Source organism: Aliishimia ponticola, assembly GCF_004803475.1.
Classification (GTDB): domain Bacteria; phylum Pseudomonadota; class Alphaproteobacteria; order Rhodobacterales; family Rhodobacteraceae; genus Aliishimia; species Aliishimia ponticola.
The window spans coordinates 507,097-564,596 of record NZ_SRKY01000003.1; the positions used below are offsets into that span (position 1 = coordinate 507,097).

Annotated in this window: 51 protein-coding genes and 1 tRNA gene (2 of these 52 only partly in view); 27 read left to right on the plus strand and 25 right to left on the minus strand. The window is 61.9% G+C overall.

Annotated elements, in window-relative coordinates; translation table 11 throughout:
• From E4Z66_RS13625 to E4Z66_RS13645, 5 genes are all read left to right on the plus strand, one after another.
• Positions 1-389, plus strand: the end of a protein-coding gene (locus E4Z66_RS13625; RefSeq protein WP_136463566.1) for a mechanosensitive ion channel family protein. Its footprint begins 952 nt before the window's first position; the window shows 389 of its 1,341 coding nt (coding positions 953-1,341); its start codon lies off the left edge, out of view; it ends in the stop codon at positions 387-389.
• A 72-nt stretch (positions 390-461) separates the two neighbouring features.
• Positions 462-537: transfer RNA gene (locus E4Z66_RS13630), tRNA-Gln, on the plus strand.
• Positions 538-883: 346 nt separating this feature from the next.
• Positions 884-1,351, plus strand: coding sequence for a MarR family winged helix-turn-helix transcriptional regulator (locus tag E4Z66_RS13635; RefSeq protein ID WP_136463567.1), 468 nt, complete (start codon positions 884-886; stop codon positions 1,349-1,351).
• The gene (locus E4Z66_RS13640) at positions 1,342-2,391 is read left to right on the plus strand and encodes an efflux RND transporter periplasmic adaptor subunit (RefSeq protein ID WP_342773451.1); all 1,050 of its coding nucleotides are present in this window, start codon (positions 1,342-1,344) and stop codon (positions 2,389-2,391) included. Before E4Z66_RS13635 ends, E4Z66_RS13640 begins: the two co-directional genes overlap by 10 nt.
• A 10-nt stretch (positions 2,392-2,401) precedes the next feature.
• A complete protein-coding gene (locus E4Z66_RS13645; protein WP_136463568.1) occupies positions 2,402-5,446 on the plus strand; it encodes an efflux RND transporter permease subunit in 3,045 nt (1,014 codons plus the stop codon).
• Between the two features lie 45 nt (positions 5,447-5,491).
• On the opposite strand, the gene E4Z66_RS13650 is transcribed toward E4Z66_RS13645, so the two are convergent.
• Genes E4Z66_RS13650 through E4Z66_RS13660 form a run of 3 tightly spaced genes read right to left on the minus strand, consistent with a single transcriptional unit; the run spans position 5,492 to position 9,618 of the window.
• Entirely contained in the window at positions 5,492-6,409 is a 918-nt protein-coding gene (locus tag E4Z66_RS13650) for a carbohydrate kinase family protein (protein ID WP_136463569.1), read from the minus strand.
• Entirely contained in the window at positions 6,406-7,023 is a 618-nt protein-coding gene (locus E4Z66_RS13655) for a nucleoside/nucleotide kinase family protein (RefSeq protein ID WP_136463570.1), read from the minus strand. The genes E4Z66_RS13650 and E4Z66_RS13655 overlap by 4 nt, the downstream gene beginning before the upstream one ends.
• An 18-nt stretch (positions 7,024-7,041) precedes the next feature.
• Complete coding sequence (locus E4Z66_RS13660) at positions 7,042-9,618, minus strand: ATP-binding protein (RefSeq protein WP_136463571.1); 2,577 nt, start codon at positions 9,616-9,618, stop codon at positions 7,042-7,044.
• A 590-nt stretch (positions 9,619-10,208) separates the two neighbouring features.
• On the opposite strand from E4Z66_RS13660, the gene E4Z66_RS13665 reads away from it, so the two are divergent.
• The 7 genes from E4Z66_RS13665 (at position 10,209) to E4Z66_RS13695 (ending at position 17,902) form a co-directional block, all read left to right on the plus strand.
• On the plus strand, positions 10,209-10,895 hold the full coding sequence (locus tag E4Z66_RS13665; RefSeq protein WP_136463572.1) for an adenylate kinase: 687 nt from the start codon (positions 10,209-10,211) through the stop codon (positions 10,893-10,895).
• 63 nt (positions 10,896-10,958) lie between these two features.
• The gene (locus E4Z66_RS13670; protein ID WP_136463573.1) at positions 10,959-11,216 is read left to right on the plus strand and encodes a DUF4212 domain-containing protein; all 258 of its coding nucleotides are present in this window, start codon (positions 10,959-10,961) and stop codon (positions 11,214-11,216) included.
• A 14-nt stretch (positions 11,217-11,230) separates the two neighbouring features.
• Positions 11,231-13,018, plus strand: coding sequence for a sodium:solute symporter family protein (locus E4Z66_RS13675; protein ID WP_136463574.1), 1,788 nt, complete (start codon positions 11,231-11,233; stop codon positions 13,016-13,018).
• Between the two features lie 135 nt (positions 13,019-13,153).
• Positions 13,154-14,980: a DUF294 nucleotidyltransferase-like domain-containing protein gene (locus tag E4Z66_RS13680; protein ID WP_136463575.1), complete on the plus strand. Its 1,827-nt coding sequence runs from the start codon at positions 13,154-13,156 to the stop codon at positions 14,978-14,980.
• 13 nt (positions 14,981-14,993) lie between these two features.
• Positions 14,994-15,509 (plus strand): hypothetical protein, encoded by a 516-nt coding sequence (locus tag E4Z66_RS13685; protein WP_136463576.1) that lies wholly within the window; start codon positions 14,994-14,996, stop codon positions 15,507-15,509.
• Entirely contained in the window at positions 15,502-15,897 is a 396-nt protein-coding gene (locus E4Z66_RS13690) for a response regulator transcription factor (RefSeq protein ID WP_136463577.1), read from the plus strand. The genes E4Z66_RS13685 and E4Z66_RS13690 overlap by 8 nt, the downstream gene beginning before the upstream one ends.
• A complete protein-coding gene (locus E4Z66_RS13695; protein ID WP_136463578.1) occupies positions 15,890-17,902 on the plus strand; it encodes a 3'-5' exonuclease in 2,013 nt (670 codons plus the stop codon). The genes E4Z66_RS13690 and E4Z66_RS13695 overlap by 8 nt, the downstream gene beginning before the upstream one ends.
• Here the strand turns inward: E4Z66_RS13695 and E4Z66_RS13700 are convergent.
• Genes E4Z66_RS13700 through E4Z66_RS13725 form a run of 6 tightly spaced genes read right to left on the minus strand, consistent with a single transcriptional unit; the run spans position 17,899 to position 25,071 of the window.
• Entirely contained in the window at positions 17,899-19,278 is a 1,380-nt protein-coding gene (locus tag E4Z66_RS13700; protein ID WP_136463579.1) for an FAD-dependent oxidoreductase, read from the minus strand. The two genes, E4Z66_RS13695 and E4Z66_RS13700, sit on opposite strands and share 4 nt — an antisense overlap.
• Entirely contained in the window at positions 19,259-20,125 is an 867-nt protein-coding gene (locus tag E4Z66_RS13705) for an isocitrate lyase/PEP mutase family protein (RefSeq protein ID WP_136463580.1), read from the minus strand. The genes E4Z66_RS13700 and E4Z66_RS13705 overlap by 20 nt, the downstream gene beginning before the upstream one ends.
• On the minus strand, positions 20,122-20,742 hold the full coding sequence (locus E4Z66_RS13710) for a cysteine hydrolase family protein (RefSeq protein ID WP_136463581.1): 621 nt from the start codon (positions 20,740-20,742) through the stop codon (positions 20,122-20,124). The genes E4Z66_RS13705 and E4Z66_RS13710 overlap by 4 nt, the downstream gene beginning before the upstream one ends.
• The gene (locus E4Z66_RS13715; protein ID WP_425456143.1) at positions 20,739-22,790 is read right to left on the minus strand and encodes a hydantoinase/oxoprolinase family protein; all 2,052 of its coding nucleotides are present in this window, start codon (positions 22,788-22,790) and stop codon (positions 20,739-20,741) included. The genes E4Z66_RS13710 and E4Z66_RS13715 overlap by 4 nt, the downstream gene beginning before the upstream one ends.
• Positions 22,791-22,798: 8 nt before the next feature.
• Positions 22,799-24,493, minus strand: a complete 1,695-nt coding sequence (locus tag E4Z66_RS13720) for a hydantoinase B/oxoprolinase family protein (RefSeq protein ID WP_136463583.1) — start codon at positions 24,491-24,493, stop codon at positions 22,799-22,801.
• On the minus strand, positions 24,490-25,071 hold the full coding sequence (locus E4Z66_RS13725; RefSeq protein ID WP_136463584.1) for a nuclear transport factor 2 family protein: 582 nt from the start codon (positions 25,069-25,071) through the stop codon (positions 24,490-24,492). Before E4Z66_RS13725 ends, E4Z66_RS13720 begins: the two co-directional genes overlap by 4 nt.
• 145 nt (positions 25,072-25,216) lie before the next feature.
• On the opposite strand from E4Z66_RS13725, the gene E4Z66_RS13730 reads away from it, so the two are divergent.
• From E4Z66_RS13730 to E4Z66_RS13755, 6 genes are all read left to right on the plus strand, one after another.
• Positions 25,217-26,017 carry a GntR family transcriptional regulator gene (locus tag E4Z66_RS13730; protein ID WP_136463585.1) on the plus strand — a complete coding sequence of 267 codons (801 nt, stop codon included), beginning with the start codon at positions 25,217-25,219 and terminating at the stop codon, positions 26,015-26,017.
• A complete protein-coding gene (leuC, locus tag E4Z66_RS13735; protein WP_136463586.1) occupies positions 26,014-27,423 on the plus strand; it encodes a 3-isopropylmalate dehydratase large subunit in 1,410 nt (469 codons plus the stop codon). Before E4Z66_RS13730 ends, leuC begins: the two co-directional genes overlap by 4 nt.
• Positions 27,423-28,034, plus strand: a complete 612-nt coding sequence (gene leuD, locus E4Z66_RS13740; RefSeq protein ID WP_136463587.1) for a 3-isopropylmalate dehydratase small subunit — start codon at positions 27,423-27,425, stop codon at positions 28,032-28,034. The genes leuC and leuD overlap by 1 nt, the downstream gene beginning before the upstream one ends.
• A gap of 97 nt (positions 28,035-28,131) precedes the next feature.
• Positions 28,132-29,145, plus strand: a complete 1,014-nt coding sequence (gene dctP / locus E4Z66_RS13745) for a TRAP transporter substrate-binding protein DctP (protein WP_136463588.1) — start codon at positions 28,132-28,134, stop codon at positions 29,143-29,145.
• A 69-nt stretch (positions 29,146-29,214) separates the two neighbouring features.
• Positions 29,215-29,715: a TRAP transporter small permease gene (locus tag E4Z66_RS13750; protein ID WP_136463589.1), complete on the plus strand. Its 501-nt coding sequence runs from the start codon at positions 29,215-29,217 to the stop codon at positions 29,713-29,715.
• Positions 29,715-31,022, plus strand: coding sequence for a TRAP transporter large permease (locus E4Z66_RS13755; protein WP_136463590.1), 1,308 nt, complete (start codon positions 29,715-29,717; stop codon positions 31,020-31,022). Before E4Z66_RS13750 ends, E4Z66_RS13755 begins: the two co-directional genes overlap by 1 nt.
• Before the next feature lie 63 nt (positions 31,023-31,085).
• On the opposite strand, the gene E4Z66_RS13760 is transcribed toward E4Z66_RS13755, so the two are convergent.
• The 4 genes from E4Z66_RS13760 to E4Z66_RS13775 form a co-directional block, all read right to left on the minus strand.
• Complete coding sequence (locus E4Z66_RS13760; RefSeq protein WP_136463591.1) at positions 31,086-32,441, minus strand: TRAP transporter large permease; 1,356 nt, start codon at positions 32,439-32,441, stop codon at positions 31,086-31,088.
• 3 nt (positions 32,442-32,444) lie between these two features.
• Positions 32,445-33,758, minus strand: a complete 1,314-nt coding sequence (locus E4Z66_RS13765; protein ID WP_136463592.1) for a TRAP transporter small permease subunit — start codon at positions 33,756-33,758, stop codon at positions 32,445-32,447.
• 89 nt (positions 33,759-33,847) lie between these two features.
• Positions 33,848-34,945 carry a TRAP transporter substrate-binding protein DctP gene (gene dctP / locus E4Z66_RS13770; RefSeq protein ID WP_246036029.1) on the minus strand — a complete coding sequence of 366 codons (1,098 nt, stop codon included), beginning with the start codon at positions 34,943-34,945 and terminating at the stop codon, positions 33,848-33,850.
• 210 nt (positions 34,946-35,155) lie between these two features.
• Positions 35,156-36,037, minus strand: a complete 882-nt coding sequence (locus E4Z66_RS13775; protein WP_136463593.1) for a LysR family transcriptional regulator — start codon at positions 36,035-36,037, stop codon at positions 35,156-35,158.
• A 173-nt stretch (positions 36,038-36,210) separates the two neighbouring features.
• Here E4Z66_RS13775 and E4Z66_RS13780 point away from each other — a divergent pair, with 173 nt between their 5' ends.
• The 3 genes from E4Z66_RS13780 to E4Z66_RS13790 are packed head-to-tail and all read left to right on the plus strand — an operon-like array spanning position 36,211 to position 40,512.
• A complete protein-coding gene (locus E4Z66_RS13780) occupies positions 36,211-37,866 on the plus strand; it encodes a GMC family oxidoreductase (RefSeq protein WP_136463741.1) in 1,656 nt (551 codons plus the stop codon).
• The gene (locus E4Z66_RS13785; RefSeq protein WP_136463594.1) at positions 37,856-39,064 is read left to right on the plus strand and encodes a mandelate racemase/muconate lactonizing enzyme family protein; all 1,209 of its coding nucleotides are present in this window, start codon (positions 37,856-37,858) and stop codon (positions 39,062-39,064) included. The genes E4Z66_RS13780 and E4Z66_RS13785 overlap by 11 nt, the downstream gene beginning before the upstream one ends.
• 17 nt (positions 39,065-39,081) lie before the next feature.
• Positions 39,082-40,512: an aldehyde dehydrogenase family protein gene (locus E4Z66_RS13790; RefSeq protein WP_136463595.1), complete on the plus strand. Its 1,431-nt coding sequence runs from the start codon at positions 39,082-39,084 to the stop codon at positions 40,510-40,512.
• 65 nt (positions 40,513-40,577) lie between these two features.
• On the opposite strand, the gene E4Z66_RS13795 is transcribed toward E4Z66_RS13790, so the two are convergent.
• Positions 40,578-41,465 carry a LysR family transcriptional regulator gene (locus E4Z66_RS13795; protein ID WP_136463742.1) on the minus strand — a complete coding sequence of 296 codons (888 nt, stop codon included), beginning with the start codon at positions 41,463-41,465 and terminating at the stop codon, positions 40,578-40,580.
• A 101-nt stretch (positions 41,466-41,566) separates the two neighbouring features.
• Between E4Z66_RS13795 and E4Z66_RS13800 the strand changes: the two genes are divergently transcribed.
• The 3 genes from E4Z66_RS13800 to E4Z66_RS13810 all read left to right on the plus strand — a co-directional run bounded on the left by E4Z66_RS13800 (position 41,567) and on the right by E4Z66_RS13810 (position 43,967).
• Positions 41,567-42,064, plus strand: a complete 498-nt coding sequence (locus E4Z66_RS13800; protein ID WP_136463596.1) for a lactoylglutathione lyase family protein — start codon at positions 41,567-41,569, stop codon at positions 42,062-42,064.
• Between the two features lie 173 nt (positions 42,065-42,237).
• Entirely contained in the window at positions 42,238-43,407 is a 1,170-nt protein-coding gene (locus E4Z66_RS13805) for a DUF3500 domain-containing protein (RefSeq protein ID WP_246036030.1), read from the plus strand.
• Positions 43,404-43,967, plus strand: a complete 564-nt coding sequence (locus E4Z66_RS13810; RefSeq protein ID WP_136463597.1) for a hypothetical protein — start codon at positions 43,404-43,406, stop codon at positions 43,965-43,967. The genes E4Z66_RS13805 and E4Z66_RS13810 overlap by 4 nt, the downstream gene beginning before the upstream one ends.
• A gap of 25 nt (positions 43,968-43,992) precedes the next feature.
• On the opposite strand, the gene E4Z66_RS13815 is transcribed toward E4Z66_RS13810, so the two are convergent.
• The 9 genes from E4Z66_RS13815 to E4Z66_RS13855 all read right to left on the minus strand — a co-directional run bounded on the left by E4Z66_RS13815 (position 43,993) and on the right by E4Z66_RS13855 (position 50,784).
• Positions 43,993-44,838, minus strand: coding sequence for a HalD/BesD family halogenase (locus tag E4Z66_RS13815; protein WP_136463598.1), 846 nt, complete (start codon positions 44,836-44,838; stop codon positions 43,993-43,995).
• A gap of 62 nt (positions 44,839-44,900) precedes the next feature.
• Positions 44,901-46,046 carry a TauD/TfdA family dioxygenase gene (locus tag E4Z66_RS13820; RefSeq protein ID WP_136463599.1) on the minus strand — a complete coding sequence of 382 codons (1,146 nt, stop codon included), beginning with the start codon at positions 46,044-46,046 and terminating at the stop codon, positions 44,901-44,903.
• A gap of 16 nt (positions 46,047-46,062) precedes the next feature.
• On the minus strand, positions 46,063-46,815 hold the full coding sequence (locus E4Z66_RS13825) for a class II aldolase and adducin N-terminal domain-containing protein (RefSeq protein WP_136463600.1): 753 nt from the start codon (positions 46,813-46,815) through the stop codon (positions 46,063-46,065).
• A 5-nt stretch (positions 46,816-46,820) separates the two neighbouring features.
• On the minus strand, positions 46,821-47,948 hold the full coding sequence (locus tag E4Z66_RS13830; RefSeq protein WP_342773454.1) for an NAD(P)-dependent oxidoreductase: 1,128 nt from the start codon (positions 47,946-47,948) through the stop codon (positions 46,821-46,823).
• Positions 47,949-48,018: 70 nt separating this feature from the next.
• Positions 48,019-48,423 carry an OsmC family protein gene (locus tag E4Z66_RS13835; RefSeq protein ID WP_136463602.1) on the minus strand — a complete coding sequence of 135 codons (405 nt, stop codon included), beginning with the start codon at positions 48,421-48,423 and terminating at the stop codon, positions 48,019-48,021.
• 30 nt (positions 48,424-48,453) lie between these two features.
• Complete coding sequence (locus E4Z66_RS13840) at positions 48,454-48,690, minus strand: thioredoxin family protein (protein WP_136463603.1); 237 nt, start codon at positions 48,688-48,690, stop codon at positions 48,454-48,456.
• 34 nt (positions 48,691-48,724) lie between these two features.
• Complete coding sequence (locus E4Z66_RS13845; protein WP_136463604.1) at positions 48,725-49,783, minus strand: permease; 1,059 nt, start codon at positions 49,781-49,783, stop codon at positions 48,725-48,727.
• Positions 49,780-50,067 carry an ArsR/SmtB family transcription factor gene (locus E4Z66_RS13850; RefSeq protein ID WP_136463605.1) on the minus strand — a complete coding sequence of 96 codons (288 nt, stop codon included), beginning with the start codon at positions 50,065-50,067 and terminating at the stop codon, positions 49,780-49,782. Before E4Z66_RS13850 ends, E4Z66_RS13845 begins: the two co-directional genes overlap by 4 nt.
• Positions 50,068-50,274: 207 nt before the next feature.
• A complete protein-coding gene (locus E4Z66_RS13855) occupies positions 50,275-50,784 on the minus strand; it encodes a MarR family winged helix-turn-helix transcriptional regulator (protein ID WP_136463606.1) in 510 nt (169 codons plus the stop codon).
• A gap of 134 nt (positions 50,785-50,918) precedes the next feature.
• Between E4Z66_RS13855 and E4Z66_RS13860 the strand changes: the two genes are divergently transcribed.
• Both E4Z66_RS13860 and E4Z66_RS13865 read left to right on the plus strand, forming a co-directional pair.
• On the plus strand, positions 50,919-51,974 hold the full coding sequence (locus E4Z66_RS13860; protein ID WP_136463607.1) for a TAXI family TRAP transporter solute-binding subunit: 1,056 nt from the start codon (positions 50,919-50,921) through the stop codon (positions 51,972-51,974).
• A gap of 33 nt (positions 51,975-52,007) precedes the next feature.
• Entirely contained in the window at positions 52,008-54,314 is a 2,307-nt protein-coding gene (locus E4Z66_RS13865) for a TRAP transporter permease (RefSeq protein WP_136463608.1), read from the plus strand.
• An 82-nt stretch (positions 54,315-54,396) separates the two neighbouring features.
• On the opposite strand, the gene E4Z66_RS13870 is transcribed toward E4Z66_RS13865, so the two are convergent.
• Together E4Z66_RS13870 and E4Z66_RS13875 are read right to left on the minus strand one after the other, a co-directional pair.
• Complete coding sequence (locus E4Z66_RS13870; protein ID WP_211097156.1) at positions 54,397-55,692, minus strand: TrkH family potassium uptake protein; 1,296 nt, start codon at positions 55,690-55,692, stop codon at positions 54,397-54,399.
• Between the two features lie 50 nt (positions 55,693-55,742).
• Complete coding sequence (locus tag E4Z66_RS13875; RefSeq protein WP_136463609.1) at positions 55,743-56,408, minus strand: potassium channel family protein; 666 nt, start codon at positions 56,406-56,408, stop codon at positions 55,743-55,745.
• A gap of 826 nt (positions 56,409-57,234) precedes the next feature.
• Here E4Z66_RS13875 and E4Z66_RS13880 point away from each other — a divergent pair.
• Positions 57,235-57,500: the beginning of an OmpA family protein gene (locus tag E4Z66_RS13880; RefSeq protein ID WP_168797804.1), read on the plus strand. 712 nt of this gene lie beyond the right edge of the window; 266 of the gene's 978 nt are visible here — the first part of the coding sequence; its start codon is at positions 57,235-57,237; its stop codon lies off the right edge, out of view.

The following is a 57,500-nucleotide window of genomic DNA, read 5'->3' on the forward strand; positions in this document are numbered from 1 at the left end:
TGAAGGCCCCGGCCCCGTCAGTCTGGATCGAAGCGCTGGGGGACAGCGCGGTGACGCTGCGAGTCGCGGCGTGGATTGCCCAGCGCGAGACGAGCCACCCAGCCGCGCGCGGCGAAGCTTACCGGCTTTGCCTTGCTGCGATGAACGCCGCAGGGATAGAAATGCCCGGCCCGACCTATACCATCATCGGGGCTCCTGCCAGCGCACCGCAACAGGCGGCCAGCCCCGCCCCTGCCCCGCGGCAGCCTGCGAAAGCGCCTCAAAATCAAGACCTTGAGGCGCAGGACGTCGGCGTTCAGGCCGAGGATGAACTGGATGAGATGATCTCGCAGGAGCGTCAGGAACAGGCGGATCACGACCTTCTGAGCAGCGCCGCGCCCGAAGAGTAACCCGCCATAAATGATTTTGTCGCAAATGGGGCTTGCACGTCTTTGCGACGCGGACTAATTAGCGCCGCACGTTGGGAAGTAGCTCAATTGGTAGAGCACCGGTTTTTGGTACCGTAGGTTGCAGGTTCGAGTCCTGCCTTCCCAGCCACATCCTTTACAGAACAGTCTTTCATCTGCGCAGCGCGACCGGACGTTACCGGCATTCTTGCTTTACCGCGGCCTTCGCCTAAGTCGTGAACGTATGTCCGGTGTCATATGGGGGCCGAATCCCATCCGTTTGCGGGCACGGGGGCGCCGCCCCTAGACCATTGCGATGCTTTTTCGGGCAACGCCCCACCCGTCAAAGTTGCATTTACGGATCATGAAGGGCTTTGGCGCTAAAAACCTCTCAAATACGGTCAGAGCGGGGTTGCAAACCTTCGGCACAAATATATTTCGCGAAACGAACCTTTTGACGCCAGGAGTATGTCGTGGATTCGGCAGGAACAGAAAGCATGAGCGGATTTCCGGCCGACCTGCCCCCAGAGCTGAAGGTTCTGATGGGGGTGTACTACCTGTATTGGAAGGTCGATGAGTTGATCGCCGCAAGTGACAAAAAGCACGTCTTGGCGAAGAACGAATTGCAGATGCTGATCTCGCTCGAACAGTCGAAACGCATGGGTGAAATCGCCGAAAACATGCAGGTGTTGCCCTCGACCGTGACCAACATCGCCGACACGCTGGAAAGCCAGGGGTTCATCACGCGCCAGCGCGACCCCGATGACCGCCGTGCATGGCGGCTGAGCCTGACGGATGAGGGCAGGCAATTGCGGGCCGAATACATCGACTACGTGTCTACCCTGTTCCATGACGTGTCTGGGCTGTCCCAGGCAGAAACCAAAACAATCGCGGACCTGATGCTGAAGGTTGCCAGCCACATCAAGGCGGGCGGCCTGCCCGAAGGAGTAATTGAATGTTTATGAAACGTATCTTGGCGCTGTCGCTGCTGACCGCATCCGCGCTGTCGCAGCCTGTTGTGGCGCAGGAGCCTTTGAAGCCGGTCAAGCTTGTCACCGCAGTCGATGGCAGCACCGCCGTCAAACGGCACTTCTTTGGCCATGTGGTCGCGCGGCAGACTGTCGATCTGGCGTTTCAGGTCGATGGGCAACTGGTCGAATTCCCCGTCATCGAAGGCGCGGTCGTGCCCAAGGGCAATCTGATCGCGCAGCTTGATCTGGAACCGTTCGAGTTGTCGCTGGAACAGGCGCGGCTGCAACGCGATCAGGCGCAGCGGACGGCGACCCGGTTGGACCGGCTCTCCAGCAATACCGCAAGCCAAGTGGCGATTGATGACGCGGCGACCGCGCTGGCCCTGGCCGATGTGGCGGTGCGCAACGCGGAATACGCGCTGGATCACGCGACATTGCACGCCCCGTTCGATGCTTTGGTTGCCACGCGCAACGTCGCCAATTTCACGACCATCGGTGCGGGCACGCCCGTTGTCCGGCTGCACGACATGTCCGAGGTTCGGATCGAAGTCGACATTCCCGAAGTCCTGTTCCTGCGCGCCAACAAATCGCCGGATCTGGAAATCGTGGCGCGCTTCCCCGCCTCTGACCGGTTGTTCCCCGCTGTCGTGCGTGAGTTCAACGCAGAAACATCGGAGGTCGCCCAATCCTTCCGCGTCACTCTCGGGATCGTGCCGGAGGAAGGCATGAACGTGCTGCCCGGCGCGTCGGCCACGATCATCGCGTCCATCCCCGGCGAGGCCGATGCCGGGATCGACGTGCCGCATACCGCCGTGTTCGTGGGCGATGATGGCAAGACCTATGTGATGGTCTTCACCCCCAAGGGCGCGCAGGAAGGCCAACTGACGCGCACCGAAGTCGTCGTGGAACCCACGCTGAATGGCGGCCTGCGCATCGTATCCGGGCTGGAACCGGGCGAAGAAGTCGTCGCCGCGGGCGGGTCCGCTCTCAAAGATGGACAAACCGTCCGCCGTTTTGCCGGCTTCGGAAACTGAGGATTAAGTTATGAACATCGCTCGATCCTCGATCGAACGGCCACTTATGACGTGGCTGGTCATCCTTGGCGCCTTGCTTGGCGGTCTTTGGGGCTTTGCTTCGCTTGGCCGTCTCGAAGACCCGGCATTCACCATCAAACAGGTGGTGATTGTCACCGAATATCCCGGCGCCTCCGCAGAACAGGTGGCGACCGAAGTCTCTGAACCGCTGGAATCGGCCATCCAGAAGATGGGCGAAGTGGACGAGATCACCTCGATCAACCAACCGGGGCACTCAATCATCACGGTCGAAGTCTATTCGACTTTCGGCGGCGAGGAACTGCCGCCCATCTGGACCAAGTTGCGCAACCGCGTGTCCGATGCAGCGCGCGCCCTGCCCTCTGGCGTGAGCGAGCCTTACGTGAATGACAGTTTCGGCGATGTGTACGGGATTTATTACGCGGTGACGGCGGATGGGTTCTCGGATGCGGAAAAACACCGCCTCGCAACCTATCTGCGGCGTGAACTTCTGACCGTGGAAGGGGTCGCCGATGTGGAGGTCATGGGCCTTCCCGAAGAGGCGATCTATGTCGAGCCGGACATGGCGCAGGCCGTGAACCAGGGGATGCCGCCCAATGCGATCATCTCGGCGCTGGCGAATGCGACGTCTGTGTCCGATGCCGGGTCGGTCACAAGTGACGATGGCACCCGCACGATCATTCAGGCCCCCGAAGGGTCCGACACCGTCAGCGCGATTGCCTCGCTGACCATCGGGTCGGGCGGTGAAGTCATCAACCTGTTCGACATTGCCGATGTCCACCGGGAGCGGGTCGAAAACCCCGACCTGATGGTGCGGTTCAACGGTGATGATGCGTTCACCCTTGGCATTGCGGGTCTGTCGACGGAAAACATCGTGGAAGTCGGTCGGCGCGCGGATGCCCGTCTGGCCGAGATCGATGGGAACATTCCCTATGGCGTATCGCTGCATCCGATTTACCAGCAACATATCGTGGTCGATGAGGCCTCCAGCGCGTTTCTGGTGAACCTTGCCATGTCCGTTGCGATCGTTGTGGTCGTGCTTGCACTGTTCATGGGCTGGCGCGCCGCGATCGTGGTTGGGGCGACATTGCTGCTGACAGTTGTGGGCACGTTGTTCTTCATGAACCTCTTCTCGATCGAGATGGAGCGTATTTCCCTTGGGGCGCTGATCATCGCGATGGGGATGCTGGTCGACAACGCCATCGTTGTGGCCGAGGGGATGCAGGTGTCCATGGCGCGCGGCAAGGACAGCAGGACCGCCGCCGATGATGCCGCGTCCAAGACGCAAATTCCGCTTTTGGGGGCGACGATCATCGGGATCATGGCCTTTGCCGGGATTGGTTTGTCCAACGATGCGACGGGCGAATTCCTGTTCTCTCTTTTTGCGGTCATCGCGATTTCGCTGCTGCTGTCGTGGATTCTTGCGCTGACGGTAACGCCGCTTTTGGGGCATTACTTCTTCAAGCAGGGCACCGGCGACATGGATGACGCGTATAGCGGTTGGATGTTCCGCAGCTATGCCTGGACGCTGAAAATGGCGCTGCGCCTGCGCTGGCTAGTCGTCATCGCATTGGTGGCGATCACGGTGGCCTGCTTTGCGGGCTTCGGCATGTTGAAACAGTCCTTCTTCCCGGACAGCAACACGCCGATGTTCTTCGTCCACTACAAGCTGCCGCAGGGCACAGATATCAACCGCACGTCCGATGACATGCGGATCATGGAAGCATGGCTGGCCGAACGGGACGAGGTCACATCTGTCGCGACATTCGTCGGTCAGGGCGCGTCGCGCTTCATGCTGACCTATGAGGCGGAGAAGGCCAATCCAAGCTATGGGCACCTGATCATCCAGACCGAAACGCTGGACCAGATTCCGCCGCTTCAGGCCGCGTTGCAGGAAATGGCGCTGGAGACCTTCCCAGACGGCGAATTCCGCACCAAGCGGCTGGTCTTCGGCCCCGGCGGCGGCGCGCCTATTCAGGTGCGACTGTCCGGCCAGGACCCCGATATGCTGCGGGCCTTGTCGGTACAGGTGCGCGAGACATTGGAAGCCAGTTCCGACAATGTGCGGGATGTGCGGACCGATTGGCGCGAGCAGGAATTGGTGCTCAAACCGATCTATGCCACTGAGCGCGCACAGACGAGCGGTATCAGCCGGGACGATGTGGCCGATGTGCTGCTGATGGCGACCGATGGCGTGACCAGCGGTGTCTTCCGCGAAGGGGACCGGCAAATTCCGATCATCACGCGGATGCCGCCCGATAGCGGTGTTGGCCTGAACGATCAGCTTGCGATCTCCAGCTCGACCGGGCAGGCGCTTGCCATCGAACAGTTGATCGAAGGCATGGATCTGGACGCACAGAACACGCTTGTGCATCGTCGCAACCGGGTGCTGACCCTGACTGTCGAAGCAGACATCCCGCCGGGCTTCACGGCGGCACAGGTGCAGGCCGAAGTACAAGAGGCGGTCGATGCTTTGGAGATGCCCGTCGGCTTTACGTTGGAATGGGGCGGCGAGTATGAAAGCTCGCGCGAGGCGCAGGCGGCGCTTGGGGCGGCGATCCCTGTCTCGGTGCTGATCATGGTGCTGATCTCCATCCTGCTCTTCAACGCGCTGCGCCAGCCGTTGATCATCTGGCTTCTGGTGCCGATGTCGGTCAACGGGGTCGTTGTCGGACTGTTGAGCACCGATGTCCCGTTCTCCTTCACCGCCCTTCTGGGCCTGCTGTCCCTGTCCGGGATGCTGATCAAGAACGGTATCGTTCTGGTGGAAGAGATCGATCTTGTGCGGGCCGAAGGCAAGGCGCTGCGCGAGGCGATTATCGAAGCGTCGACCTCGCGTCTGCGGCCCGTCATGCTGGCGGCGATCACCACCATTCTGGGGATGGCACCGCTGTTGTCGGATGCGTTCTTCGTGTCGATGGCGATCACGATTATGGGCGGGCTCGCCTTCGCCTCGGTACTAACGCTGGTGGCCGCGCCGGTCTTTTATGACCTGTTCTTCTCGCGCGAAGAACGGCGCGCGCAAGCCGCCGCGTGATCCAAACGCCTGCGGGTCCGGTTCACACCGGGCCTGCAATCACCATCAAACGGGCAGCTCATGCGTGCGCGGCGGGTTTGCCCCCGCGCGCGAGACGGTGACGGCAGCCGCCCGCGCCCCCAGGTCAATCAGGCTGCGCATCTGTTCCGGCGTCCAGCCATCGATCCCCGACTTGTCCAGAAGATCAAGCTGCGCCGCGCGTGCCAGCACCCCGGCGTTAAAGGTATCGCCCGCACCGACTGTATCGACGACGTCGACCTTTTGGCCAGGGACCCGCGCGGTCGTCCCGTTCACATGAATCGCCCGCGCGCCATCGCCCCCCAAGGTCAGCAAAAGCAGCTTGGGACCGGCGGCCAGCACCTTCGCCACGGCATCCTCCAACGAGACATCCGGGTGCAGCAGACCAAGATCGTCATCCGACATCTTCACGATGTCCGACACCTGCATCATCCGGTGCAGGCGGTCGAAATAGCCCGCCGGATCATTGGCGAAACCGGGCCGCAGGTTCGGGTCCAGAAAGGTCAGGTACGAGGCCGCGTGGCGTGTGGCATATTCCGCAAAGGCATCGGCGACCGGCGGATTGCACAAGGAAATACCGCCGAAGAACAGCGCTTGGGTGCCGGGCGTGGGTGCAGGCAGGTCGGCGAAGGTCAGATCGCGCAACGCCGACCCCTCATCGCGAAATTCGTACCGCGCCTGCCCATCGTTCAGCTCCACAATGGCCAAGGTCGTCGGACGATCCGAGCGGACAGCCTGCGTCGTGGTAACGCCGCTTTCGATCATCGCCTCTTCGATCAGGCGGCCATATTCATCCGACGACAGCCCGGTCAGGAGCGCCACATCCTGGTCCAGCCGGCCCAGCGCCCGCGCCGTATTCAGCACAGCGCCGCCCACATGTGGCTGCGGCGTGCCCTGCCGGTCGGGTATCATGTCGATCAACGCTTCGCCTACACACAGGATCATCGCAATATTTCCGTTTCACATCTCAGCCGTTTGTCCAGAACACGTCTGGCATTGGGCAGATCATTTTCCTCCGCGCGCCGGGTTGCGGTCTGCATCGTCTCCCCCTGCGCGCGCCACCGTTCCAGCAGCCTGTCCCGCAATACATCCATCGCCACATCTAGAAAAGTGCAGCCGTCCCAATTGCACGCAAGTTCCCGCCATCCGGGTTCGTCGAACATCAGATAGTTGCCTTCGATGATCACCGTCCGGGTGGTTACATCGATCTCGCCCGCGCCGGCCTCGGCCAGATCGCGGCGGCGGTCGAATATCGGGTAGTACAGCACAGGTTCACTGCGCAGTGCCCCGATCAAACGGTGCAATCCCGGCAGATCGAAGGTTTCGGGGGCGCCTTTGCGTGCGCGCAGCCCTTTCGCCTCCAACACCGTGTTCGACAGGTGAAACCCATCCATCGGCACCAGCCGGGCGGTTGTCCCAAGTTCTTGCGTCAGCGCCGCTGCAAAGGTGGATTTTCCGCTGGCGGGCGGACCTGCCACGGCAAAGAGCCGCCGCCCGCGATAGCCCAGCGCGTTGATCCGGCGTGCCAGCGTCGCAGGTGTCCATGCCGCATCGGTCATGCCCTGTGTCCCACCATGTCACGGCCCATCGATCCGGGCCGCCTCGCGCTTGGCAATCGCGCCCTGAATGGCCGACAGCAGGGCAGCTTTACGCACTGGCTTCATCAGACGAATGTCGGACGGGTGCAAACCGTTGCCATGCACCGTTGCCTCCGACGCATAACCGCTCATGAATACCACCGGAAGGTCCGGCGCGATATGGCGCAGTTCTTTCGCCAGGTGCGTGCCCTGAAGCGTGCCGGGCATGACGATATCCGTCACTAGAATGTCAAAGCGCTGATCCTGGCGGAAGATCCTGAGCGCCTCATCCCCGCTTTTGGCCGGAACCACGGCGAAACCTGACATTTCCAGCATTTGCACCAGCACCTTGCGCACGGCCATATCGTCTTCGGCCAGCAGGATGCGCGCACCGAAAATACCGTCATCCCCATCCACAGGGACATGGCGCAGATTGACCGGTTCCTCGTCAGAGGATGCCGCAGGGAAATACAGCTTGAAGGTCGTACCAACCCCCGGTTCGGAATAGACAAGGACCGTCCCGCCCGATTGCCGGACAAAGCCCTGCACCATCGACAGGCCCATACCGGAGCCTTCCCCAAGCTCCTTCGTGGAAAAGAACGGTTCGAACACGTGGTCCATCACATCTTCGGTGATGCCACAACCCGTGTCGCTGACCGCCAGCATGGCGTAGCGCCCCGGCGCGATCTCTTCGCCGCGCGTGTCGATATAGGCGCTGTCGAGCCGGATATTCGCGGTCTCGATCGTCAGCTTGCCACGCCCATTCATCGCGTCACGCGCGTTCAGGATCAGGTTCAGCAGCGCACTTTCGAGCGAGGCCGGGTCCGCCTCGATCCGCCATAGCCCCGCCAGCAAAGAGGTCTCCACCTCGATCGTTTCGGGCAAGGCACGGCGCATCCAGTTCTTCGACTGGCGCGCGACCTGATTGAGGTCCAGCACTTCCGGCTCCAGCCGTGCCTTGCGTGCAAAGGCCAGCATCGCGCGGGTCAGATCGGCACCCCGGCCACTGGCATTGATCGCCTCGTCAATCAGCGTTTGCCGGTCCGGGGTGTCGGGGTCTTCGCGCAGCAGTTCGAGATTTCCCAGGATCACCGCAAGCAGGTTATTGAAGTCATGCGCCACGCCGCCGGTAAGCTGGCCGATGCTGTCATTCTTCTGGACCTGAAACGCCACATCACGTTGGCGTTCGACCTCTCTCAACGCCTCAACCTCCTGCGTCACGTCGATGAAGACGGCATAGACCCGCAATTCGCCCGCCACATCTGTCGGTGTCGCTTGCGCGAAAATATCCGCCCAACGCATGGTCCCGTCCAAGTGATGGATCGGCACCCGCGCGCGAACTGGCAGACCGGTCTTGGCCGCGTGCGCGAGCAAGGCAATCGTTTCCTTCACCTTGTCTTTCGGTTGAAGCTCAACCAGCACCTCGGGGCGCGCGTAGAACTCTTCTGGCGTGTACCCCCACAATTCCTTGGACTGGGCGCTGATATTCAAGATCTCCTTCGGGCCATCCTCTGTCGTAATGGCCTGCATCAGAACGCCGGGAACCCGCTCGTCGAAGCGCTTGAAATTCTCAATCGCCTCTTCGCGCTCTTTCACCAAATTGTAGAATTCGGTCAGGTCCGAATGCATCCCGATGATATTGCGCACTGCCCCGGCCCGCGTTCGTTCGATGCTCCAGACGATGCGGATGTTCATGTAATCGCCCCCCACCTTGCGCACGCGCGCTTCAAGTTGGGTGCGTTCCATATTCGCAGACAAAGCGTCCACAATTGCACGACATGCCTTTTCGCGATCATCCGGGTGAACCAAGTCCACCCAGACGTCGATGTCGTGCGGCCCCGGAGCGAAGGGGAAACCGTAAAGGTCGAGAAGGCTTTGATCAAAAACGAACTGCTGTGCAATCGGGTCATAGCTGAACGACCCGTGCTTGCCGTTCGCATAAACCAGTTGGACGGTACTGCTATATATCTTGTTCTGGGTCAAAAGACCTTCCAACTGCGCCGCCCGATTGGCGACGTACCAGATCAGGACGATCACGATCACGCTGGCCCCGAAAGAGATGGCAATCGCGGGCAATGCCGCGCCCACATCCGGTATTTTCCCCATCATCCCCGCCATCAGAAGGCCCGGAGCCTGACAGGCAAGAAAGCCGGGAATCGCCAGCCCAAGAAACGCGCGCGGCGTTTCGGGCCATCTGGGCGCGGGCACGAATTGACGGATGAAGAGCCCCAGCAAGACATATAGCGTTTCGGCGACCACGCCGACTACGGAGAGTTCCCCGCCCAGCAGCATCCGCCCGGCTGCCGCGAACAGCAGTGCCAACAACCCTGCCGAGACGCCGCCGATATAGCTGCCAAGGATCAGCGCGCCCGCGACGGCATAGATGGCGCCACCACTATCGGGCAGCACGAAGCCTCCGACGACAAGGGCCAGCGCGCTTAGCCCAAAGACGGTGCCGATGCTAAGCTCGGTGCGCACCGTCCCGTATTCGAACCCGGGCCGCGTATAGACAACCAGCAGCAACGGCGCGACCAGCAGGACGGCAAGCAGGCTGTACAATACCGATTGAAAAATCATTCAGGGCCGCGCTCAATTGACAACTCAACGTTCACCATAGGCGGATTTGCGGTGGTGTCGCGGAGAACTTCACATCTGCCCGGCAAAAAGGGCTCCGCTTGTGCGCAAGAGCGGGTGCTCGGGAGTGAATATCGGTTTTTTACAGGCTGAACGGTTCCACGGGCGCGATATCCGCGCGATTCGGTGTGCGTGAGCGCATATCTCGCCACCTGCGCACCAGCGCCACGGGTGGTCTAGCGCTAACAACGCGAAGTTGTGGCCCGCCCCCGGAAAGGATCGCACGCCACGTACGGCAGGTGCGGACCGCCCAAATCCCTAAAAATCGGTTAAAATGGCATGACCTGTAAACAAAGTTACACAGCAAACCGGGCAAGTTTTAAGAATATTTACAAAGCCTGAGCAAGTTCCGCAGAAGCTGTCCCGCCGCGCCGCGCCCGCATGTTATGACCTTAAGCGCAACAATTGAGCATCCGCTTAGGGAGCGGGCGCAAGTTGCCGGAGGAAAGCGAAAACGCAACGGGGGTGAAGGTCGCGCACCGGTCCGCATTGGGATCGTGAAGCAGCGGCGCCCCCGCGTCTTGGAGGATGCGATGGACGGTGGAAAAATCTCTCAAATGGGTGTGAGCCTTGTTCTTCTGGGACCGCCGGGCGCGGGCAAGGGAACGCAGGCGCGCAAGCTGGAAACGGCGTTTGGCCTTGTTCAACTGTCGACAGGCGATCTGTTGCGTGCGGCGGTTGCCGCCGGAACCGATGCGGGACGCGCCGCGCAAGAGGTGATGGCGCGCGGTGACCTTGTTTCGGACGACATCGTGATTGCCATATTGCGGGACCGGCTGGCGCAGGACGATTGCGCCAAGGGCGTTATCTTCGACGGCTTTCCGCGCACCCGCGTTCAGGCGGCGGCGCTGGATGAGCTGATGGCAGAGACCGGGAACGAGATCACGGCCGCCATCAATCTTCAGGTCGATGACGCGGCGATGGTTCAGCGGATTTCGGGCCGCTACACCTGCGGCGCGTGCGGCGAAGGTTATCACGACCGCTTCAAGGTGCCCGCCGCCAAGGGCGTTTGCGACAATTGCGGCGGCACCGAATTCAAGCGCCGCGCCGACGACAACGCGGCCACCGTGGCACAGCGCCTGCGCGCCTATCACGCCGATACCGCGCCGCTGATCGAACACTATGGGGCACAATCCGTGCTGCGCAGCGTCGATGCCATGCAATCGATCGACAAGGTCGAAGCGGATCTCAACGCCATCGTCAACGCGGCGCTGGCATGAAACTCCGGCGTTCCGAAAGGAGCGTCGCCCCTTGAAACGCATCTCATAACTGGAGGCAATCAAATGTCGGATGACAACGACAACGCTTATTGGTCCGCAAACCTGCGGATCATCGCCTGGAGCCTGGTGATCTGGGCCTTGGTATCCTTCGGGTTCGGCATCCTGCTGCGCCCGCTTCTGGCGGGAATCCCCGTCGGCGGGACCGATCTGGGCTTCTGGTTCGCCCAGCAAGGGTCGATCCTCGTCTTCCTCGCGCTGATCTTCAACTACGCCTGGCGGATGAACAAGCTCGACCGCGAACACGGCGTCGACGAACAATAAGGGACACAGGAACGATGGATCAGTTTGTAATCAACCTGCTGTTTGTGGGCGCGTCCTTCGCGCTCTATATCGGCATCGCGATTTGGGCCCGTGCCGGGTCCACGTCGGAATTCTACGCCGCCGGACGCGGCGTTCACCCGGTCACCAACGGCATGGCGACAGCGGCGGACTGGATGTCTGCGGCTTCGTTCATTTCGATGGCAGGCCTTATTGCCTTTGTCGGCTATGACAACTCCTCCTTCCTGATGGGTTGGACGGGCGGCTATGTGCTGCTGGCGCTGCTGCTGGCCCCTTACCTGCGCAAGTTCGGCAAGTTCACGGTGTCCGAGTTCATCGGCGACCGCTTCTACAGCCCGACCGCGCGCCTTGTGGCGGTGGTCTGCTTGATCGTAGCCTCGACCACCTATGTGATCGGTCAGATGACCGGCGTGGGCGTGGCTTTTGGCCGCTTCCTGGAAGTGTCCAACACCGCGGGTCTGCTGATCGGTGCCTGTGTCGTCTTCGCCTATGCGGTGTTCGGCGGCATGAAAGGCGTGACCTATACGCAGGTGGCGCAATATGTCGTGCTGATCCTCGCCTATACCATCCCGGCGATCTTCATCTCGTTGCAACTGACCGGCAATCCCATTCCGGGCCTCGGCCTGTTTGGCGATCACGCCGCCTCCGGCGAGCCGCTTCTGGCCAAGCTGGACCAGATCGTGACCGACCTGGGCTTTGCCGAGTACACCGCGCATAACGCCGACACGCTGAACATGGTTCTGTTCACCCTGTCGCTGATGATCGGCACCGCGGGTCTGCCGCACGTGATCATGCGCTTCTTTACGGTGCCCAAAGTGTCTGACGCACGCTGGTCCGCCGGTTGGAGCCTCGTGTTCATCGCGCTGCTTTACCTGACGGCTCCTGCGGTCGGTGCGATGGCGCGCCTCAACATCACCGAAATGTTCTGGCCGAATGGTACGGAACAGGCGGCGGTGTCCGTGGAGACGATCGAAACCGATCCGCAATATGACTGGATGTTGACCTGGCAGAAAACCGGCCTTCTCGATTGGGAAGACAAGAACGGCGACGGCCTGATCCAGTACTATAACGATCAAAGCCCCGCGATGCAGGAAAAGGCTGAAGCCGCTGGTTGGACCGGTAACGAACTGACCAAGTTCAACCGCGACATCCTTGTGCTGGCCAACCCGGAAATCGCAAACCTGCCAAGCTGGGTCATCGGCCTTGTGGCGGCGGGCGGTCTTGCGGCGGCGCTGTCCACGGCGGCGGGTCTGCTGCTGGCGATCTCTTCGGCGGTTAGCCATGACCTGATCAAGGGCCAGCTCAACCCCGGCATTTCCGAAAAGGGAGAGCTTCTCTCCGCACGGATTGCCATGGCTGTGGCCATCGTGGTCGCGACCTATCTGGGTCTGAACCCGCCCGGCTTCGCGGCGCAGACGGTGGCGTTGGCCTTCGGTCTGGCGGCGGCGTCGATCTTCCCGGCACTGATGATGGGCATCTTCTCCAAGAAGGTGAACAACACCGGCGCGGTTGCGGGGATGTTGGCCGGTCTGATCGTGACGCTGCTGTATATCTTCATGCACAAGGGCTGGTTCTTCATCCCGGGCACGAACAGCTTCACTGACGCAGATCCGCTTCTGGGCACGGTCAAGTCGACCTCCTTCGGGGCGATTGGTGCGGCGATCAACTTTGCGGTGGCCTATACGGTCTCCAGCATGACGAAGCCGCTGCCGAAAGAGATCGTGGACCTCGTGGAAAGCGTGCGCATCCCGCGTGGTGCCGGCGCGGCCCAGGACGGCCACTAAACGATCCGGGAGCGCCCCAACGCGCGGGCGCTCCCTCCCCCCTTCCCACGTGTGATGTGCCATACGTGAACGACATGCCCGGTCCGGCATATTCTGTCTGGTAAAAGTGAAACCCTGAACCCAAGGTGTCACGCGATGCCCGAAGACCAGATCACCCCCATCGACCGTTTGGCCCAGCTTGCGCCCTTTGGCCGCCTGCCCGCCGAGGTTCTCAGCTTGCTTTCGGGCGAATTGCTGGAGAAATCCGCCGATGCGGATGAGGTGATCTTTACCGAAGGCGACGATCTTCCCGGCCTTTATGTCATCCTTGCGGGCAATGTCGAAATCCGCTCTGCCGAGGAGGCCGTGGTTTCCCATCGCGGGGCTGGCGATCTGATCGGCGACCGGGGTCTGCTGCGCGAAGGCATTGCGGTACTGACCGTGCGCGCGACCGAGCCGACGACAATGCTGGGCATTACCGCTGCCCGCTTTCACGAATTGATGCAGACGGTGCCGGACTTCGCGCTTTGGTTCGACAAGGCCCGCCCGTCGCAGACAAGCCCCGACAGCGATCCCGGTGGCTCTGGCCTGATGGCGGTGCATGTGGCCGACATGATGTCCCCCGATCCGATAACCTGCGCCCCGGAGACCACCGTTCAAGACGTCGCCCGGATGATGCGCGACCGTTCGATCAGTTCCGTTCTGGTGATGAAGGACGACTCGCTGGCGGGGATCGTCACGGTCCATGATCTGGTGAACAAAGTCCTTGCCGCAGGGCTTTTCGGCGATCTTGAGGTCGCCAGTGTGATGACCGACAGCCCGGTGACGATCCGCCCCGATGCGCTTGGCCTTGATGCGCTGATGATGATGGCGGAGCGTAAGATCAACCACTTGCCCGTTGCTGACCGGCGCGGCGCCCTGGTCGGAATGATCGGGCGTACGGATCTGATGCGACGTCAGGCGACAACGGCCAGCCATATGGCGTCCGAGCTGGTGGCCGCCTCCAGCGCGGCAGAGATGACCGGCGTGATGGCCCGCCTGCCCGATCTGCTGACCCATCTTACAAATGCCGGAACCCGCCCCGGCGCGATCTGCCGCCGGATCACCGATCTGACCGATGCCGCAACGCGCCGTCTTCTGGCCCTGGCAGAGGCGGAAATCGGCGCGCCGCCCGTGCCCTATCTTTGGGCCGCCTGCGGCAGTCAAGGCCGGCGCGAACAAACCGGCGTGTCAGATCAGGACAATTGCCTGATCCTTGACGATGCCGCCACACCCGAACACGACGCCTATTTCGCGCAGCTTGCGCAATTCGTGTCCGATGGTCTGAACGAGATCGGCTTTGTCTATTGCCCCGGCGACATGATGGCGACCAATCCCCGCTGGCGTCAGCCCATGCGCGTCTGGCGCGGCTATTTTGCGAACTGGATCGACCAACCGGACGAGATGGCGCAGATGCTGGCATCGGTGATGTTCGACCTGCGCCCCATTTCCGGCGCGGCGACACTGCTGGATGATTTGCAGCAGGACACGTTGGCGCGGGCGCAACGCAACACAATCTTCGTGCGGCAGATGATCGGCAATTCGCTGAAACACGCACCGCCGCTGGGGCTGTTCGGCGGAATATCCACCATCCGCCATGGCGACCACAAGAACACCGTCGATCTGAAACATGCCGGGGTCGTTCCCATCGTCGATCTGGCCCGCGTCTATGCCCTGCGCGGCGCGATAGCAGAGGTCGGCACCCACGAGCGGATCGTGGCGGCCGGCGCGGCCGGGGTCGTGTCTGCCACCGGCGCGCGCGACCTGCTGGATGCGTTCGACCTGATCGCGGAAACCCGGCTGCGCCATCAGGCCCGGCAGATCGCCAACGGCACGCTGCCTGACAATTTTCTCGCGCTGGCGGAACTCTCTGACCTTGAGAGGAACCACCTGCGTGATGCATTCCTTGTTGTGCGGACAATGCAATCCGCGCTGAGCATCTGAGGAGGGATCGCTCATGTTTTTCGAACTCATCGCCACGTTCGTCGCCGGTCTGGGCGGCGCTGGGCTGGTGCTTGCGCTCAATGCGATCACCGGCGGGCGATTGCCCAAGTGGTCGATGCCGGTGGCCGCGGGGCTTGCTATGCTGGCAATGACCATCGGATCGGAAATGACATGGGGCAGCCGGACTGCCGGCAACCTGCCGGAGGGTGTCAGCGTCGTCGAAGAGGTCACCGAAACCGCGTGGTGGCGGCCATGGACGTTCCTGTCGCCGCAGGTGGTCCGCCTGATCACCGTCGATGCGGGATCGGCGCAGACGAACCCGGCAGCCCCGGATATCCGGCTTGTCGACATGTATCTGTTTGCCCGCTGGCAACCGGCAGTGCGGATCGGGCAGCTTGTGCGCTGCGCCGGTGCGCCCGCACGCGCCGATGCCGATGCCGCCGCATTGAAAGACCCTGCCGCCGCCACATGGCACCCGGCCCCCCCGGCCCTCACCGCGCTTGTCTGCAAGGAGATACCGAATGCCTGATACGGACAAATCCATCCTGCTGGTGGAAGACGAGGACAACATCGCCCTCGCCCTCGAAGTCATCATCGGGCGACGCGGCTTTGACACGACACGGGTCGTCACCGGGCAAGAGGCGATCGACACGCTTGCCACCGACCGCCCTGACCTTGTCGTGCTGGATGTCATGCTGCCCGAACGATCCGGTTTCGAGGTCTGCCAGCATATCCGAGATACGGATCGGCTGAGCGGCGTGAAGGTGCTGATGATCTCGGCCACAGGCAGCGACATGACGCGGCGCAAGGGATTGGAACTGGGGGCGGATGCCTTTCTGACGAAGCCCTTCGACACGCGCGAATTGACCGACACGATCTGCGCGCTGTTGGCAGAACCCGAACCGCGCCATGCGTGAAAGGCTGGGGCTGCGACTGCGCTTTGCGCTGTTTTTCGCAGCGCTGGGACTTGGCGGCGCGGCGCTGACCGCGCTGGGGCTCTGGGTCGGCTGGTCGCGTATCGGCGGGCCGGTCGATGGCTATGTCATCGGGGGGCTGATTGGCGGGTTTGGCATCATAGGGCTGGCCGCATGGATCGGTCTTCTGTTCGATGAGAACGTGGCCAAGCCGATCCTCGCCCTTGCGGCCGATCTGCACACACGGGCGCAATCGGATGTGCAGGCGCAGATTGATGTTGCACCCGCGCGCTATCTTGGGGCCTTGGCCCCGGCGGCCCAAGCCATCCACACGGAACTTGAGGCCGCGCGGAAAAGTCAGGCGCAGGCCTTTGCCGACAAAACCGCACGGATGGCCCGAGACAAAGCCTTGCTTGAGGCACTGCTGCGCGATCTGTCGCATGGGGTCGTCGTGCTGTCGCCCTCGCGCCACATCCTGCTGTTCAACGCGGCAGCGGCGCAGATCTTGGGTAAGGTGGGCCTGAACCGCCCGGCGGGCAGTTTCCTGCGGATGGACCCGGTGGAGGATGCGATCCAACGGCGCGGCGCGGCCAAAGATGCCGATGCCGCACCGTTCCTGACCGTGACCGCGGATGGTGCGCGCATTCTGACGGGGGCGGTTTCCACCGTCATGGCGGGGGAAACACGGGTGGGCGACGTGGTGATGATCCACGATTCCACCGAAGCGCTGCGCACCCATGCCGAGATCGAAAGCCTGCTGCGCGACACCATCGAAGAAGCGCGCCGCCCCGCCATGGCGATGGGGGCGCTGCTTGACGTGATCGAGATGGACCCGGATTCCGCACCCGTGATGACCGGTGCGCTGCGCGAAGAGGCCGAAAGGCTTTCGGCGCATCTGGCGCGGGTCTCGACCCGGCGCGAGGCGCTCAATTCCGTACTTTGGCCGCTCAGCGATGTGGATGCGGGCGATATCATGGCTGCGGTCGCCGCGCGCCATCCCGGACTGACGGTCGAGGATTCGGATATGCGCCTGCATTGCGACGGCTTTGCGATCACGGCCATTCTGGACGCCGCCCTGCACCGGTTGGCGCAGACCCCCGAACGCGGCGACTTCACGCTGCGGGTTCGGGGGCGCGATGCCAGCAAGCGGTTCTGCCTTGGCTGGACCGGGCCCGGCCTGTCGCAGGGCGATCTGGAAAATTGGCTCGATGCGCCGATCTCGCCCGCTTATGGCCCCTACACCGCCCGCGACGCATTGGAGGCGCACCGCACCGACATGTGGGTCGGGCCGGGACAGGTGATCTTGCTGCCCATCCCGACCGGCACGGCAACGGCCCCCGGCGCCCCGACGCCGGATCGGGATTTCTACGATTTCGACCTGCCCGAAGGCGGCCGCGCTTTGGCGTGGCGCCCGCTTGGAGACCTTGCCTATGTGGTGTTTGACACAGAAACGACGGGGCTGGATACCGCGCGCGACGACGTGGTGCAGATCGCCGGGGTGCGCATGGTCGGACCGCGTATCCTGCAGGGCGAGGATTTCGATCAACTGGTCGATCCGGGCCGTCCGATCCCGCAAAGCTCCACCCAGATACACGGCATCACGCAAGAGATGGTCGCCGATGCGCCCCGGTTCGACACCGTGGCCGGAACCTTCAGCACCTATGCCGAGGACGCCGTGCTGGTCGCGCATAACGCCAAGTTCGACATGGCCTTTCTGAACCGGATCGGCGGGTTCGATCACCCTGTGCTGTGCACCGGGCAGCTTTCGGCAGCGCTGTTCGATCATACGGATGATCACACCCTTGATGCGCTGGCCGAACGGTTTGGGATCGAGATCGCTGAAGACATGCGCCACACCGCCCTTGGCGATGCGCTGGCGACGGCGGAAATCTTCAAGCGGATGCTGCCGATCCTCGCCGGTCGCGGCATCCGCACGCTGGAGGACGCGCTGCGCTTTCAGGGGCGTCTGGGGGGAAACGGGCGCGAAGCCGCCGGAGGACGGGCCTAAACCGCCGCGCCTGCGATCCGGCCCAACACCACGGCGCTGAGCAACCCGTTTCCGGACAAATATCCACTGTCGCCCGCGCCCGAGACACCGCAGGCCGCACCGCCCCCGGCAAACAGGTTCGGGATCGGCGTGCCATCCAACCCCAGCACCCGCGCGGTCTGATCGACCTCCAGCCCGCCTTGGGTGTGAAACAGTGCGCCGGTGACGCGCGCACCGCAGTAAGGCGAGGTCAGCGGCGGCGATCCGAAACGGCGGCCATATCCGTCGGTGCCGTCTTGCGGGATGTCGGCCAGGGTCTGGGCCAGCGCCTCTGCCGGCAGGTGCAACTGCGCGGCCAGATCTTCGATGCTGTCCGCTGTCTTGATCGCGCCTTGCGCCTCGGCCCGTTTGAAATCCTCAAACTGGCGGGCAATATCCGCGATGCGGCTATCGAAGATGGTGAACACCTCACCGCCCGGCTGGGCCAGCACCGCGCGCGCGGCTTCCGAATAGCCCTGCGCCTCGTTCCAGAAGCGCCGCCCGTCCCGGTTCACCTGCACGCCGCCTTCGGTAATGGTGGCCCATGTGATCAGTATGCCATGCGGATGCGCCACGTTGCCGTGCCCCTGAAACGCGCCCATGTGCCGTGTCTGCGCGCCGATCTGCGCGCCCCATTGCACCGCCTCGCCGCGATTGCCGTCATGGCCGAACCATAGCGCGTCCGCGATTTGGGGCATGTGCTGTGCAACCAGATCACGGTTTCCGCCAAACCCGTTGCAGGCAAGGATCAGCCGTGTGCAGCCGATCTGTTCCACCGCCCCGTCCGGACAGGCCAGCGCAACGCCGCAGACCTGCGACCGGTCTGGCGTGACATAAAGCTGCTCTGCCCGGCGTTCGCAAACGATGTCGATGCCTTCTGCCTCGCAAACCGCGCGCAAGGCGTCGATCAGTTCCGCGCCCGACCGGCTGGGCAGGCCATGCATCCGGCGGCGCGCATGGCCGGGATAGTCGAAATCGGTCACGACCGAAAAAGGCAGCCCGAACCGATCCGCCAGCCAGTCGATCACACCGCCCGCATTCCGCGCCAGCAGGTCCACCAAAGCCGGATCGTTCTGCCCCTGCGCCTTTGCCTGAATGTCGGCGGCGAACAATTCGGGCGTGTCCTCGATCCCGGCGGCGCGCTGCATCCGGGATCCGGCAGCGGGGATCAACCCCGCCGACAGCGCGGTCGACCCGGAGGGAACTGCATCGGCCTCGACGACCAGCACCTCGCGCCCGGATTCCCTGGCGGACAGCGCCGCGACAAGGCCGCAGGCCCCTGCCCCGATGATCAGGGTATCGATGTCCATGTCGAAATGCTCTGGCGGCGCGGTGACGCTATTTTTCCTTGCGGTCATAGCGCGCGCCCCGGTCCAGCATATCTTGCGTTCCGATCACCGAATTGAGCCCGGCAAAGTCGAACATCCGATCCGCGAAGGGCTTGTTGGAGCCATTCTCCGCGAGGCTTTGGTAATAATCCTGCGCTGTTCGCGCCAAGGCCCGCACAATGCCGCCGGGAAAGATCACGACGGAAAAGCCCAAATGCTCCAGATCGCCCGCGCCGGTGATCGGCGTTGCGCCCCCTTCGACCATATTGGCCAGAAGCGGAACGCGGCCCGCAAAGGTCTTTGCCACATCCTCAAGCTGCGCACGGTCCTGCGGCGCCTCGACGAACAGCACATCGGCCCCCGCTTCCAGATAGGCCCCCGCCCGGTCAATCGCGGCGGTGAACCCTTCGACGGCGATGGCGTCGGTCCGGGCGACGATCAGCGTTTCGTCACTGGCGCGCGCATCGGCCATCGCACTGATCTTGCCGACCATTTCGGTCGCCGGGATCAGGGACTTGTCCGCCAGATGGCCGCAGCGCTTGGGATAGGTCTGGTCCTCTATCTGAAGGGCGGATGCGCCGGCGCGTTCATATTGGCGCATTGTGCGCTGCGCGTTCAGCGCGTTGCCAAAGCCGGTATCGGCGTCGATGATGACTGGCAGCGCTGTGCGATCCGCGATCAGGGCCATCGTGTCGGCCATTTCCGACGCCGTGGTCAGCCCGATATCGGGACGGCCCAGCCGGGTATAGGCCACGGCGGCCCCGCTGAGATACAGCGCCTCGAAGCCTGCAGCCTCGGCCAGTGAGGCGGTCAACCCGTCATAGACGCCGGGCGCGACGACGATCTTATCGCCTTGCAATCGTGTTTTCAGGCTCATGCCGTTCCCTCAAGCCAGGCCAGCGTTTCGGCGCATGTCCGTTGCTGCGTTACCGTGCCAAGCGACAGGATCGTGGCATCATGCACATCGGCACGGAACGCGGCGCAGCCATCTGTCAGCATGACGGTCTCGATATTGCGCAGATGCGCGTCGCGCAAGGTCGAGGCGACACCGCCATTGGTGACGATCCCGCCGACGATCAGATGGTCAATGCCCACTGCACGCATCAGGTATTCAAGCCGGGTCTGATAGAAGGCGGAATAGGCGACCTTTTCCACCACGAAATCAGCCGGTTGCAGGATATCGACCAGAGTATGCCCGAACCCGCCCGGCGCGAAGTCGCCCTTGGTCAGAAAGGGGCGCAGCTGTTTCAGATGCGGCGCGATCAGCGGGGTGCCGTCCTTGTCGGGCACCAGCGTGAACTGGGCTGAGAAATAGCGTCCCCCCTTCGCCTGCAAGGCCCGCGCGATGGGTGCAATGCGCGCCGGCAGCGCCGCGATGCTGTCGGCCGATTGCCCGGCGCGGCCATATGCGCCGTCGGGGTGCAGGAAGTCGTTCTGCAGATCTATGGTCAGCAGCGCAGTGCGCGCCGGATCCCATGTGGCTGGATCGCTCATGTCGCCTCCTCCAAAGGTTCGATGATAGTGTTGCCGTAGCGGTCGACACGGCCTTGCAGATGCGGTTCGATCAACACGGTTGTATCGGGCTGCGTCAGGATCGCCGGGCCCTTGATCACCGTGCCCACGGGCAACGACAACCTGTCATAGATCGCAGTTTCAAACCACTGGTCGGCGAAATGCACCTGCCGTGTGGAGATCGGCGCAACCTTGGTGTCGCCTTGTGGGGCCAGTGTCGCAAGATCGAATTTGGGCCGCTTGCCTGTCACCGCGCTGCGCAGGTTCAAAAGCCGGCGCACGCCGCCCGGCAGCAGCCTGCCGAATGTCGCCTCATAGGCGGTATCGAACGCCGCTTCGATGTCCGCACGGGTCGGCTGCGCGACCTGTCCATCGGTGACCGTAACGCCAAGCGGGACAGACACCGTATGCGTCTGCCCGACATAGGCCATGTCGAGTTCGAATTGCAGCTCGCGCGCGTCGAACCGTGTCCGCGCCGCGTCCAGAAGGGCCATGCCCTGATCCGCATGAGACTGCATGAACCCCGCCAGCGCGGCCTCATCCAGTTGATCCACCAGCACATTGATCGTTTGCACGAAATCCTGCCGCATATCGGCAATCACGCAGCCCATGGCCGAGGTCACACCGGGGTAACGCGGGATGATCGCGCGAGCGATACCGGTTTCGGCCAGCATGGCCCCGGTATGCAGCGCACCGCCGCCCCCGAACGGCATGAAGGCGAAGTTCTTGGGATCGAAGCCGCGCTCGATACTCACCAGCCGGATCGCCCCGGCCATGCGCGAATTGGCGACACGCAGGATGGCTTCTGCGGCCTCCACCGTGCCAAGGCCAAGCGGCGCACCGATATGGGTGTCGATCGCGCGCGCGGCCGCGTCCACGTCCAACCGATCCAGCTTGCCGCCAATCGGGTTGTCGGCATCGATCCGGCCCAGCACGATATTCGCATCCGTCACCGTTGGCCGATCATTGCCCAGACCATAGGCCACAGGGCCGGGATTGCTGCCCGCGCTTTCCGGGCCGATATTCAGCAAGCCGCCCTTGTCGACCCACGCGATGGAACCGCCACCGGCACCGATTGTCGTGATCTCGATCATCGGGGTGCGCACGACCATCCCGAAATCGATGGAGGTCTGCGGCGACAGCATCGACTGCCCTTCGGAGATCAGCGAAACATCGAAACTGGTACCCCCCATATCGCCGGTGATGACATTGTCGAACCCTGCCGAGCCCGCGATATAGCCCGCCGCGATCACGCCTGCCGCCGGGCCGGACAGCGCGGTGCGCACCGGAAGTCGGCAGGCCGTGTCCACCGCCATCACGCCGCCATTGGACTGCACGATCATGAACTCGCCGTCGAAGCCGCCATTGCGCAGCGCGGTTTCCAGCCGCCCCAGATAGCCGGACACTTCAGGCTGGAGATAGGCGTTGAGCGCCGTGGTCGAGAAACGTTCGAATTCGCGAATTTCCGGCAGGATTTCGGAAGAGGCGGAGACATGTTCATTCGGCCAGATTTCCCGCAGGGCAGCGACCGCTGCGGCCTCGTTTTCCGGGTTCGCATAGGCGTTGGCGAAAAGGACGGCGACCGCTGCACAGCCCTGATCCAGAAGCTGCCGCGCCGCAGCGCGCACGGCGTCCAGATCGACCTGCGTGCGGATCGTGCCATCGGCCAGCGTGCGTTCGGGCACCTCCAGCCGGTCGCGGCGATCTGCCACCGGCTCAAAGTCGCCGCGCAGCCCCCATGTCCGGGGCCGGTCGCGGCGGCGCATTTCAAGCACGTCGCGCAGGCCTTGAGTACAGATCACGCCGGTTTTCGCGCCCTTGCGTTCCAGTAGCGCATTGGTGCCGGCGGTGGTGCCATGCACCACGACCGAGATTTCCGACATGTCCGCGACCTCGCGCCCGATCCCGTCCAGGAAGCCGCCCGATTGGTCCGGCCGCGTAGTTGGCACTTTCGCGACAGAGGCCGTCCCATCCGCTTCGTTCAGAACAAAGACATCCGTGAAAGTGCCGCCAACGTCCACTCCGATCATGCGATTGCTCATTGCGCGATCTCCCGCCATGCTGGCCCGTATGTTGAATCTGCGATCTCGGCGCTCACGACACCGCGTGCGACATCGCGGGCCACGGCTTCTGGCGCGCGCCCTTGCGCCGGGCCGTAGCCGCCCCCGCCCGGCGTTTCGAGCCGCACCGCCTGCCCCTGCGCCAGTTCGATCCCGCGCATCTTGGAGGCGAGCGGCGGCGTGTGCCAACCATCCGCCTGTTCATAAGAAAACGTGTTGAGCGCGGCATCCCCTCCCTCTGCAATCCCCTTTGGCGCAAATCGTCCCCGTTCCCCGAACAAGAAGGCCTCTGCACCGTTTTCTTCAAGGACTTCAATTTCATAGATCGCGCCAAGCCCGCCGCGATGCGTGCCGCTTCCGGCGCTGTCGGGGCGCAGCGCCCATTGCCGGAACATCACCGGATAGGCGGCTTCCAGGATCTCCATCGGGGGGATGGTCGCGGTCGAAATCGGCGCGTTGCCATGGTTCAGACCGTCACACTCAATGGATGCGCCATGGCCACCGCCATAGAAGCTGAACATCACCCAAGGCTGGCCGTTGCTGCGCTTGCCCGCGATAGAAAGCGCGTTGATCGTGCCATATGCGTTGGCCACCACGCGGTCGGGCACGGCCTGCGCGAAGGCTGAAAAGATCACGTCGATCATCCGCAAAATCGTTTCGGTGTAGCCGCCCGTAGGCGCGGGGAACGCGGCTGACAGCAGGCTGCCTTCGGGCACGATCACCTCGATCGGACGCATCACGCCTGCATTGGCGGGCAAGCTGGGAAAGACATGCTTGATCGCCACATAGGCTGTTGCCACCGTGGTCGGCAGGGCGATGTTGACGGGACCGGCGCATTGCGGCGCGGAGCCCGTGAAATCAAGCGTGATCGCATCGCCCTGAATTTCGAGAGCCAGATTGATCTTGAGCGGCGCATCGGTGATCCCGTCATTGTCGAGGAAATCATGCGCCTCCCACCGGCCATTGGGCAGGGCTTCGACCTCTGACCGCATCAGTGCTTCGGCCCGGTGTCCCAGCGCCTCAAGCGCGGCGGCAACAGTATCCGCACCGTAATCGTCCAGCAATTCGTCCATCCGCTTCACGCCCAGATCAAGCGCACCAAGCTGGCCGTTCAAATCGCCCATCGCCGATTGCGGCAGGCGCGTGTTGCGCATCAGAATGTCGATAATATCCTGATTTATGTGGCCTTTCCGCGCCAGCTTGACCGGCGGCAGGTTGAACGCCTCTTGGAACACATCCGTGGCGGCGGGATTGTAGTTGCCCGGCACCGCGCCGCCCACGTCATGCCAGTGCCCCACCGACGCGAGATAGCAGAACAAGGCGCCATCGCGGAAATACGGCCGTACCAGGCGCATATCCGACAGGTGCGTGCCGCCGATATGCGCGTCATTGAAGATGTAGATATCGCCATCCTCAAGATCGCCATCCTTGGCCGCTTTTTCGATCACGGCCTTCACCGCAAAGGACATCACGCCGACAAAGATCGGCAGACCGGACTTGCCCTGCACCAAGGTATCGCCGGTCGCAGCGTGATAAAGGCCATGGCTGGCATCATGCGCCTCGGCGATGATCGGGTTGAACGCCGCACGGAACAGCGTGGCGTCCATTTCATCTGCGATTTGCTCCATGCGCCCTGCCAAGACGGACAGGGTGATCGGGTCGATATCGCTCATACTGCGCCCTCTGCTGTGGTCATCCGTGTTTCTGCCATGTCGTTCCAGACGTCCTGTTTGGTGATTTTGCCATCGGTGATTTCGAAACGGTCGATGAAGCGGATACCTGCGAAAGCGCTGCCATCATGGTATTCGCCCTGAAGCGTGCCCCGGCAATAGACCACTGCCGCATCGCCTGCGCCCTGCATCGCGTCGAACCCCTCATAGGTCTTGGTCACGAATTTGTAGCGCGGCTTGGACCAGTCGATCAGCTCTTCCAGCGTGGTCATCGGGGCGGTCGCCGGGAACACCATGCGAAACCCTTCCCCCAGCATCCCACGCGCCTGATCGAGGTCCCGCGCTTCCATCGCTGCCAAAAATTTGCGCACAATCTCAGCCGGGTCCGGGCGCGCGGCCGCAGGCTGCCGCATAAGACCGCCCCTGTAGTAATCTTGTGCGGGCATGTCGTGGATCATCACGGTCACAAGCTCTGGCGCCGCCGGGACAACGAATCGCACCGCGCGCGTCACGGCATCCGCAAGCCGTTGTTTTTCATCCGGTTTATAGCCTTCCAGCACATGCAACTCGACAATGGGCATCCTGCGCTCTCCCTGCTGATTGGTATTATCTGTAATACAACTTTTGTATTTTTGAAGGTCATTTTTTGCGAAGTTACGAAATACTAAGGCTTGCTTTTGAAAAGCACATATTTACGGTTGGCCGAAATCAACGGGAGAATCACAGGTGCGGGCTGACGCTGTCACGAACTTGCCGGAAGGCGCCAAGGCGCAGCGCGTTTACCTGTCTTTGCGCGATCAGATTTCTGACGGGCGCCTGCGCGATGGCGAGGTCTTGCCGGGTGAGCAGAAGCTGGCGCAAACCTTTGGCGTTTCCCGCGTGACAGTGCGACGGGCGCTGGACGCGCTGTCGCAGGGCGGTCTGGTTGAACGGCGCGCGGGCAGCGGCACGCGTGTATGCGGTGTGAAGCAAAGCGGTCGCCGCGCGGCGATGGATTTCAACACGCTGATGCCGCAACTGGTGGAAATGGGCCAGAAGACGACGGCGCGGCTGCTATCCTTCGCCTATGACACCACCCCGGATTTCGTGGCCGATGCGATGGGCGTCAACACGGGCGAGACGATGCAGATCGCGACCCGCGTCCGGCTCGTGGATGATGTGCCGTTCTCGCACCTGACGACTTATGTCCCGGCGGAGATCGCGCGCAACTACTCCGAAAACGATCTGGCGACGACGCCCCTGTTCAAGCTGCTTGAACGCAGCGGCGTGCGGATCAGCCAAGCGCATCAAACGGTCAGCGCGACTTTGGCCGGCCCGGATGTGGCAGATGCGCTGGATGTTGCGGTCGGCTCTGCCCTGTTGTCGCTGCGCCGGGTGGTGCGCGACATCGACGGGAACGCGGTCGAATACCTTTCGGCGCTCTATCGCCCCGACATGTTCCGCCTTGAGATGCCCTTGGCACGGGTCGGCAGCGGCAACACCCGACACTGGGAACCAGCGATCGGAGAGTTGGGGGAAACATCATGACAGCCGCGCCCCGGACCCTGCTGGACAAGCTCTGGGCGGCGCATGAAATCCTGCGGCGCGAGGACGGGGTGTCGCTACTATGGGTGGATCGGCATCTGGTCCACGAAGGCTCGCACCACGCATTTGCCAAGCTCGCCGCGCGCGGATTGCCCGTGGCAGAGCCGGACCTGACCTTTGCTGTGGTCGACCATTACGCACCGACACGGGCGCGCGCACAGACCGCGGACCCGCAGGTGCGGCGCATGATCGAAACGCTGCGCCGCAACGCGCAGGACCATGGGCTACGCCTGTTTGACCTGATGGACCCCGGCCAAGGCATCGTGCATGTGATCGCCCCCGAACAAGGGCTGACATTGCCCGGCCTGCTGATCAATTGCGGTGACAGCCATACCTCGACACATGGGGCCTTCGGGGCGCTGGGTTTCGGCATCGGCGCGACGGAAGTGGCGCATGTTCTGGCCACGCAGACCGTCTGGCAGCGCAAACCCAAGGCGATGCGGATCACGGTCGAGGGCACGCTTGGCCCCAGCGTGACGGCCAAGGATATGGCGCTGCATTGGATTTCACAGCTTGGCACCGGTGGCGCGCAGGGCCACGCGGTCGAATATGCGGGCAGCGCCGTGCGCGGCCTGTCGATGGAAGGACGCATGACGCTGTGCAATCTGTCGATCGAAGGCGGCGCGCGGTTTGGCATGGTCGCCCCGGATGGGGTCACCTTCGACTATCTGGCGGGCCGTGCCCATGCCCCAAGCGGCGATGCTTGGGACCGCGCTTGCGAAGATTGGGCGAAACTCGCCAGTGATCCGCAAGCCAGCTTCGACAACGAAGTGGTTATCGACGCCGCTCAGATCGCACCTACTGTAACATGGGGCACCAGCCCAGATCAGGCGTTGCCTGTCTCCGCGCAGATCCCCGATCCGGGCCGCATCGACCCGGCCAAGGCAGATGCGGCGCGCGCCGCGCTCGACTACATGGGATTGAAGCCGGGGCAAGCGCTGCAAGGCACGCCCATCGATCAGGTCTTCATCGGCTCTTGCACCAATGGCCGGATCGAAGATTTGCGGGCTGCGGCGGCGGTTCTGGCCGGACGAAAGGCGCAGGTTCCGGGCATGGTTTCGCCCGGATCGGCGCAGGTCAAGTCACAGGCCGAGGCCGAAGGGCTGGACCGCATCTTTACCGAAGCGGGCCTGGACTGGGTCGAATCCGGCTGTTCGATGTGCGTTGGCATGAACGGCGATCTGGTCGCGCGGGACAAGCGCTGCGCCTCCTCCACCAACCGGAATTTCCGGGGCCGTCAGGGGCCGGGCGCGCGCACGCATTTGATGTCGCCCGCGATGGTCGCGGCAGCAGCGGTCACGGGCACGATCACCGATGTGCGCCCCTTGCTCAGCGGACGGCACCCTTGATGGCGGGCTGGACGGTTCATACCGGCACGGCGGTCGCGCTGCCCTTGGCCAATGTGGACACGGATCAGTTGATCCCTGCCCGGTTCATGTCAGCGCCCCGGTCCGAAGGCTATGGCAGCTTCCTGCTGCATGACACGCGCCGCGACGAAGATGGCGCATTGCGGCCCGACTTCCCGCTCAACCGCCACCCAGAGGCCAACATCATGATCACGCGCGAAAATTTCGGCAGTGGATCATCGCGTGAGGCCGCGGTTTATGCCTTGATCGATGCCGGGTTCCGCGCCGTGATCGCGCCCGCCTTCGGCGATATTTTCGCGTCCAATGCCGTGAATAACGGGTTGCTGCCTGCCCGATTGACGCCGGAAGCCTGCGCACAGATCGAACAGATGCTGGGCGACGGCACGGCGCAGGCCCGGATCGACCTTGACCAAAGCACGTTGACCATCGGCGCGCAGGATTTCGCCTTCGATCTGGATGCAAGCTGGCGCATCAAGCTGATCAACGGCTGGGACGATATCGACCTGACGCGCCAACACGCCGCACAGATCGCGCAATTTCGGAACAACCGCAGTCAAGCTGCCCCTTGGGCCTGGCCCGGGGAGGTGGATTGAACCTTGCTGCCCAAGGCAGCGCAATCAGCCCGGAAGAGGGCAAAACCAAAACGGGGCGATCACCTGAAACAGCCCCTCATCACGGAGGATGAAACCTATGAAGATGACTAAGCTGGGACACCTGATCGCGGGGGCGACGCTGATCGGCAGCGCCGCGACGGCCGAAGAAACGATTTCGGCAGTACACGCCTTTCCCGAAACGCTGATTTACACGCAAAGCTTCCTGAGCTTCGTGGACAAGGTGAACGAGGCCGGCAAGGGCGTGGTTCAGATCGATGTGCGCGGCGGGCCGGAAGCCATCGGCATGTTCCAACAGCCCGATGCGGTGCGCGACGGGATCGTGGACATGGTCTATACCCCCGGATCGTTCTATGGCGGCGCGCTTCCTGAAAAGGACGCGATGGTGGCCTCGAACCTCACGGCGGTCGAAACGCGCGAGAATGGCGGCATCGCCCTAATCGATGAAATCCATCAGGAAAAGATGGGCCTGAAATACCTGGGCTGGTTCGATAGCGGTGTGTGCTACAACCTGTGGACCCGCGAAGAGCCCACATTTGACGCTGATGGCAATCTGGAAGTCGAAGGGCTGAAGCTGCGCGGCAACAACGTCTACAACGCATTCTTCACCAACTATCTGGGCGCGCAGGTGATCGACCTGCCCACGGGCGAGGTCTATTCCGCCCTGCAACGCGGCGTGGTGGATGCGACGGGCTGGACGCAGATCGGCCTGATCGACCTGAAGTGGAACGAGTTCCTCAACTACCGGATCGAGCCGTGCTTCTTCTCCACCGATCTGGGCGTGATCGTGAATCTCGAAAAGTGGGACTCGCTGTCGGATGAGGCCAAGAAAATCGTGCAGGATGTCGCCATCCAGCATGAGAAAGACAGCGTAGACGCCCTGCGCACCAAGCGGGACGAGGATTTCGCGGCGCTGGAAGAGGCCGGGATGAAGGTTGTCAGCCTCGAAGGTGAGGCAAAGGCCAACTACCTTGCCGCTGCCCGCGAAAAGACGTGGGAGCGGATGAAAGAGGTCATGTCCGGTCAACCCGGCGGCACCGACAATTACGACCGCCTGATCGAACTGTTCTACGATCTCGACGCGGCAAACTAAGCCACGCGCGGCCCGCCCCCTGCATGTGGGGCGGGCCATACCGACACCCCCCGACCGCGGAGGCCGCGCATGCTGGCCAAGTTTTACAAGTTCATGCTGAACGGCATGGCAATCCTGTCCGGCCTGATGCTGGTCTGGCTGCTGATTTCGGTCACGACCTCTGTCGTGATGCGCAATCTGGGCCTGCAACCTTTTGCATGGCTCTTCACCTCTGCCGAATACGGCCTGTTGTATATGACCATGCTGGGCGCCCCGTGGCTGGTGCGTGAAAAGGGGCATGTCCATATCGAGCTGATCACCGCTGCCCTGCCCGAGACACCGCGCCGCCTGCTCAGCCGGGCTGTGGCGGTTGCCTGCGTGTTGGTGTGCGCCGTGCTGGCGTGGAAAGGGGCAGAACTGGTTCTGACCAATATCGAACGCGGCGATTTCGACACCCGCGCCTATTATTTCCCGCGCTGGCTGTTGACGATCACCTTCCCGCTCAGCTTCGGCTTCATGGCGGTGGAATTCTCGCGCTTTGCCTTCGGGACAGAGCTGATGCATAGCGGCGAAGCAGGGATACACGAATAATGGAATGGTTCGAAGCACTTGGCCTGCTGGTCGGTACGATCATGGTCCTGATGGCCGTGGGGATGCCGGTGGCGCTGGCGTTCCTTGCGGCCAATATCATCGGCGCCTGGGTCTTCATGGGCGGCGAGCGCGGCGTGACGCAACTGCTGAACAACGGGCTGGGGTCGCTGACGAAATACGCGCTGATGCCGATCCCGCTTTTCCTGCTGATGGGCGAGATTTTCTTTCACACCGGGCTGGGCGGGCGCATGTTCAGCGCCATCGACAAACTGCTGGGGCGGCTGCCGGGGCGGCTCAGCTATGTCACCGTTCTGGGCGGCACCGCCTTTTCGACGTTGTCGGGGTCTTCCATGGGCTCCACCGCGCTGCTGGGGTCCCTGATGGTGCCCGAGATGAGCCGCCGCGGCTACAAATCCCATATGAGCATCGGCCCGATCCTTGGCACTGGCGGGCTGGCGATCATCATCCCGCCCTCGGCGCTGGCGGTGCTGCTGGCAACATTGGCGCAGATCGATGTGGCCGCTCTGCTGATCGCGGGGGTGATCCCCGGTTTGATCCTCGCGGGGCTTTATATCGGGACGATCTGGCTTCAGACCCGGATCGACCCGTCTGCCGCCCCGGCCTATGACGTGGAGCCGCTGTCTTTCGGGCGCAAGCTGGCGCTGCTGCTGACAGAGGTGATCCCGATGGTCAGCGTGATGGCGATCATTATCGTTCTGATGATCCAAGGCTTTGTGACCCCATCGGAAGCCGCCGCCTTCGGCGCGCTGGGGGTGCTGATCCTTGCGGCGCTGTTTCGGTGCCTCACATGGGAGGCGATGAAGAAATCGGTGATCGGCGCGATGCGCGTGACCTTGATGGCCTATCTTATCGTGTTCGGATCGGCGACGTTCAGCCAGCTTCTGGCCTTTTCGGGGGCCTCGCGCGGGTTGGTGAACTGGGCGACCAGTTTTGACCTTGCCCCGCTGGCGATGCTGCTGGTGATGTTCGCCGTCTTGCTGCTGCTGGGCATGTTTATGGAACAGATTTCAATCATGCTGCTCACGGTGCCGATCTTCTTCCCGCTGGCGCAAAGCCTTGGGTTCGATCCGATCTGGTTCGCGCTGATCATGCTGCTGTCGCTTGAGATCAGTTTCACCACGCCACCATTCGGGCTGTTGCTTTTCGTGATGAAGGGCGTGGCCCCGGCGGGCACCACCATGCGCGAGATTTACACCTCGGCCTTTCCGTTCATCTTCTGCTCTCTCTTCATCGTGGCGCTGCTGATCGCGTTTCCGTCCCTGGCCCTGTGGCTGCCATCGCTTTGACGGCCCCAGCGGAAAGGTAAAAAGCGGGCCGCGCCGGTCATATCTGGCGCGGCCCGTATGTTGTCAGCCATAGACCAGACGTGGCAGCCACGTGATGATCTGTGGGAAGAACATGCACAGCACCAGCCCGACCACTTGCAGGAACAAGAACGGCAGGGCGGATTTGAAAATGTCGCTCATCGGGATTTCCGGCGGGGCCACGCCGCGCAGATAGAACAGCGCGTAGCCGAAGGGCGGCGACAGGAACGACATCTGCATGTTCACAAGGTACAGCACCCCGAACCACAGGACGAGATCCTCGGTGCTGTCCAATCCGAACGCCTGCGCGCCCAGCGCCTTGATGATGGGCACGAAGATCGGCACGCAAAGCAGCAGGATACCGACCCAGTCGAGGAACATGCCAAGGATCACCAGCAGCACCTGCATCAGGATCAGGATACCCCACGGCCCCAGCCCCGTCGCGGCGAGCGATTCCTGCACGAATTGCTGACCGCCTTCCAGCACGTAGAGCCCGACAAAGATCGTCGCACCGAACATGATCCAGATCACCATGGCCGACGCTTTGAGCGTGGTTGTGCAGGCCTCGCGCACCGTGGGCCAATCCAGCTTGCGGTGGATGGCCGCAACGATGAAGGCCCCGAACGTGCCGATGCCCGCCGCCTCTACCGGGGTCGCCACGCCAGAGAAGATGATCCCCAGCACGACGACGACCAGCACGATCGGCGCCGCCATCTTGCCGACAAGCCGCAGCTTTTCGGCGTTGGACACGCGTTCTTCCATCGGGATCGCCGGACCCAACACCGGATTGATATAACTGCGCGTGACCACATAGGCGATATACATGCCTGACAGCAGCAGGCCGGGAATGACCGCACCGATGAACAGCTCGCCCACCGATTGTTCGGCCACCACCGCATAGATGATCGCAAGGATCGACGGCGGGATCAGAATGCCAAGCGTGCCGCCCGCCATGATCGACCCCATCGCGATCTTCGGGTCGTAGTTCCGCTTGAGCATCGCGGGCAGCGCGATGATGCCCATGGTCACAACCGCCGCGCCGATCACCCCCACCATCGCCGCAAGGATGGTAGAGGCGATGATCGTCGCCGCCGCAAGCCCCCCCTTCAGCCCGCCCATGACCTTGTAGATCACGTCGAACATGTCGTTGATGATCCCCGCCCTTTCGAGCATCGCCGCCATGAAGATGAAAAGCGGGATCGCCGAAAGCTGATAATTGGTCATCAGCGGGAAAATCCGGCTGGGCACGATGTTGAGCGCGCGCGCGTCGCCAAGGACGAACAGGAACACACAGGCCAGACCGCCCGTCACGAAGGCCAGCGGCAGCCCCGCCATCAGCAGGGTCAGCAAGCTGCCAAACATGATCAGCGTGAGCCACGCGATATCGATTTCAATTCCCATGGCTCAGTTCCCCCGCGCGATTTCACGGATGTCTTTCGACACTTTCGAAATGCCTTGCAGGACAAGCAGCAGCCCGCCCATGACCATGACCCATTTCATCGGCCACAATGGCACCTCCCATTCGTTAAAGCTGATCTCGCCCCAGCGGATATTCGGATCAGTCCACTGGTTCAGGCCAAAGCTGCCCAGCATTTCACCCAGGCCGATCTGCCCGCGCGCCCAGTCCGACAGGACCGAGTTGCCCGACGGCACCGCAATCGCGTCCATCGCGAAAATCCACGACGTGACAAGCAGCGTGCCCGCGAAAATGAAAAAGAAGATGGAGGTCAGCAGATCGACCCATGCCTTCCTTGGCTTCGACAGCGGCGCATAGAAGATATCCACGCGCACATGGCTTTCGGTCAGCATCGCATAGGCTCCGGCAATCAGGTATTGCATGCCGAACATCAGATACATCGCCTCATGCGCCCAATTGGTCGGTGAGCCGAACACATAGCGGGCCAGCACCTCGTAGTAGTAGACAAAGACCGCAATCACGGCCCAGTAGGCGACGAACTCACCACAGAAAAGCGATAGCCGATCGATCCAGTTCTGCGCATAGTCGCGGTCCTCTTTCGGGCCGTCTTCGATCTCGGCGGCGGCAAGCGCCTTTTCGGCTTCGGACATTTCCTCATGCGCGGGCAGACCGGCATTGGCCTTGCGCACCAATCTGGGCAGCAACACGAGGTCCACCGCAAGCAGGGCAAGGATCAGATAGAACGCATAGCCAGCCGCATTGTCCCAAAAGGCGCGGGTATCTGCGGCCTTCTGCTGAATGGGCGTGATCTCTTCCAGCGTGCTGCGGGCATCGGTCAGACGTGCCTCGCCCTTGGTGATCGTGTCTTGCGCACGGGTCAGGCGCCGCTCTGCGGATTTGCGGGCGAAGCTGCCCTCCTCCGCCGCATCGACACCGGCCTGAAGCTCTGCCAGATTCGCACGGGCATCCCCGACCCTGCCTTCTTCGCGGTCCAGCGTGCGCTGCGCCACGCGCAATTCGTTGTCATAGCCGGACAACACCGTGCGCGCCTGCTGCGTTTGCGCATTGGCGAACAGCACGAACAGGAAGATCGGCAGAAACACCACCCCCCACATGCTTTTCAGATAAAACCGATGCAGCCCCAGAATGCCGCCGGTCACGGCGATCATATAGGCCAATGGCAGCGTATAGCGTTTCTGTTCCGGCTGCGGACGGCGCGACAGGATCATCGCGACGATGGGAAAGACGATCAGCCCCACCCAATAGAGCCAATGCGGCAGCGTAAAGCCGAGCCCCGGCATTGCAGTCCCCTTGATAGTTAAGCGAAAGATGATGGAACCCGCCCGGACCATGCGCGGCCCGGGCGGTGAAGATCATGCAAACCCGCAGGTCAGAGCTTGAGCTCCAACCCGGCGGTCAGCGCCGGATCGACATAGCCAAGCGAGCCGGACTGCATGTAATCAAGCTGAATCTTGAACACGCGCGCCGCTTGTGGATCGCGGTTCGCATAGTCGAACCAGATCGGCACCGCGACTTCGGTCATCAGTTCCACATCGTCTTGGCTCAGTCGCGTGACCTCGGTGCCGTCGGCTTCGAACTTGCCCCATGCCTCCTGATCCGCCTTCTGGATCGCGGCGTGGTGCATATCCGAATAGACATGCGTTTCCATTTCCACGAATTGCTGCATCTCGGGCGACAGCGCGTCCCACGCGGTCTTGCCGACGGTGATGTCCATGATGTCGACCGGCTGATAGAGCGACATGAAGCCCGGAGGACCCATGACGATGTAATCGGTCACCTGGCTGAAGCCGAGCGCGTAGTTCACCGCCGGACCCACATAATCGGCAACGTCGATCGTGCCCTTTTCCAGCGCCGGGAAGATTTCCGAGCCGGGCAGAACCGTCGTCTCTGCGCCGATGGCGTTGAAGATTTCCGCCACCATGCCGCCGGGCAAACGCATCTTGCGCCCCGCGAAATCGTCGATGGACCGGATCGGCACCTTGGAGTGGATGATGTTCGGCCCATGATGGACCGGACCCACGAAGTGCAGACCCTGCGCCGCGTAAAGCTCGCGCGCGATGTCGATACCCCCAAGCCCGTAGTAGAACACGTCGAACTCATGCGGATTGCGCAGGCCCAGCGGGATCGAGGTCAGAAAGGTCGCCGCCGGAATGATGCCTTGGGCATAGATGGTGAAGGGGTTCACCGCCTCCAGCACGCCGTTCTTCACCGCGTCGTAAAGTTGGAAGTCGCCGACGACATCATTCGCACCGAACGGGGTAAAGGACAGCTCACCGCCGGTCTTTTCTTCGATCGTGGCGCACCAGTCCTTGAAGATTTGCAGCCCCGCGCCGCCCGGCCAACTGGTCTGGATTTTCCAGTTCGTGCCATGCGCGGCAGCGGTGGCGATATGCGGCGCGGCAAGGCCAGCAGCCCCCACACCAGCGAAAGCACGCAGCGCCGAGCGCCGCGTCGTGATCTTGGTCATGATTTTCCTCCCATTTCCATGTCGGCGCTGCTCTGTCTCCCGCAAAGCGACACCGACACCCGGAAAGGTAGCGGCAATTCGGAAAATTGGTAAATACTTTTTACAGACCCCTTGAAATCGCGCCATTCTGACCGGTGCCGCAAAAAGGTACCGCGCAACCCTGCCCAAATTGTCCGTCAGCTTGGGGAATGCTCGTAATGCGTGCGGGCGCTAGACCTGGTCTTCCCCCATCAGCCACGACCGGAATGCCTGGATTTCGTCCCGGCCGCCCACGTCGTCACGGATGACGAAGTAATACGCCTCGCGGATCGGCAGAAGGTAATCGAAGGGGGACACAAGGTCGCCGCGCTCCAGAAATGGCTTGGTGAAGCTGTGATGGATCAGCGCAGTGCCAAAACCAGCGGTGATCGTCTGCAACGCAATGAGCGAGGAATCCGCCATCAGCCAGACCGGCGGTTCAGGACATTCAAGGCCAAACTGATCGGACAGGCGCCGCCATTCGATCTCGGACCCGAGGACAGGCACGGTGCCCGCTGCCAGAAGCTCCTGAACCTGCCCCGCGCCGTTGCAGGCTTTCAGATGATCGGGGTGACAGACAAGGCTCGCGACTTCATCGCCGAGCTTGTAGATTTCGGCCTCATTCCAATGGCCGGTGCCATAACGAATATCGACATCGATCGTCTCAAGGTCCATCCGATTGGACCAAACCGCCGTGGATAGGACGATTTCGATATCGGGGTGCAGGTCGTGAAACGCCTTCAGGCGCGGGGCCAGGATCAGCGTTGCATAGCTGATGGAGGCACGGATGCTGATCCGCCGCTTGCGCCGCACGGTGAACAGCCCCTCTGTCGCGTCGGTCATTTCCGCGAACGATTTGCGGATCGGCATGGCATAGGCCTGCCCCTTGTCCGTCAGAACCACCCCGCGCGGCAGGCGACGAAAAAGCTGGGTGCCAAGGTGCTGTTCCAGCAGCCTGATCTGTTGGCTGACAGCGGCGGGGGTCAGGTTCAATTCCACAGCGGCGTCGGAAAAACTGCTGTGGCGCGCGGCGGCCTCGAAGGCTCTGAGCCATGTTACGTGGGGCAATCGCATCGGGCACCGTCAGGTTCGGTCGGTAGAGTCGGGTCATAATGCACACCGCTTTGCGAAAGTGTAGAGAGCCACCCGCAAATTGAACCGCCCCAATGGCAAAAGATCGGTTGTTTGTCACCACTGCCTCGCAAAGAGCAAAACCATAAAGCGGCGCAAGAAATGGATGCGGTATGATGGAAGGCTCATATGACTACGTGGTCGTCGGCGCTGGGTCGGCTGGCTGCGCATTGGTCGAACGGTTGACACGGGATGGTCGGACGCGGGTTCTGTTGATCGAAGCGGGCGGATCGGACCGCGAGTTCTGGATCAAGGTGCCGCTTGGCTACGCAGTCAATTTCGCCAATCCCAAACTGAACTGGAACTATCACACCGAACCGGACGAAGCGCTGGACGGGCGCAGCATCTATTGGCCGCGCGGCCGGGTGATCGGCGGCTCCAGCTCCATCAACGCGATGGCCTATATGCGCGGCCTGCCCAACGATTTCGACGATTGGGCCGATAGCGGCGCGACCGGCTGGGCATGGCGCGATGTACGTCCCGCGTTCGAGCGGATGGAGCAGCATCTGGAACAGGATAGCGACGGCACCCGGCGCACGCGCGGCGAGGGCTTGCTGCCGATCAGCGATCTGCACGATCAGATGCACCCGTTCTCCCCCCGTTTTCTGCAAGCCGCCGAAGATTGTGGCTGGCCGCGCGGCGCAGATATCAGCACCGCCACCGGCGAAGTCGTCGGCTATTACCGTAGCACCGTGCGCAACGGGATGCGGTGTTCGGCAGCGGATGCGTTTCTTGCCCCGGCACGCAAACGCGGCAACCTTCGGCTGATGACCAATGCCGTGGTGGAACGGATCACCTTTGACGGCACCCGTGCGACCGGCCTGCATGTGCGCGTGGGCGACAAATCCTTTAACGTGACCGCAGGGCGCGAGGTGATCCTGTGCGCAGGGGCGGTCAATTCGCCCAAGCTGCTGCAACTGTCCGGCGTCGGTCCCGGCGAAGTGCTGCGCGATGTGGGCCTGTCCGTGCATCATGACCTGCCCGAGGTCGGGCGCGGGCTGCAAGATCACATCGCGATCTCTCATGTGTTCCGCGCGGTGACGCCGACACTGAACAATATCCTGGGGCGCCTGCCCCCGCGCATTCTGGCCGGGATGCAATATCTTGCGCAGCGGCGCGGCCCCTTGGGCGTGCCGGTCAATCAGGTCGGCGGCTATCTGTGCAGCGATCCCAAGCAGGCCGCGCCAGACATGCAGATCTATTGCAATCCGATGTCCTACTTTACTGCGCCGGACGGACGCACAGTGCTGGACAGGGAGCCGGGCTATCTGCTGTGCGCGCAGCTTTGCCGCCCCACCAGCCGGGGCGAGATCGCCATCCGCTCTGCCGATCCGGACGCCGCGCCGGTGATCCGGCCCAACTCGCTTGCCACGCAATATGACAAAGATGGCGCGCGCCGCGCGATCGAGATCATCGCCCGCCTTGCCGCAGCCCCCGCCCTGCGTGCCGTCACGCAAGAACGACTGATCCCCGCGCCAGAAGTGCAGGATGCTGACGCGCTGATGGATGACTTCCGGGCGCGTGCCTCCACCGTCTTTCACCCGACCTCCACATGCCGGATGGGGCGTGGGCCGCAGGAGTCCGTGCTGGACGCGCGCTGCCGTGTGCATGGTCTGTCGGGGTTGCGCGTTGTCGATAGCTCTGCCTTCCCGGCAGTCACCTCGGGCAACACCAACGCGCCGACCATGATGCTGGCCACCCGCGCCGCCGACATGATCCTGGAAGACGCCGCCACAGGCGACCATGAAAGGGTTCTGGCCTATGCGTCTTGAGAAGATAGAGACCTTCGTTTTCGGCAATCCGCCGCCGCGCCATGGCGGGCGGTACTTCATATTCGTCCGGCTGACCACGGCGTGCGGGATCACCGGCGTGGGCGAGATTTACAACGCCACATTCGGCCCCGATCTGGTGGCCGCCATGGCCGTGGACATGTTTGCCCGCCAGTTCGATGGGGCCGATCCGCACCATATCGAACGGCTTTGGCGGCGGGCCTATGGCGCGGGCTTCACGCAGCGCCCGGACGTCACTGTGATGGGCGTTCTCAGCGGCTTGGAAATGGCTTGCTGGGACATCATCGGCAAGGCCGCCGATCAGCCTGTCTATCAGTTGATGGGCGGCAAGGTGCATGAGCGGCTGCGCAGCTATACCTACCTTTATCCACCAGAGGGCGACGTCTATCCCGCACCCGGCGCGCCCAGCGTATATGACGACCCGGATCTTGCCGCAGAGGTTGCGGTGCAGATGGTCGACAAGGGGTTTACCGCCGTCAAGTTCGACCCGGCTGGCCCCTATTCCGTCTATGATGGGCACCAGCCGCGGATGGAGGATCTGAACCGGTCCGAGGCGTTCTGCAAGCGAATCCGCGAGGCCGTGGGCGACAGGGCCGATCTGCTTTTCGGCACCCATGGGCAGTTCACCGTCTCCGGCGCGAAACGCATGGCCCGGCGGCTTGAACCCTATGATCCGCTTTGGTTCGAAGAGCCGATCCCGCCCGAGAATCCCGCCGATATGGCCGAAGTCGCCCGCTATACCGCAATCCCCGTCGCAGCCGGAGAGCGGCTGTGCACCAAGCATGAATTCGCGCGGATGATCGAGGCGGGCGCAGCGTCGATCCTTCAGATGAACCTTGGCCGCGTGGGCGGTCTGCTTGAAGCGCGCAAGATCGCGGGCATGGCGGAAACCCGGTCGGTCCAGATCGCGCCGCATCTTTATTGCGGCCCCGTCGTGGCTGCGGCCAATATCCAGGTGGCCACCTGTAGCCCGAACTTCCTGATCCTTGAAAGCATCGGGACGTTCGATGGCCCCTATATGTCCTGCCTCAAGTCGGACATCGCATGGGAAGACGGCTATGTGATCCCGCCCAGCGCACCGGGCCTTGGCGTTGAACTGGACGACGCGGCCATCGCGGCCTCCCCCTATACCGGAACCGAGTTGCACCTGACCATGGACACGCAGCCCGTTACCCACTGACAGAATTAAGGAAGACGATGCACACGCTCGATAAATTCTACATCGACGGCACTTGGGTCAGCCCCGAAGGCACCGGCACGATGCCGATCAAGAACCCGGCCAGCAACACGCAGATCGGCACGCTCAGCATGGGCAGCGCGGCGGATGTGGACCACGCCGTGGCCGCCGCCAAATTCGCCTTTGACAGCTTTTCGATGACCACAAAGCCAGAGCGTCTGGCGCTGCTGCGCCAATTGCTGGACGTCACGCGCCGCCGCCAAGGCGATCTGGCCGCCGCCATGACTGCCGAGATGGGCGCGCCTGCCACCATGTCCTTTGACGTGCAGGCCGAAAGCGGGATCGGGCATTTGGTCGCCTTTATCGACGCGCTCGAAGCATTGGACGAAGAAGAAACCCTGCCCAACGGCGATATCCTCAGCCGCGAGCCGATCGGCGTCGTCGGTATGATCACCCCGTGGAACTGGCCGATCAACCAGATCGCGCTGAAGGTCATTCCCGCACTGGCGACCGGGGCGACCTGCGTTCTCAAACCGTCCGAGCACACGCCGCTTTCGGCCAATATCTATGCCGAAATCGTGGATGAGGCCGGCTACCCCGCCGGTGTCTTCAACCTTGTGCATGGCGATGGGCCAACCGTGGGCGCGGCGATCACCGCGCACCCGGATGTGGCGATGGTGTCCTTCACCGGTTCGACCCGCGCGGGCGTCGAGGTGTCGCGCGCAGCGGCCCCCGGCATCAAGCGTGTGACGCTGGAACTGGGCGGCAAATCGGCCAACCTCGTCTTTGCCGATTGCGATCTGGAAAAGCGCATCGCCGAGGGCGTGGCCGAGTGTTTCGACAATACCGGACAGTCCTGCAACGCACCGACGCGGATGCTGGTTGAACGCCCGGTCTATGAAAAGGCGCTGCGTCTGGCCGCCATGGCTGCCGAAGCGCAGAAGGTCGGTGATCCGGCAAAGCCCGGCGACCATATCGGCCCGCTGTTCGACGAAATCCAGTATGACCGTGTGCAGACGATGATCCGCAAGGGGCTGGACGAAGGCGCGACGCTGTTGGCCGGCGGGCTGGGCAAGCCAGAAGGGCTGGAACAGGGCTGGTTCGTGCGACCGACGATCTTTGCCGATGTGTCCAACGACATGGCCATCGCGCGCGAGGAAATCTTTGGCCCGGTTCTGGTCATGATCCCCTTCGATACCGAAGACGAGGCGATCGCCATCGCCAATGACACCGAATACGGGCTGGCCGCCTATGTCCAAACCGGAAGCGCCGAGCGCGCCGCCCGTGTGAGCCGCCGGCTGCGGGCCGGTGTCGTCGCCATCAACGGGCGTGGGTCCGATTATGGCTCGCCCTTTGGTGGCTACAAGAAATCGGGCATCGGGCGCGAGGGCGGTATCTTCGGGCTGGAAGACTATCTGGAGCTGAAAGTGCGTCCGCCGTTTCAAGCGTAACGCACCCGGCGGCGGTCGGGCGTGACTGCGATGCGGACCACGACCACCGTTCACCGGGCAGCCATTCAACCCAGAGTGGCGGCAATTTCTTCAACGATGCCCATGATCCGCTTGAGGCGCGCGCTGGGTGCGCGTCCGCGGCGGGTGATGGCCCAAAGCTCATGGTATCGGGGTTCCGGCAGGCTGGCGGTCTTGACGCGCGCGGCTTGAGGGAACGCCGCAAGGCCGCTGCGCGGGAGCAGCGTGTAGCCTACCCCTTCGGCGACCGGAGCGGGGATCTGACTGATCTGGTTCACATATGTGCGCAGCTTCAACCTGTCTGCGCCGGTAAACTCCTCCGGGAAATTCAGTGAAAACAGGTCGTCGGCATAGGTCGCGACATCCGGGTGGGCGACCAGACCAAGCATTTCGAGCGTATCGAAACTGACCGGGTCTTTGACGCCTTCGGGAAGCAGCAGGCACAGCTCCTCCCGCCCGAATTGCCGCGCATCGATACGGGGATGACGCGGATCATGCGCAACGATGCCAAGGTCGAAACGCCCCTCCAATACGCCGTCCAGAACACGGGATTGGGGCGTGGCCTCAACATGCATCGCCAAATCCGGCGCGCCCCGCATCAGCGCGATGGCACGCGGGTAGAACAGCATCGCGAAACTGCCCGAGCACGCGATCCGCAGTTCCCCCGCATCGGGGTCGTCCCGCGCAATCACGTCCCGCAACGCCCGTTCCTGAGCACGGCGCGACAGGCCAAGATCGCGCAGCTTTTCACCTGCTTCCGTCAAGGTAAACCTCTTGCCGTCTTTCGTGATCAACGGGTGTCCAAGCTGATGTTCCAACTTGCGCAAATGCTGGGAGACACCCGGCTGCGTCATGTTCAACCGGGCCGCAGCGCGGGTGAAATGCCCTTCTTCGGCGAGGACGGTAAAGGTTTCGAGCCAGGTGGAGTTGAGCATACAATCATAACCCATTGTTCGCAAAATCATTAAATATGATAATTTCATATTTTGAAAGCGCCCCCCTACATCTCCTTCAATTGAAGTGAAAGGAGATCAACATGATTTCGCCCCCCCGCACGTTCTCGCATATCGGTCTTTCCGTCCCGGACCTTGACGCCGCCGTGAAGTTCTATTCCGAGGTCATGGGGTTCTATGTCCTCATGCAGCCTAGCAAGATCGTCGAGGACGACAGCGCAATCGGTGTGATGTGTACCGACGTCTTCGGGCCGGGCTGGCAGCACTTGCGGATTGCCCATCTTTCCACGGGTGACGGTATCGGCATCGAGCTTTTCGAGTTCGCGGGAAACTATAGCCCGGACGAAAATTTCGCCTTCCGCCGCCATGGGACATTCCATTTCGCGGTTCAGGATCCGGACCTTGAAGGGTTGCTGGCAAAGATCGTCGCGGCAGGCGGCAAGCAGCGGATGCCGGTTCGAGAATACTTCCCCGGCGAAAAGCCCTATCGCATGGTTTACGTCGAAGACCCGTTTGGGAACATCTTCGAACTTTACAGCCACAGCTATGAACTGACCTATTCTGCGGGCGCATATGCATGATTGGGTCCGGGAACAGCCTGCCTGCTTCGGGCTGTTCCCCCCCTGCCGTTGCCGCCAGCCGCAGTGTTGTTACGTGCCCCCGGTTCACGGCTTGCCACCAAGGCAGCGCTTTAAAATAAGTTAACGCGCGCTAAGTTTCGTCCCAATCGGAACTGCAGAAGGACGACGTAGCCATGTTAGCACGGTGGAATAGCTTTACTGGGGGCGCTCTTGCAGCGCTGTTGGCGACATCCGCGTTTGCACAGCAGGATCACGGCGGTCCGCCGCCCATGTCGGAAGAAGATCAGGCGCTCAGCGCGGCCCTGCAAGAACGGATGGGCGACACCAGCACCCTGATGGGCAGCCAACCGATGCCGGAAGACGTGGCGCAATGCGGCGAGAGCCCGGGCATCGACCGGCTGGTCTGTCTGGCGGATCTGCTGAAGGCCGACGTCTCGGACGAGGTCATGGAGAACCTGCAACACGAGTATTCCGTCGAATTGGCCCAGAATTGGAGCAACCTGCCCGCAGGTGCCTTTCCCAAGCGTCCGGGCGTTTTGTTGGGCGAGCTGACCACCCGGCAACGCGGCATCGTCAAGGCGATCATGATGGACGCCACCAGTGACCTGCCGAATGAAGGCTGGGACGAGATGGTGCAGACGCTGAACGCGGACGATTACATCAATACGGTCAGCACCGACTACAAGGCCGGGTATTCCTCCTACAACACCAAGATCGCCTTCCTTGGCACACCCGCCACGACGGGCACGTGGCAGCTGTATTATGGCGGGCACCACATGGCCTTCACCAATACCTATTCAGACGGGGCGCTGGTCGGGGCAACACCGTCCTTCCGCGGGGTGGAGCCGTTTCCCTATTTCGAGATGAACGGGCGCACCAATGTGCCGCTGACGCAGGAACGCGACGCCTTCGCCACGTTGCTTTCTTCCCTGTCGGACGACCAGAAAGCGGCGGCGCGGCTGGACGGAACCTACCGGGATATTCTGGCCGGGCCACAAGCCGATGACGCTATCCCGAACGAATTCGAAGGCTTGGCCGTTTCGGATTTGACCGACGATCAGACGGCACTGCTTGTGACGGCGATCCGGACATATGTGTTCGATATCTCCGAAGGCGATGCGACCACCTATATGGAGCGATATCTGGATGAGTTGCCGCAGACCTATCTAAGCTTTTCAGGCACGCCGCAGCTCAGCGCCGAAGATGACTATGTCCGCGTACACGGGCCGTCGCTTTGGATCGAGTTTTCGATGCAGTCGAACAAATCGACCGGCAAGGTCGGCAATCACCCACATTCGGTCTGGCGCGATCTTGCACACGATTACGGCGGGCAGACGGAATGATGTGGCGGCGCGCACTCACCGCGCTGGCGCTTGCCGGTGCGATGCTGGCCGGTGCCGGATCAGACACGGCCCGCGCCCATGGTCTGCCCGGCAGCGTTCTGACGCTGCAGCAGGCGGAGAACAGGTTGGAACTGGTGATTGAACTCCCGCTCGAAGACCTGATCATCGCGGAACAGAAGCTGGCCCCGCTGGCAGAGGCAGAGCCTGGCGCGCCCCTGCCCTCACAACAGGCCAGCGCAATCGCCGCCTATTTCGCGGATCATCTGGCACTGGGCCAGGATGCGTGCCCGGCGGCACTGACGCTGACGGAGGCGCGCCTGCGGGCGGCACAGGACCATCACCGCGGACGGTATATGCTGGTCATTGCCAGATTTGCGGTGGCCCCGGCGGATACCGCGCCGCTTTGGCCGCTGGAACTGCGCTATGACGCGGTGATGCATGAGGTGCGCAGCCACCGCGCCATGGTGTATTGGCGGGCATCAGATGGCGCAGCGCAAGGGCTGGCGGATTTCGGCTATCACACCGCCTTGCGCGGACCGCTCGTCCTGCAACGCGACTAGGTGCACAAGCGCCGCCGCTCCCGCGTCAGTCGATCAGCGCGTCGCTGCGTTGGCCTGCGCGCTCATGGTGGATCGGCAGGGTCCGACCGTAAAGCTGGCGCGTGCGTTCGACGCTGCCGACCATGTCCGGTGCCTCCACATAAGAAAAAATCGCGACATAGCGCGGCGTCGTTCCTTCAAGCGGTGCCACACGGTGCAGCGAGTACCGCCCCTTGAAGAGTTGCAGATCGCCCGGTTCCAGTTCCAGCGAAACGACCCTGTCGGATTGCCCTGCCAGCACTTTGGACACCTCTCCGAAATGCTCATCCACGCTGTCGCGGATCATCGGCGCGTATTCAAACGCCCCCCCGCCATCGGCATTTTGCAGCGCGAGCGTGACAGTGAAGTTGTTCGTATCGAAATGCCAGGGAAAGCCGTTCCCGGCCTCGGCCGCATTCACCATCATATCCGCCAGCGGGTCGGCATAGCGGAAGAAGCGGTCTTCCGGCTCTTGCAGGCACTCGCGAATGAACGTGTCGAACCCGTCGCTGTCATGAATGCGCCGTAGCGGCCCGTCCGGGGCGAAGTTATCTGCCGGGATAAACGCGTTGGAGCGGTCAAAGAACTGCCGCCTTGGGTCGTCCGGCGGCAGGCTGGTGTCTTCGGCGGTGAAATAGGCATTGGTGCGCGAATGGCTGCTGTGGCTTTTATCCGCGACGCTGTCCGCCTCTGCCACGGCTTCGGCGATGCCCTGCGGCGTCAGGAATCCCTTGAGAACCGCACAGCCCCGCTCTGCCAGCCCTGCCCGGACCTCTGCGAGAATTGCGTCGCGCGCAGGTCCGGGCGTGGCGATTGGGTAACGATCCAGATCGATCAAGTCACGTGCAAGCATTGGAATGCCTCCCCTACGAGTGGTCCCCGCCGGACCGCCCGGCGGGGCAGTTCCGTCGAAGCTTACGCGCTTTGCAGCTGCTCCGCTTCGGGTATCAATCCGGTATGGCCCTGCTTGGCGAGCACACGGTAGGTGCTGCGCAGCGCGCCCCGGTCGGTGTAGCAGCCACGCAGGTGGCGCATACCGCTATCGGCGACATAGCCTTCCCGGCCATGCACGATCCGGTGATTATCGAAGATCACGCAATTGCCCGCTTCGGACCGGAACCGCACGAGAAAGCGATCTTCCTGCATCATCTTCAGGAACTTGATGAAGGCCGGGTAATAGCTGTCGAGCAGGTCTTGCGGCAGGTCCATGATGTCTTGCAGGTGCTGCGAGATGGTCACGCCCGTCACGCGCCCTTCGGGATCGGTTTCGATGACACGCTGGTGCGCGCGGTAGTCCCAATTGTCGTGGCGATAGTAGAACGGGATCTTGTAATCGGCGAGCAGGCGGAAGGCTTCGGGATCTTCGGCCCGCAGCGCTTCGGCGACGGCAGCCCCGTCAAGGAACAGGGACAACCCGCCTTCGACAGTATTTTCGATGCAATGCAGGAATTGCACGCCGGGCGCGGCTTCTTCGCCGGGCAAGTCGGTATGCATCTCCAGCGGGCCTGCCGTGAAGGCCAGATTTGTTGGTTCGATTTCAACGCGCACGTCGAAGAACAGACCTTCGGCGGACGGGGTGATCGGCCCGACCGCGTTCACAAGACGCGGCAGGCTGTCATTATCCGCGTCCATGCCAGTGACGATGGCGATACCGTCCTCGATCAGCGCACGGGTCAGTTGCGCGCGCGCATCCGGGTCGGTCAGAACGGCGTTCTGCGGAACGCGGGTCAGGTTCGTGCCTTTGTCGGAATACCACAGCTTGCGCGGCAGATCGGCAGGATCTTCGGCCCGGCCCCGTGCGGCAAAGGTTTCAAGCACGCTCAGCGGGATGCGGCTGATCTGCGGTTCGGTCTGCCAGTCCACGACCAGTACATCACCGTCGATCTGGGCGGATTTGGCGCGCGGCAGATCGGGCAGCGAGGCCACGTCGAAAATGCGTTCGCGCGTTTGCGCATCAATGCAGCTTGGGCAGGCATCGCGCAGCCAGCAATAATTGAAATAGGCGGCGCCCGTTCGCAGGGGAACGGTCAGGCCGGAATCGTACAGGGTGATCTGGGTCATAGTGCGTATCTCGTGATCAGGTGGCGTAGTCGGCGGTTTCATGGTCAAGGATTTTGCGGATGGCGGTCAGATGCGCCTCTGCCTGCCCGGGGTAATCTTCGAGTTCCTGGGCAGTCTTTTCTGCAATGTCTTCGGGGATCAGGCGCAGCTTTTGCCCGGTCTGAAGCGCGCGGATATAGGTCTCTGCCGCGCGTTCAAAATAGTAGAGGCGGTTGAAGGCGTCGGCCACGTCGCGGCCCAGCACCAGCACGCCGTGATTGCCCATGACCATCACCTTTTTGGCGGGGTCGGTCAGCATCGCGGCGCAGCGCTCTCCCTCATCTTCGAAGGCCAGCCCGCCGAACTGTTCATCGATCACCACACGGTTGTAGAACGTCGCGGTGTTCTGATCGATCGGTGGCATCGTGCTGTCGGCAAGAGAGGCCAGAACCGTCGAAAAGATCGAATGGGCATGCATCACGCAGCGCGCATGGGGGCAGCGCCGGTGGATCGATCCGTGCAGGCCCCATGCGGTTGGGTCCGGCGCATCGGGGCGGTTCAGCGCATCGGGATCATTGGCGTCCAGAAGCAGCAATTCCGAGGCACGGATGCGCGAGAAATGCGCCTGATTGGGGTTGATCAGGAATTGCGTGCCTTCAGGATTGACGGCGAGGCTGAAGTGGTTGGCCACGGCCTCGTGCATGTTCAGGCGCGCAGTCCAGCGAAACGCAGCGGCAAGGTCGGTGCGTTCCTGCCAGTGGCTGATATTCGGCGCGGCGTCGAGGCTCATACCGCTTACTCCGCCGCCAAGGGGCGCGCACGACCCGGAGGAAAGACCTCATAGCCGCGTTCTTCGGGCTCATCGTCGATCAGCTCGGCCGGGAAGCCATCGGCAAGGATGGAAAGGCCGGTCGCCTCTTCCAGACGGCGGATGATGTCGTCGGTGTTTGCGCGTTCACCATAGCGGGTCTGGCCGTCACGCATGATGTCGATGACCATCGGCGACAATTCCAGCGGGACGTCATTGCGGTCTGCGATATTCTGGAACAGGCCCAGATCCTTCAGGATCAAATCCATGGTGAAGTTCACATCGCGCGAGCCGTTCAGGATCAACTGGCTTTCCGTTTCATGCACAAAGCTGGTGCCGGAGGAGATTTTCATCGCCTCGTAGGTGGTGGCCATATCCATGCCCGCGGCCTTCATCGTGACCAGTGCCTCGCAGCAGGTCAGCAGGTTCGCGGTGGCAAGGTAGTTGGTCATCACCTTCAGCGTCGACGCCGTGCCCAGCGGGCCGGTATGCAGCACGCGGCGGCCCAGATGCGTCAGCAGCGGCAGCACCTTTTCAAAGGTCTCGCGGTCACACCCGGCAAAGATCGAGATATTGCCCGTATCCGCCCGGTGACAGCCACCCGAGACGGGGCAATCGACCGGCGTGCCGCCCTTTTCTTCGACCAGCGCAGCAAGACGGCGAATTTCGGCATCATCGGTCGTCGACATTTCCATCCATGTCTTGCCGGGGCCGATTTCGGCAAGCATTTCGTCCATCACGGCAGCAGAGGCGGCAGGCGACGGCAGGCAGGTGATGACCACATCGCTATCGCGCATCAGGGCGGCAGGGCTTTGCGCCGTCCCTGCCCCGCGCGCGGCGAAATCCGCCATCAGGTCTTCCTTGCGGTCCAGTACCGTCAGGTCGATCCCGTTGCGCAACAGGCTGCCCGCCAGTTTGCCCCCCAGATTTCCCAGACCAATAAACCCGACTTTCATAATGTGCTCCGATGCGCCGATATCATTCGGGATACTGTGCCAAGTTTCTTGGGCGCTTAAAAACGATGGGATTGCACGCTGAGGCCAAAAATTATTTGAACCGGCACGGGTGCAAGCGCGCAGGATGTGCCGCGCCGCGCGCAGCTTTTGACACGCGATGACGGCGGCAAAGGTCGGTGTGGGATAGGCCGGAGGGCGCGGGCGGAGCGCGCCCGCGAGGTGCGCGTGTTCAGCCCTTGCGCCGGATGGTTCCGGTCAGCTCGATCACATCGCTTAGCGTGTTGGAAATCGTGCCATATTTGCGGATATTGCGGTGCAGCAGGTCGAGCCTTTGATCGCTCTCATCAGTGTCGACCACGATGTCATATTCGATACGCACCATCTTCGGCGGGCTGTCCTGCCGAACACCGTGCAGGGCGATCTCCATCCCGCGCAATTCAAAGCCCAGCATCGGCGCGACACGCTCCGCCCCTTTCAACATGCAGGCCGACAGACTCGCCAACAGCAGTTCGGCCGGATTGAACGCATCCTCGCGGCCCGCCAAATCGGTATCCAGAACGATCTTTGCGTCCTTGGCGTGGGCCTGCGCGCCGTGTTCGTCGATCCGGCGGGCCGTGACATTGTATTCAAGCATGGTTTTGCCTTCTGTCCTGATCCTGAGACGTCAGGCCGTCAACCATTGTTCCAGCTTGGCTTCGTCAGGAAGCCCGCCCGCGTGGACAAGCTTTCCGTCAATCGCGATGCCGGGCGTCGACATGACGCCTGCCATGGCCATGGATTTGGTGTCTGACACCTTTTCAATCGCGACGTCGATACCCAGTTTCGTGGCCGCATCGCGCACCATTTTCTCGGTCGTTTCACAGCGCTGGCAGCCGGGGCCGTAGACTTTGACGGTTTTCACGGGATGTCCTTTCAGGAAGGGTCATTCAGACCGGTTACAGAAGCAAGTTGAAGAGATAGCCGGTCGCCAAGATGCCCGAGGCGACGACGGCGATGAAAATCGCGATGAGCCGCAAGGTCAGCACCTGCTTGAGAATGATCATCTCTGGCAGCGACAGCGCGATCACCGACATCATGAAGGCCAGCGTCGTGCCCAGCGCCGCCCCTTTGCCAAGCAGCGCTTCGACGATGGGAATGACGCCCGCAGCATTGGTGTACATCGGCACGCCGACAACGACCGCCGCCGGCACCGACCACCACGCCTCGCCGCCCATTATTCTAAGCATCGTGGCTTCGGGAACATACCCATGGATCAGCGCGCCAATGCCGATGCCGACCAGGACCCAAATCCAGACCTTGCCCACGATCTCGCGCACCTGTTCGGCACCGATTTTCAACCGGTCGGTAAAGGTGAGTGTCTCTTCCGGCAAATCGTTCAGCGGGCCTGCGTTCAACTCGCGCACCCAGTCCTGAAGATAGCGTTCCAGCCCCATCTTCCCCATCACATAGCCCGCGATGGTGGCGATGGAGAACCCGAACACCAAATAGATCGTGGCGATCTTCCACCCCACCAGCGCGTAAAGCAGACCAAGGCCGACAGGCCCCACCATCGGGCCCGCGATCAGGAAGGAAAACGTCACGCCCAAGGGCACCCCGGCGGATACGAAGCCGATGAACAGCGGCACGGAAGAGCATGAACAGAACGGTGTCAGAACCCCCAGAAACGCCGCCAGCGGGTAGCCGAAAATCTCGCGCTTGCCGGCTAGAACCGCGCGTGTCTTTTCGGGGCTGAACCAACTGCGCAGCACCCCCGTTACAAAGACGATGCCGGTCAGAAGCAGCAGCACTTTGGGCACGTCATAGACGAAGAAGGCGATCGCTTCGCCGGTGTGACTGTCCCGCGCCACGGGAAACAGGCTGGTGACCCATTCGGAAAACGGGATCAACTGGCCATATGCCACCCAGCCCGCGACGGCGGCGGCAAGAACGCCCGCGTACCAAAGCCATTCCCGCGCTGCGGGCGGCGGAGAAATCTCGTGCGTTTCTGTGGTCATGCCATTTCCTGTTCGAACATCTTCTCGGCCCTCAAAACAGCCGTGATCACCGCCGCGATTTCACGCGGGATGTCTGGATTTTGCCGATACCTGACCCACTGGGCGTCGCGCCGATCCACAACCAAGCCCGCTTCGCGCAGAACTTTCATGTGGCGGGACATCCGGCTTTGACTCGCATCCAGCCGGTCCATCAATTCGCACACGCAGTGTTCCCCTCCATCCCAGATAATGGCGAGGGCAGCACGGCGGGTCGAATCGCCAAGGGCATCAAGTATCCGTTGCATGGGCTATGCGTATGCGCCGTGCCGCATATGCGCGTTGACATATGTCAATTCGCGCGCGGCCGCCGTGCAGGTTCAAGCGGGACGACATGGACCCGCGCTTGAAGCAACGCAAAACCGATGGCATCGAAACAAGCTACGCTGACCGGATGGCCGAATTGCGAAAGGCAGCGCCTCTCTCAGACAATCGCCAACGGGTTCAGACGCGGATTACCCGGCGCTTTCAGCGACGAGCGTCGGCCAATCGGGGTCTTCCACAAACGCTTCGAAGCGGTCAATCAGCCCCAGAAATGTGTCCAGATCGGCCTCTGAAAACGAATTGGCAAGGGCCGCCCGGCGCTGCGACATGGTCGCGGATGCCTTGTCAAAAACGGCCCGGCCCGCCGGGGTCAGGGCGACCAAAGACGTGCGGCGATCCCGCGTCCCTGTCGTCGTCGTGACATAGCCCTTTTTCATCATGGCCGGGATGGTCCGGCTGATCAGCGCGTGATCGGTTCTTTGGATGGAGGCCATTTCCGTCACCGTCAAAGGCCCCGCTTCGGCCAGATCCCACAAAACCCGCCATTCGGTGATCGACAGGTTCCCCGCAGATCGAAGCAAGCGTTGCGCCTGCGACCGCGAGGCCAGCGCCGCCGCCTGCAAGCGCCCGAAAAGGTTGCGCTCTTGTGTAAGGCACCGGGCTTTGAACCGATTTATGTGATCTTCCTGAGCTGTCGTCATGTGTCCTCCTGCCCCTATTAAGAGCAGCAATTTTTTTTCGTGACAAGTCACGTAGTTTTTGCAACCCTGAAAATCGGAGGCCCGTGATACACGGGGAATGAGTGCGCCGACGCGCGCCGCTAAGGGAGGAAATCATGATCCGGAAAACCATCGCCGGGGCGATGCTGGCATTGTTGCCGGCTGCCACTTTTGCACAAGCGACTTTGACAGCCGAGACCACATCGCCGGGGTCCACACCGCATTACATAGACACCACGCTCGCGGCCATTCTTGACGCGGATGGCGTGGCGACGATGCAGATTACCGAAGGCGCAACGCTGACGAACTCGGTTCAGGCTGTGGCCGAAGGTCAGCTGGATATGGCCCCCGCGCCGCTGATCCTGCCATTCCTGCTTTCGCGGGGAGTCGGCCCCTATTCCGGTGTCGGCCCGGAAAAAGGCGCCGAACTTGCCGGGAACCTGCGCGCGCTGTTCTTCTCGGCCCCGTCCGCGCAGCTTTTTGGGCATTACAACAGCGGTGCCATTCAGGGTCTTGAGGATATTGCAGGCAAGCGCATCTATAACGGCCCACCGCGCGGTGCTGCGCTGACGACGGGCCGGGCGGCGATCCAGCTTTTGACCGGCCTGAAAGATGGCGAAGGCTATGAAGGCATCCAAACGCCGTGGCCGGATACGGTTTCGACGATTACGGGCGGCGCAGTGGATGGCTGGACGCTTCCCGAAGGTCTGCCCTCGGGCCGCCAGATCGCGATTGCCGCCGCCGGTGGCACGACGATTTATGACATGCCGTCCGAATTGCTGAACAGCGAGTTCGGCCAGCAGATCCTCAAAGCGCCCGGCAACGCGCCCTACTCGATCCCGGTGGAGGAATACCGCGCGGCCTATGCAGGCAACGATATCACCATCGTGACCGATGATGACACATTCGATACCTTTGCCCTGGCCTTTGCGCAGATCGTTCCCGCGACGATGGACGAAGAACTCGCCTATCAGGTCACCAAATCCTACCTTGCCGGGAAGGAACGGTTTCTGACCGGATCGCCGCGCGGGCCGTACCTGTTCCTCAGCTTCGGCGACATCGACGGCACCAGTCAGGGCACCTGTGGAGCCGTGACGATGAAGCTGCATGCCGGGGCCGTGCGCGCTTATGAAGAAGCGGGTCACACCATTGCAGATTGTGTGAAACCCTAAGCTTTCGGGCACACTTCACCTCATGGTCCGGACATGAACGATACCACCAATATGAAACCGAAGGGGCAGCGCATTGCGCTGTTCCTGGCTTTTGCGCTGGTGCTGGTGGGGATGGTGAACACCCTGCCGGAAATTCCGGGGCTTCAGGCTTGGGCGCGCGAGATCACCGGCATACCGTTTCTGCGGATATCGGGATTTCCACAGGAGTTCTTCTTCCCGCCGCTATTCGTTCTGATGATGGTGATCGTCGCGTTGGATGCGAGCCTGCACCGTTCTTGGCGCGTATCCCGCCCCAAAAGGGCATGGCTTGGCGCGGCGTTGGATATCGGGCTTGTGGTCGCGGCCCTGCTGGGCGCGCTTGGGTTCTGGATCGAAATCGATTCCGTTTGCCTGATCGACCAGATCACTGGAGAGCGCGCAAGACTGATCGCAGATGCGCTGGAACGGTCCGAAGGGCTGATCCCCGGTATCACGCTTGAGGCCGAAGTGCCCGCCTGTCAGGCGCGGCTGGGTATCTGGGCTTTGCCGCTGCTGTTCACGATCATCCTTCTGTTTTTCCTTTATAACATACGGGTTTGGGGTCTGCCGCTGGTGATCGTGGCCAGCGTTGTCGTGCTTTATACCGTCGTCACGGCGCTGATCTGGGTATTCGGCCTGAGCGACAACAACTTTTTCCTGACCAAGCTAGGCGCGGATGGCGGCGATGCCATGGCGGCTGCGGTGCAAAAGGCGACCAACGTCTTCATCACGCCCGATGGTTTCATGGGCCGGTTCATGGAGATCATTATCAATCAGGTCTTCCCCTATGTGGTGCTGGGCGCGCTGTTCGGCTCCTCTGCGGGGGGGACGTCCTTGATCAAACTGGCGGTACGGGTGACGCGCAACCTGCGGGGCGGCCCTGCCCACGCGGCAATCGTGTCTTCCGCCATGTTTGGCACCATCACCGGGGGGCCGGTCACGAATGTCCTGTCCACCGGCAGGCTCACCATCCCGATGATGCGCCGCAACGGGTTTTCTCCGCAATTCGCGGGCGGGGTTGAGGCGGCGGCTTCGTCCGGCGGTCAGATCATGCCACCGGTCATGGGCATCGCGGCTTTTGTCCTCGTGGCGCTGACGGCCGTGCCCTACACAAAGGTCATCACAGCGGCCTTCATTCCCGCCATCGCGTTCTTCTTTTCGATCTTTCTGGCGGTCATGTTCCAAGCGCGGCGGGAAAAGGTCGAGCCGATGCGCGACATTCCCGACGACCTGATCATGGGGCGACAGGATTGGCGCAATCTTTGGATCATCTTCCTGCCCATTCTGGCGATCCTGTTTCTTTTGCTGGGCAACAAGGATGCCATCGGACAAAGCTGGCTTGCCGCCCTGCTGCCGCAGGTGCTTGTGCAAACCATCGTCAATGCCGCTGGGGATGCGGTCTCTGCAGGGTGGTGGGCCGTCGCGATCCTGCTTCCGCTGATGTTTCTTGACCCCGAAACGCGGGCAAAACCAAGCAAGGTTCTGGTGGCACTTGGCGAGGGCGGGATTCTTATCTCGCGCCTCTTCCTGCTGTTGTTCGCGGTGTCGATCATTGCAGCCTTCCTGAATGAAAGCGGCCTGACCGGCGAACTGACCCGCGCGGTCACGTCATGGCTGGCGCAGGTTTCCTCTGTGCATGTGTTCGGGTTCGAAATCCGAATTGTCGGCGGCGTCTACCTGATGGTGGCGCTGATCAGCGCAATGGTCTGCGCCATCCTTCTGGGCATGGGGATGCCCACGGTCCCGGCCTATGTGAACGTGGCGTTGCTGCTTGGCCCGCTGCTTGCGCAGCTGGGCGTCAGCTTCTTCACCGCGAACATGTTCGTGTTCTATTTCGCCGTGGCCTCGGCCATCACCCCGCCTGTCGCTGTGGCGGCCTTTGCGGCGGCCTCCATCACGCGGACCGAGCCGATGCGCACGGCGATTTCCGCCGTCCGGGTCGGCATCGTGATGTTTACGATCCCCTTCGTTTTCGCATGGTATCCGGAACTTCTGCTGATCCCCGAGGCGGTCACGATCACCGACGAAGCTGGACGGCGTGTGCTGATGGACGGGTATACTGGGCAGACCGATTACGGCGCGCTGGCCGTCTTGCTGTGCCGCCTGCTGATCGCGCTTTACCTGATCGCCTCGGCCTTGGCCCGCTTCGATCAGGCGACGCTCAAGCCTTGGGAAATCATGCTCCGCCTTCTTGCTGCCATTCTGGTGCTGTGGAAGGCCCCGCTTGTCTTCATCGCAGGCGGCGCGCTTGCCATCCTGCTGGTCGCGGCGCATGGCTTTCAGGCCTCCAGGGCGGGCAAGCAATTACCGTCGAGCGGCTGATGTGGCATCTATGACTTCGGGTAGTGACACGGGCGGGCCATAGCGCCCCAGCACCGATTTGCGCGCCGTGGATGATGGCCCGTCAGCCCAGATAGATTTGCCCGGCCGGGTATTTCACCTTTGGGACGCTGCGGGTGGCGAGGAAAAAGCCGATTGCCAGCGGCCCCACCCTGCCGACAAACATGATCGTCATGATGATGCCGCGCCCGATACCATCAAGATCGCCCGTCATCCCGCGCGACAGGCCCACTGTGCCGAAGGCCGATGTCACTTCGAACGCCAGATCGATGAACAGGCCATCGTGATTGATCGCCAACACGAAGATCCCGGTCAGGACGAGCAGCATGGAAATGGTGGTCAGCGCGAGCACCTTCATGACCTCATCCACGCCCAAGGACCGGCCAAAGGCGTGCAAGGTCGTCTGACGCCGAAAGAAGGCGACCGTTGCCAGCAGCAGGACGCATAGCGTGGTGACCTTGATCCCCCCGGCGGTCGAGGTGCTGCCACCGCCGACCAACATCAGCGTCATGGTCAACATCGACGTGCTGTCATGCATCCCACCGGTATTGATCGTGTTGAACCCGGCGGTGCGCGGCGTGGTGCCTTGGAACCAGCTGGCCCACAATTTCTCGACGGTGCTGAGAGGGCCCAGAGTCTCGGGGTTTTGCCATTCCAAAAGGCCGAACATCACGCTGCCCCACAGGATCAGAACGGCGGTCCCGGCCAGCATCAACTTGGAATGCAGGGTCAGTTTACGCCAGTTGCGCGTTTTGTAGACGTCGCCCACAACGATAAAGCCAAGCCCGCCCAGAATGAACAACGCCGGGATCACCAGATTGATGATCGGGTTCCCGACCCATTGGGACAGGCTGTCGGGATGCAGGGCAAATCCGGCATTGTTGAAGGCTGAAATCGAATGGAAGATCGCTTGCCACAGACCGGCCCAGCCGAATTCCGGAACGAAGACGAGGGCCAGCAGCGCAGCACCGACGGTTTCGCAGGCGACGGCGATAATCAGGATCATGCGCGCGATATAGGACAGGTTCGACAGGGAGGTCTGGTTCAGGTCTTCGCGCAGGACCAATCGCTGCGGCATTCCGACCGGGATGCCCAGCGCCCCCAGCAGCAGCACGGCAAACGTCATCAGGCCAAGCCCGCCAAGCTGAATCAGCGCCGCAATGACCCCTTGGCCAAAGCCGGTAAAGGCCGCCCCGGTATCGGCAAGCACCAGACCGGTGACGGTCACGGCGGATGTCGAGGTGAACAGCGCCTCCCCCAGACCGATATCACCGTGATGCGAAATCGGCAGCCACAGCAAAATCGCGCCCAGAATGATGAACGCCATGTAATACAGGGACAACAGCGCAGGCGGCGGCATCCGCAGGGTCTTTTTCCGCCTGAGGACTTTCCGGAATGGCGCCACCATGGTCAGAGGCTGGCCGCGAAGCTGTGCAAATCCTTGCGTTGACCCAGCAGCAGAAGCAGATCATCGCGCTGCAAACTGCACTCTGCCCCGTCTTGCCCGATGAATTCGGTGCCCCGCATGACGCCGATGCAACGAAGATTGTAGGACTTGCCATGCGGCAACTCGCTAAGACTGCGGCCTTCGAGGCTGTCGGGGATGCGGAAGTTCACAACGTGGTAGCCGTTGCCAAGGCTCACATAGTCCCGCATCAGCGGGTTGTTCAGGATCTGCGCAATATGCTGGCCGATCTCGACCTCGGGGTGGACGATCCTGTCCACGCCAAGTTTCTTCAAAATTCGGTGGTGGGTCTTGGTCGTGGCCTTGGCCCAAACGGTCTGCACGCCGACAAGCTTGAGGTTCATCGCCGACAGGATGCTGGCCTCAAGATCCGAACCCATCGCGACCACGGCGGTATCGCAGTCACCAAACCCAGCATCACGCAGCGCCGCATCGTCACGGGCGTCCACGATCATGGCTTGCGACAATGTATCTGCAAGAGCGGCGACGCGGGCTTCGGAGATATCGATGCCGATGACATGGTTGCCAAAACGCTGCAAATCCTTGGCAACAGAGCTGCCGAAATTGCCCAGACCAACAACGCCAAAGGTGCGTTTTTTGTTTTTCGACAAGTTATTGCCCGTCCACACTGACCATCGCAAACCATTGCCGCAACGCAGAACGATGTCAACATCAGCCAAAACCAGCCAGACAATCGCCAGATCACGGCATGGAGAGGCGCTGAAACGCTGTCCCAATTTAAAGGCGACGTCGAAGCACCACGTGCTCTCATGCAGACTTGAACGGTTGATAGTTGTGAAGACCGCTGACCGAAAGATTCTTTCTATTCGGGCTTCTCTGAATACCGCCCGATAAGGAAGACCTGAACAAAACGGGTCTTTCGCCCGTTCACACAGAAGATGTTGAATCAACTAATGCAGATGATACGCTCATCAATCTTGCATCTGAAATGGTCTGTCGATTTACTGCATGAATACGGATCAATTTCGCGAAACTTTGCATTAGAAATACAAAATCAAGTTGCAGAAAACCACAACAAAGTGTTTCATCACTGCAATTCCAAAAGCCATTTATACGAAAAAGACAGCAAAAATAAATTTCTAGCCGACCCGGGCAGCAAATCAAGACAGAGCGCAACATACAGCCACCCTGTTCTACCAACTCACTCGGCAGCCACACCCAGTCGGGAAGAATAGATATCGCCAATTTTCAAAGGAATATGATTCCATGTCTGAAAAGGTCACAATCTCAATTGCTTTATTTCTGGCGGGCGTCATCGTCGGTGCCTATGTTGTGGTCTTCGCTTTTCAAAGTCCCTGCTCGCTTCCGCTTTGACCCTGCGTTATAGCGAAATGAACAGCCCCAACCGGCCATTATCCGGTTGTAAGTCACTGTGACATGAACCACTGTCTCAGAAGGTCAAGAGTGGGGAACGTTATGCGCATTTCGAAGATACTCGGCTGGAGCTACGCCGCACTTCTATCAGCCGCTGCCAGCGCCGCCTTTGCCCAACAAGATGTCAAAGGCAGCAGCGATCACCCGCTTTTGACACGCTATCCCGGCTTCACGATCAGCAAATACGCATCCGTAGAATTCGACAAAGCGGAAATCATGGTTGGTCCGGCTTTTGTCGACGAAAACAACAAACGACAGCTTGATCTAATGAGCGTCGAGGGTGCCGTGACCAATATCAAGTATTCCTA

Coding starts and splice junctions, on each gene's coding strand:
- E4Z66_RS13790 (WP_136463595.1), top strand. CDS start 39,082: ATGCACACGCTCGATAAATTCTACATCGACGGCACTTGGGTCAGCCCC.
- leuD (WP_136463587.1), top strand. CDS start 27,423: ATGGCGGGCTGGACGGTTCATACCGGCACGGCGGTCGCGCTGCCCTTG.
- E4Z66_RS13690 (WP_136463577.1), top strand. CDS start 15,502: ATGCCTGATACGGACAAATCCATCCTGCTGGTGGAAGACGAGGACAAC.
- E4Z66_RS13810 (WP_136463597.1), top strand. CDS start 43,404: ATGATGTGGCGGCGCGCACTCACCGCGCTGGCGCTTGCCGGTGCGATG.
- E4Z66_RS13750 (WP_136463589.1), top strand. CDS start 29,215: ATGCTGGCCAAGTTTTACAAGTTCATGCTGAACGGCATGGCAATCCTG.
- E4Z66_RS13700 (WP_136463579.1), bottom strand. CDS start 19,278: ATGACCGCAAGGAAAAATAGCGTCACCGCGCCGCCAGAGCATTTCGAC.
- E4Z66_RS13655 (WP_136463570.1), bottom strand. CDS start 7,023: ATGACCGATGCGGCATGGACACCTGCGACGCTGGCACGCCGGATCAAC.
- E4Z66_RS13820 (WP_136463599.1), bottom strand. CDS start 46,046: ATGACCCAGATCACCCTGTACGATTCCGGCCTGACCGTTCCCCTGCGA.
- E4Z66_RS13720 (WP_136463583.1), bottom strand. CDS start 24,493: ATGAGCGATATCGACCCGATCACCCTGTCCGTCTTGGCAGGGCGCATG.
- E4Z66_RS13845 (WP_136463604.1), bottom strand. CDS start 49,783: ATGACCACAGAAACGCACGAGATTTCTCCGCCGCCCGCAGCGCGGGAA.
- E4Z66_RS13785 (WP_136463594.1), top strand. CDS start 37,856: ATGCGTCTTGAGAAGATAGAGACCTTCGTTTTCGGCAATCCGCCGCCG.
- E4Z66_RS13795 (WP_136463742.1), bottom strand. CDS start 41,465: ATGCTCAACTCCACCTGGCTCGAAACCTTTACCGTCCTCGCCGAAGAA.
- E4Z66_RS13675 (WP_136463574.1), top strand. CDS start 11,231: ATGGATCAGTTTGTAATCAACCTGCTGTTTGTGGGCGCGTCCTTCGCG.
- E4Z66_RS13825 (WP_136463600.1), bottom strand. CDS start 46,815: ATGAGCCTCGACGCCGCGCCGAATATCAGCCACTGGCAGGAACGCACC.
- E4Z66_RS13850 (WP_136463605.1), bottom strand. CDS start 50,067: ATGCAACGGATACTTGATGCCCTTGGCGATTCGACCCGCCGTGCTGCC.
- dctP (WP_246036029.1), bottom strand. CDS start 34,945: ATGACCAAGATCACGACGCGGCGCTCGGCGCTGCGTGCTTTCGCTGGT.
- E4Z66_RS13705 (WP_136463580.1), bottom strand. CDS start 20,125: ATGAGCCTGAAAACACGATTGCAAGGCGATAAGATCGTCGTCGCGCCC.
- E4Z66_RS13760 (WP_136463591.1), bottom strand. CDS start 32,441: ATGGGAATTGAAATCGATATCGCGTGGCTCACGCTGATCATGTTTGGC.
- E4Z66_RS13670 (WP_136463573.1), top strand. CDS start 10,959: ATGTCGGATGACAACGACAACGCTTATTGGTCCGCAAACCTGCGGATC.
- E4Z66_RS13660 (WP_136463571.1), bottom strand. CDS start 9,618: ATGATTTTTCAATCGGTATTGTACAGCCTGCTTGCCGTCCTGCTGGTC.
- E4Z66_RS13665 (WP_136463572.1), top strand. CDS start 10,209: ATGGACGGTGGAAAAATCTCTCAAATGGGTGTGAGCCTTGTTCTTCTG.
- E4Z66_RS13635 (WP_136463567.1), top strand. CDS start 884: ATGAGCGGATTTCCGGCCGACCTGCCCCCAGAGCTGAAGGTTCTGATG.
- E4Z66_RS13755 (WP_136463590.1), top strand. CDS start 29,715: ATGGAATGGTTCGAAGCACTTGGCCTGCTGGTCGGTACGATCATGGTC.
- E4Z66_RS13860 (WP_136463607.1), top strand. CDS start 50,919: ATGATCCGGAAAACCATCGCCGGGGCGATGCTGGCATTGTTGCCGGCT.
- dctP (WP_136463588.1), top strand. CDS start 28,132: ATGAAGATGACTAAGCTGGGACACCTGATCGCGGGGGCGACGCTGATC.
- E4Z66_RS13685 (WP_136463576.1), top strand. CDS start 14,994: ATGTTTTTCGAACTCATCGCCACGTTCGTCGCCGGTCTGGGCGGCGCT.
- E4Z66_RS13775 (WP_136463593.1), bottom strand. CDS start 36,037: ATGCGATTGCCCCACGTAACATGGCTCAGAGCCTTCGAGGCCGCCGCG.
- E4Z66_RS13725 (WP_136463584.1), bottom strand. CDS start 25,071: ATGCCCATTGTCGAGTTGCATGTGCTGGAAGGCTATAAACCGGATGAA.
- E4Z66_RS13640 (WP_342773451.1), top strand. CDS start 1,342: ATGTTTATGAAACGTATCTTGGCGCTGTCGCTGCTGACCGCATCCGCG.
- E4Z66_RS13855 (WP_136463606.1), bottom strand. CDS start 50,784: ATGACGACAGCTCAGGAAGATCACATAAATCGGTTCAAAGCCCGGTGC.
- E4Z66_RS13800 (WP_136463596.1), top strand. CDS start 41,567: ATGATTTCGCCCCCCCGCACGTTCTCGCATATCGGTCTTTCCGTCCCG.
- E4Z66_RS13645 (WP_136463568.1), top strand. CDS start 2,402: ATGAACATCGCTCGATCCTCGATCGAACGGCCACTTATGACGTGGCTG.
- E4Z66_RS13865 (WP_136463608.1), top strand. CDS start 52,008: ATGAACGATACCACCAATATGAAACCGAAGGGGCAGCGCATTGCGCTG.
- E4Z66_RS13780 (WP_136463741.1), top strand. CDS start 36,211: ATGGAAGGCTCATATGACTACGTGGTCGTCGGCGCTGGGTCGGCTGGC.
- leuC (WP_136463586.1), top strand. CDS start 26,014: ATGACAGCCGCGCCCCGGACCCTGCTGGACAAGCTCTGGGCGGCGCAT.
- E4Z66_RS13765 (WP_136463592.1), bottom strand. CDS start 33,758: ATGCCGGGGCTCGGCTTTACGCTGCCGCATTGGCTCTATTGGGTGGGG.
- E4Z66_RS13815 (WP_136463598.1), bottom strand. CDS start 44,838: ATGCTTGCACGTGACTTGATCGATCTGGATCGTTACCCAATCGCCACG.
- E4Z66_RS13680 (WP_136463575.1), top strand. CDS start 13,154: ATGCCCGAAGACCAGATCACCCCCATCGACCGTTTGGCCCAGCTTGCG.
- E4Z66_RS13835 (WP_136463602.1), bottom strand. CDS start 48,423: ATGCTTGAATACAATGTCACGGCCCGCCGGATCGACGAACACGGCGCG.
- E4Z66_RS13715 (WP_425456143.1), bottom strand. CDS start 22,790: ATGATCGGAGTGGACGTTGGCGGCACTTTCACGGATGTCTTTGTTCTG.
- E4Z66_RS13805 (WP_246036030.1), top strand. CDS start 42,238: ATGTTAGCACGGTGGAATAGCTTTACTGGGGGCGCTCTTGCAGCGCTG.
- E4Z66_RS13650 (WP_136463569.1), bottom strand. CDS start 6,409: ATGATCCTGTGTGTAGGCGAAGCGTTGATCGACATGATACCCGACCGG.
- E4Z66_RS13870 (WP_211097156.1), bottom strand. CDS start 55,692: ATGCCGCCGCCTGCGCTGTTGTCCCTGTATTACATGGCGTTCATCATT.
- E4Z66_RS13695 (WP_136463578.1), top strand. CDS start 15,890: ATGCGTGAAAGGCTGGGGCTGCGACTGCGCTTTGCGCTGTTTTTCGCA.
- E4Z66_RS13710 (WP_136463581.1), bottom strand. CDS start 20,742: ATGAGCGATCCAGCCACATGGGATCCGGCGCGCACTGCGCTGCTGACC.